Here is a 57,544-nt window from a genome sequence, read left to right as displayed (position 1 = left end):
TTCAGTGCGCGGAGCTTCTTCTGCCCCTTGCCGCTGCGGATGGTCTCGCGGAGGTTCTCGGCCTCGGCGTCGATGTCGAAGCTCTCCATGAGCTTCTGGATCGACTCGGCACCCATGGCGCCCGTGAAGTACTCGCCGTAGCGGTCGACGAGTTCGCGGTACAGCAGTTCGTCGACGATGAGCTGCTTGACGCTGAGCTTGGTGAACGTGGTCCAGATCTCGTCGAGACGATCCAGCTCGCGCTGCGCGCGGTCACGGAGCTGACGCATCTCGCGCTCGCCGCCGTCCTTGACCTTGCGGCGGACGTCGGACTTGGCGCCCTCCGCCTCCAGCTCGGCGATGTCGGCTTCGAGCTTCTGAGCGCGGGCCTCGAGGTCGGCGTCGCGCTGATCGGCGACGGTCTTCTTCTCGACCTGCATCTCGGCTTCGAGCGTGGACAGCTCGTTGTGACGCAGTTCCTCGTCGACACCGACGATGACATACGCGGCGAAGTAGATGATCTTCTCGAGATCCTTCGGCGCCAGGTCGAGCAGGTAGCCGAGACGGCTGGGCACGCCCTTGAAGTACCAGATGTGGGTGACCGGGGCAGCCAGTTCGATGTGGCCCATGCGCTCACGACGAACCTTGGCGCGGGTCACCTCGACGCCGCAGCGCTCACAGATGATGCCCTTGAAGCGGACACGCTTGTACTTGCCGCAGTAGCACTCCCAGTCCCGGGTGGGGCCGAAGATCTTCTCGCAGAAGAGGCCGTCCTTCTCGGGCTTGAGCGTGCGGTAGTTGATGGTCTCCGGCTTCTTGACCTCGCCGTAGGACCAATTGCGGATGTCCTCTGCACTGGCGAGGCCAATGCGGAGTTCATCGAAGAAGTTGACGTCGAGCACGTAACTTCCTTTCCCCAGAGGGATTGTGGATCAACGGTCACCCGCCGATTCCTGACTGCCAATTCAAATGTGAACTACGCCCCCGGGGCACGGATTTCCGTGACCCGGGGACCGAAAACTAGTTCGCGAGGTCGTCGACCGTCGCCGCCTCGTTCCGGGACAGGTTGATGCCCAGGTTCGCTGCGGCCCGCTCCAGGTCCTCGTCGTCGCCGTCCGCCATCGCGATGGCCGCGCCGTCCGAGGACAGCACCTCCACGTTGAGGCAGAGCGACTGGAGCTCCTTCAGGAGCACCTTGAACGACTCGGGGATACCCGGCTCGGGGATGTTCTCGCCCTTGACGATGGCCTCGTACACCTTGACTCGACCCACCACGTCGTCGGACTTGATGGTGAGCAGTTCCTGCAGCGTGTATGCCGCGCCGTAGGCCTGCATCGCCCAGCACTCCATCTCACCGAAGCGCTGGCCACCGAACTGGGCCTTACCGCCGAGCGGCTGCTGGGTGATCATCGAGTACGGACCGGTCGACCGAGCGTGGATCTTGTCGTCGACCAGGTGGTGCAGCTTGATGATGTACATGTAGCCGACCGAGACCGGGTACGGGAACGGCTCGCCGGAACGGCCGTCGAACAACGTGGCCTTTCCGTCGGACGCGACCATGACCTCGCCGTCGCGGTTCGGCAGCGTCGAACCGAGGAGACCGGTGAGCTCGTCTTCCTTGGCGCCGTCGAACACGGGGGTGGCGATGTTGGAGTCGGAAGGCGCCGACAGCATCTCCTCCGGCAGCTGCTCCGCCCAATCGGGCCGGGAGCCGTCGCCGGCGATCTGAACGTTCCAGCCGGTCTTGCCGATCCACCCGAGGTGGGTCTCCAAGATCTGACCGATGTTCATACGACGCGGAACACCGTGGGTGTTCAGGATGATGTCGATCGGCGTGCCGTCGGGCAGGAACGGCATGTCCTCCTGCGGGAGGATCTTGCCGATGACGCCCTTGTTGCCGTGGCGGCCGGCGAGCTTGTCGCCGTCCTGGATCTTGCGCTTCTGTGCCACGTAGACGCGGACCAGCTCGTTGACACCGGGGGGCAGATCGTCGTCGTCGTCGCGCGAGAACACGCGGATGCCGATGACCTTGCCGGTCTCACCGTGGGGAACCTTCAGCGACGTGTCGCGAACCTCGCGGGCCTTCTCACCGAAGATGGCGCGCAGCAGGCGCTCCTCCGGGGTCAGCTCGGTCTCGCCCTTCGGCGTGACCTTTCCGACCAGCACGTCGCCGTCACGAACCTCGGCACCGATACGGATGATGCCGCGCTCGTCGAGGTCGGCGAGGACCTCGTCGGAGACGTTCGGGATGTCGCGAGTGATCTCCTCGGCACCGAGCTTGGTGTCGCGGGCATCGATCTCGTGCTCCTCGATGTGGATCGAGGTGAGGACGTCCTCTTCCACGAGGCGCTGCGACAGGATGATCGCGTCCTCGTAGTTGTGGCCTTCCCACGGCATGATCGCGACGAGCAGGTTCTTGCCGAGCGCCATCTCACCGTTCTCGGTGCAGGGGCCGTCGGCGAGGACCTGTCCGGACTCGACACGCTGTCCCTCGTCCACGATCGGACGCTGGTTGGCGCAGGTGCCCTGGTTGGAACGCGCGAACTTGCGCATCCGGTACGTCTTGCGGCTGCCGTCGTCGGCCATGACCGTGACGTAGTCGGCGGAGACCTCTTCGACGACACCGGTCTTCTCGGTGACGATGACGTCGCCCGCGTCGACGGCGGCACGCAACTCCATGCCGGTACCGACCAGCGGGGCCTCGCTGCGAACGAGCGGCACCGCCTGACGCTGCATGTTCGCGCCCATCAGGGCGCGGTTGGCGTCGTCGTGCTCGAGGAACGGGATCATCGCGGTCGCGACGGACACCATCTGCCGCGGCGAGACGTCCATGTAGTCGATCTCGGCGGACGAGACGAACTCGACCTCGCCGCCCTTACGACGGACCAGAATGCGATCGTCGGTGAAGTGACCGTTGGCGTCGACGGCCGAGTTGGCCTGTGCGACGACGTGGCGGTCCTCTTCGTCCGCGGTCAGGTAGTCGACCTGGTCGGTGACCTGGCCACCCTCGACCTTGCGATACGGCGTCTCGATGAATCCGAACGGGTTGACCCGTGCGTACACCGACAGCGAACCGATCAGACCGATGTTCGGACCTTCGGGGGTCTCGATCGGGCACATGCGGCCGTAGTGCGACGGGTGAACGTCTCGCACCTCGAGGCCGGCACGCTCACGGGACAGACCACCCGGGCCGAGGGCGGACAGACGACGCTTGTGCGTCAGCCCCGACAGCGGGTTGTTCTGGTCCATGAACTGCGACAGCTGGGACGTTCCGAAGAACTCCTTGATCGCAGCCACGACGGGCCGGATGTTGATCAGCGTCTGCGGCGTGATCGCCTCGACGTCCTGGGTGGTCATGCGCTCACGAACCACGCGCTCCATGCGGGACAGGCCCACGCGGATCTGGTTCTGGATGAGCTCACCGACCGTGCGCAGACGACGGTTGCCGAAGTGGTCGATGTCGTCGACCTCGACGGGCACCGCGACGCCGCCGGGGGCGGTCATCTCGGTGTCACCGGCGTGCAGGCGCACCAGGTACTCGATGGTGGCGACGATGTCTTCCTCGGTGAGGGTCGACGCGACGATCGGCTGCCCGGTGTTCAGGCCCAGCTTCTTGTTGATCTTGTAGCGGCCCACGCGAGCCAGGTCGTAGCGCTTGTCCTTGAAGAACAGGTTCTCCAGGAGCGTCTGGGCGCTCTCCTTGGTCGGCGGCTCGCCCGGACGCAGCTTGCGGTAGATGTCGAGCAGCGCCTCGTCGGTGCCTGCGGTGTTGTCCTTCTCGAGGGTCGCCATGAGGATCTCCGAGAAGCCGAAGCGCTCGGCGATCTGCTCGGTGGTCCAGCCGAGGGCCTTCAGCAGCACGGTGACGGGCTGGCGGCGCTTGCGGTCGATGCGGACGCCGACCGTGTCGCGCTTGTCCACGTCGAACTCGAGCCATGCACCACGGCCCGGGATGACCTTGACGCTGTGCAGGTCCTTTTCGGTGCCCTTGTCGACGGAGTGGTCGAAGTAGACGCCGGGGGAACGCACCAGCTGCGAGACCACGACACGCTCGGTGCCGTTGATGATGAACGTGCCCTTGTCGGTCATCATCGGGAAGTCGCCCATGAAGACCGTCTGGCTCTTGATCTCACCGGTGTTGTTGTTGATGAACTCCGCGGTGACGAACAAAGGCGCCGCGTAGGTCATGTCCTTGTCTTTGCACTCGTCCGTCGAGGCCTTCACCTCGTCGAAGCGCGGGTCCGAGAAGGACAGAGACATCGAGCCCGAGAAATCCTCGATCGGGGAAAGCTCCGCGAGAATGTCCTCGAGACCGCCGGAGATTGCGCTGTCGCCACGAGCGGCGGCGCGTTCGCGCCAGCTCTGCGCACCGATCAACCACTCGAACGAATCGGTTTGTAGATCAAGAAGCCCGGGAACTTCGAGGGGTTCGCGAATCTTTGCGAACGAAACCCTCTTCGGGGCTCCGGGGATTCCGGAAACTGCCTTGGTCTGGCTAGAGACTGCCAAGATGCGTCCTTCCAGCACCTCACGCGGGCCGCTCTTGCTGTTGCGACCGCCGCTGTATCTGCTTCGAATTTCGCTGGTCACAACCCGAACGAAACTCGTCACAGTTGCTGAAGAGTGAATCACTTCGCAGCGGTACGGACGAGAGGTGGACAGGAGGCAGCCAGCGCAACGTCCAAAAGTACACCCAAACTCGGTAGATGTCGAGTCGGGCACCCGAAACAGCACCCAGCCGGGCGCTCGGCCACGCGTCACTGCGCATGTTCACGCATCAGAGTGACGCGTGATCATCGCGGCGTCAAGAGTCTGAGGGCGTGTCGTGTCGTTTCGCGAGGCCCGCGGCTCGTCCCGGCACCCCTTTCCAGCTGCGGACGGGCGGTGAACAATATGCCCACGCGATCGCCGTCGATTTCTCGAGGGAAGCAGAGCCGTGACGCGCTGGAGTTCGTTCGTCGTCGCCAGACCGAAGCTGGTTCTCGCCGCCACGGTGCTGCTGGTGCTGCTCGGCGGGGCGTGGGGTTCGGGGGTGTTCGACCGGCTCAGCCTCGGCGGGTACACCGACCCGGGCAGCGAGTCCGCGCGCGTCGAGCGCCTGATCGAGGGGGCTTTCGGCAGACAGACCCCCGATCTGGCGGTGACCTACCACGCGCGTCCGGGTTCGACGATCGACGACCTCGGCCCCGAAGTCGCCGCCCACCTCGCGCGGATCGACCCCGGCGTGCTCGCCGACACTCCCCTGTCGTACTGGTCCGCGCCGCCCCAGGCGAAGGAGTTCCTGCGGTCCACCGACGGCACCGAGGGACTCGTGGTGCTGTCGCTGAGCGGCGACGAGAACACTCGGATCTCCGCGTACCACGACCTCCGGCCGCTGCTGGTCATCGACGGCACGGCCGCGGAGTTCAGCGGTTTCAGCGCCGCCGCCAACGCCTTCAACGAGGTGTCCGAGAGCGACCTATTGCGGGCCGAGGCGGTGTCGTTCCCGATCCTGCTACTCCTGCTCCTCGTCATCTTCGGCGGCCTCGTCGGCGCGGCCGTACCGCTGTGCGTCGGCGGTCTCGCGATTCTCGGCGCCCTCGGCGCTCTGCGGGTGATCTCGTACTTCACCGAGGTCAGCGCATTCTCGGTGAACATCGCGAGTCTCGTCGGGCTGGGCATGTCGATCGACTACGGACTGTTCGTGGTGACCCGGTTCCGTGAGGAACTGCGGTCCGGCGCCGGCACCGACGACGCCGTCCGCCGGACGCTCGCCACCGCGGGCCGGACCGTGGGGTTCTCCGCTCTCCTGCTGGTGTGCGGTTTCGTGGGCATGCTCGTGTTTCCCCAGGCCATCGTGCGGTCCTTCGCCTACGGCGGGATGGCGGCCATCGCGATTGCCGCGGTGCTGACGCTGTCGGCACTGCCCGCCGCCCTCGTACTGCTCGGGCCTCGCATCAACTCGCTGACCTGGCGACGGGGAGTGGTCGAACGCGGCGAGGACCGGGCGCACCGGTTCTGGGGCGGCGTCGCCGAACGCGTGATGCGGCGGCCCGTCCCGATTGCGACGGCGATCGTCGCGGCGCTGCTGGTGCTTGCCGCGCCCCTGGCAGGCGCGTCGCTGGGTGATCTCGATCACACCGGACTGCCGGCGGGTCATCCACTCCGGGTCGCCGTCGACGATCTCGCCGCAGATTTCCCGCTCGCCAACAACGGGGCGACACTCGTGCTGCAGGACAGCGACGGCAAGGCGCCGCCGCCGGCCGCCACGGCAGAGTTCTTCGCAGCGACCGCCGCGGTCGCCGGGGTCCAGCGGGTGGTGCCGGTCGGCGCCACCGACACGTTCGTCGCCATCCGGGCCGTCTTCGACGACGCGGACCGGACCGCGGGGGCCATGGCGACGGCCGCCGCCCTGCGCGACCTCCCCACCCCGGACGGAACCGAGAAGATGCTGGGTGGCGTGAACGCCCTGACCGCCGACGGACTGGACGCGATGGGCGCCCGGCTGCCGTGGATGATCGGAATCATGGTGGCCGTCACCTTCGTGCTGATGCTGCTCGCGTTCCGGTCCGTGGTGCTCCCCCTGAAGGCGATCGCCATGGCCACCCTCAGCCTCGCCGCCTCGTTCGGTGTGCTCACGTGGATCTTCGAGGACGGTCACGGCGCAGATTTTCTCGGCGTGACGCCGGGGCCCCTGCCCGCGACGATGGTGGTCCTCATCATCGCGGTGGTCTTCGGGCTCTCCACCGACTACGAGATCTTCCTGTTGTCGCGGATGGTCGAGGCCCACGACGCGGGCGCGTCGACCGAGGAGGCCGTGCGGATCGGCACGGCGCACACCGGACGCATCGTGACGGCGGCGGCCGCGCTGCTGATCGTCGTCACCGGAGCGTTCACGCTCTCGGAACTGACGATGATGCGGTTCATCGGTCTCGGCATGATCATCGCGCTGCTCATCGACGCCACCGTCATCCGCATGATGCTGGTGCCCGCGCTGGTGAAGTTGATGGGCGAGGCCAATTGGTGGGCACCGGGATTCCTGGCACGGAAGCCGGCCACCCCTGGGCCATCCGACCGCCCGAAACCGTCACCACAGCAAGGGATTCCCATTCAATCGTGAAGACGTCCCGATTCCCGGAACCGATTCACTCTGCCCGAGAACTCAATTCGACGCGCGAAATCATCCGGCATACGAATCTCGCTCCGGTTCAGTCTTTTCCGGAAGCCGGTCAGCCCTCGCTGTCGGAGATGTCGGACAGCACCCATTTGCCGTCGATCTTCTCCATCTTGATCGACAGCGGCGTGGCGGCACTGCCCTGAGCAACGGCGTCACCGGTGGCGCTGACGTTCATGTGCGCGAGCAGTTCGGCGCGGTCACCGTCGAGCACCGTGACCCCGATGTCGGTGACGGACGCCTGCGTGGCCGTCTTGGTCTGGATGGCAGCTTGCTTGGTCGTGTCGGCGGTCGAGTCGAACTCTTCCCGCTTGGCGTCATCGAGATAGCCGCGCGCCTTGTCGAAGTCCTGATCGATCGTCTCGTAGCTGTAGGTGTACAGCGTCTCGATCGCCTCGGTGCCCGCCTTGGTCACCTCGGCGGTTGCTCCCGCGTCGACCCACGCGGTGTTCGTGATGTTCGCTCCGGGTTTGAACGCCGCGACGACCGCGAACACGCCGAACACCACCGCGACCGCTCCGAGGACCCCGACGAGCTTCCACGTGACGCGACCGGTCCCGCTGCCTGCGTCGGTCGCGTTCTCGGCGACGGCGGGAGCCTGTTGCTTGCTGATGCGCGGTTGAAGGTTGGGAACCTTCGCCTTCCCCGCCGACGCAGCCTTCCCCGTCGACGCAGCCTTCACCGTCGACACCGTCTTGGCCATCGATACGGTCGTGTCCGTGTCGGGCTTGTCCGCGACGGGAGCCTTCGTCGTCTCGGGAACCTGTGCCGTGCCGGTGGAGGCCGCGGTCGCCACGGCGGGCGTCTCGGCCTTCTCGACCGGTTCCGGCTTCTTCACCGTGTCCGGCTTTTTCACCGGTTCCGTCTTGTCGACCGGGGTGTCCGCTCGGGGAGGCTTCGGCGTTGTCTGACGGGTCCCCGCTACGCGCGGACGCCTGCCCTTTGCAGCGCTGTCCGGCACGTTGTTTCGGCGCTTGGGGGGCATAGTTCACCACTTTCTCATTGCACGACGAGCTGTCGTCGACGTGGACACCACGGCAGCACGCCGCCGCGGCACATCAGGACTACTGGCCGCTGCTGTCGCCCTCGGGCACCTGTTCGGCCGGCGCCTGCTCGGCGGGAGCCGGTTCGGTGGGGGCCGGGGCTGGGGCCGCGCCGGCGGCGGGCACCGGACCGCTCTCGAGCGGAATACGTCCGCCCACCGGTTCGACCGACGAAGCCTTCCAGACCCCGTCCACGTCCTGGACGTCCATCCGCATCGTCACCTTGGCCTTGTCGAAGCGGTCCGGCCACGTGGTGGTGACGGCCACGACGACCAGCGCCTTCGCGGTGCCGTCGTCCGTGTTCAGTTCCGTGAGTGTGCCCTGGATCAGCTCGGCCTTGCTCGCCGCTCCCGATTGACGCATCTGGTCGGTGAACCCGTCCACGGTCGCCTGGAGGTCCTGGTTCATCTTGTCGCCCGTGATCGACGACTTCATGTTCTCGAACGATCCGTCGAGGTCCGCGGAATCGACCGAGTTGAGATTGATCGCGGCCTGCTGGGCGCCCGTCAACGCGGAATCGCGTGCGTCGGCGATCGGCTTGTCCACGAAGAGCGCTCGCGCCCACCCGAAGCCGAACCATCCGGCTGCGACAACCGCGATCACCACCAGTGCGGTCACCGCAGCAAACGAGGCCTTCAGAGTTCTGTCCTTCCCCGGAGCCGGTTGTCCCGACTCCGGGGGCGTGGTAATTCGCGTCACACCAATACCCTACTGATTGTTTTCTTCAACTCGCCCTCGGCCGGAACCGAATGCTACTTGGGAGTAACCCCGAGGAGCGGCGCGAGCTGCGTTGCGATGGGATTCAAGTTGAGAGTGTCAGGCATGACCTTCGGCTTGAAATCCCACGGCTGGATCGTGTCCGGATCGGCGAACACGATGCGGTCTGCACTTCGCACACCCGTCACGCTTCCCTGGGGAGCGTCGCAGTTGGCCTTCACGTTGAACGGGAAGTCCTGCTGGGTGTCGTCGAAGTTCGGGTCCTGCCGCTTCATCTCGGCCAGGATCTCCTGCGTCCCTTCGTAACCGAGTGTGCACGACGGCGGATTGTTGGTTTCCAGGACGATGCCCTGATGCACCGTGCCGTCGCCGGGGGCCACGGTCGACGCGGACGCCGCGATGGCAGGCAGGAACATCAGGATTGGCCGCAGCGCGATCGCCTGCGGAGCCAGCTTGTCACCGACCGCGGCGAGATTCGTCAGGTCGGTGGTGAGGCTCGGACCGATCTCGTTGACCAGCTGACCGACCTCGTTGCTCGCCGGAATTCCCTTGTCGATGATCGCGCGGAGATCGGGGTCGCTGGTCCGCAGCTGCGCGGCGACCGCGTCGAGGTCCGAACTGAACTGCACGATCGCGGACGATTGATCGGACTGCGTCGCCAGCACCGTCTGACTGTCCCTGACGAGTGCCAGTGTCTGGGGCAGGACGTCGAGCCCGTCCTTCGTCAGCGTGGAGAGTGAATCCGCGAGCGTCTGCAGATCCTCGCCCTTGCCGTTGAACGCCGTCCCCAGCTGGGTGACGACGGTGCGCAGCGAGTCGACCGGAACCGACCGGACCAGACCGTCGGTGGCCATCAGCACCTGCTCGACCGGAACGGGTGTCGACGTGTCGGCCTCGGTGATCACCGAGCCCTGTTCGAGGTACGGCCCCTGGTCTGTGTCGGGCTGCAGGTCCACGTACTGCTCACCGATCGCGGACCGGTTGGCGACGACGGCCTTGGCCGACGCCGGGATGTCGGGCCCGCCCGAGGAGATCTTCAACTCGACGTTGATGCCGTCCGCGGTCAGCGACAGGTCGCCGACGCGGCCGACGGGAACTCCGCGGTACGTGACCTCGGCGTTGGTAAAGATGCCGCCGGAGTCCTTGAACTTCGCGTTCACGTCGTACTCACCGAATCCGAGCAGATTGTCGAGGCGGACGTACTTGGCGCCGACGTAGACCAGCCCGAGCATCGCCACGATGGCGAATGCGACGAGCTGGATCCTGACCAGTCGTGACCTCACTGTCCACCCCCGATTCCGAACTGCTCCAGCAGTCCCCCGAGCGGGTTCTGCGGCGGCGGTGCTGCGCCGTTCCCTGCGCCACCGTTGCCGGCGGGCGCGGTGCCGGGGAGCCCCGGGATCCGCAGGCCCGTCGGGGCGGGGACGATCGGCGGAATCGGCAGCAGGGACACCGTCGGCCACCCCGGCTTCGGCCCGTTGCCGTTGTAGTACGGGTTCGACGGGTCGACGATCGGCTTGGGCTCACCGAACTTCGGCGGCACGTACACCGGGTCGCCCTGGCCGACGCCGAGTGCGCTCAGCGCATCGCCGATCTGCAGGTCGACCGTGAGGAACAGGTTGACCGACCCGCCGAGCGCGATCTTCTCGACGCCGTCCGGGAACGGCACGGTCGGAATGAACGCGAGCGAATTGGGCAGGTTGTCGCCCGAATCGGCGAGTGCCTTCAGGGTCGGCCGCAGTGCGAGGAGATCCGCGATCAGGTTGTCCTTCGACCTGTTGATCACGTCGGTTCCGACGGTGCCGAGCCGGTCCAGTTGGGTGAGCATCTGGGTGAGCTGTGGACGCTGCTCGTTGAGCACTTCCGCCGCGATCGGCAACTCGTCGAGGATCAGTCCGATCTTCTCGTTCTGTTCGTTCACGCGCGTGGTCAGTGCGTCGAGGCCGTCCAGGGCGCGGGTGATGTCGTCGCGCTGCTGGTTGAGACCGTCGATGAGCGTGTTCGTCTGTTCGAGGAGTCCCCGGACCCGATCCTCGCGCCCGTCGAGTGCGGTGGTCAGTTCGTGCACGATCGGCTGCAACTGGCCGACGCCGCCACCGTTGAGCAGCAGCGACAGCGCGCCGAGAACCTGCTCGATCTCGGTGGCGTGCCGGGTGCGGTCGAGGGGGATCGTGTCGCCGTCCTCGAGGCGCGCGGGATCCTTGTCCTCCGGCGGCTCGGACAGCTGGACGAACTTCTCACCGAGCAGGTTCGTCTGCTCGATGGCGGCGACCGCGTTGGCGGCGAGATCGACCGACGAGTCGAGGACGACCTCCACGTCCGCCGTCCAGCCGTCCGGTGCCACTTTGATCGTTTCGACCCGGCCCACCGGGACACCGTCGACCTTGACCGCGGACTGCGGGACGAGGTCGAGGACGTCGTCGAACTGGATCGTCAGATGCATGGGGTGGTCGCCGACATCGGGACCGCCCGGTAGTGGAACCCCGTAGATCCCCTCCGACGAGCAGGACGTCACTGCGATGGCGACGGCGCACGCACCGGCGCCGAGGATTACCGACCGCTTCATTCGCCCTCACCTCCCGTTGCGCCTTCGAATCGCGGCGACACGACACCCGGCACCGTGCCGGGCGTGACCGTCCGCTGAATGTTGTCCGCACTCATGATTCCGAACGGAAGCACGAGCGACGGAGTCTTCGCCGATTGCGTGATCTGCGACGTGATGTTGGCACAGTTGTCGATCAGCGGCTGCATCTGACGTCCGAGTTGCTCGAAACGCGGATCGCCGGGAACCAGCTTGCCGAGGTCGATCAACTTGCACCCGACGCCGGCCGGATCCTGCAGGTCCGGGAACGCCAGGCGCGAGGCCAGAGTGCCGGACTCCGCGTCGTAGGAGTTGGCCAGGTTGCTGATCGCCAGCGGCAGCAGGGTCAGCGAGTTGACCAGTGACTCCCGGTTGTCGGCGAGGGTCTGCGTCACCGGGACCAGATCGTTCACGTTCTCGGCGAGGATCTCCCGGTTGTCGGCCACGAACTTCGACACGTCGCCCAGGGCGATCGCCAGCTGGTTCAGTGCGGCACCGAGGTTCTCCCGCTCCCCCGCCAGGAATCCGGACAGGTCGGAGAGCTGCGAGTTGAAATCGCGGACCTGCTGATCGTTGGCCGCCAGCGCACCCACGAACACCTGGAGGTTCTTCACGGTGTCGAAGAGGTCGCCGCGACTGTCGTTGAGAGTGCGGGCAGCGTCGGACAGCTGGGTGATGCTCTGCCCCAGCGCTTCACCGTTGCCGTCGAGGTTGGCGGCGCCGGTCTCGACGAACTGCGACAGCGCACCCTCCTTGTTCGCCCCGTCCGGGCCGAGCGCGGTGGAGAGCTCCTCGATGCTCGCGTACAACTGGTCGACCTCGACGGGGGTCGCGGTGCGGTCGCGCGAGATCACCGCGCCGCTGGCCATCTTCTCGCCGCCCGTGTAGGCGGGCGCGAGCTGGATGTAGCGGTCCGACACCACGGACGGCGTGACCTGCGCGGCCTTCGCGTCGGCGGGAATGTCGACGCCGCGATCGACGCGCATGTCGACCTTCACCTGATCGCCCTGTGGCTCGACGCCGTCGACGGATCCGACCTTCACACCGAGGACCCGCACATCCGAGCCCTCGTAGATGCCCACCGACTTGTCGAAGTACGCGGTGATCTTCGTGGTGCCCGCGCGGGTGAACACCCACCACAGGGCGCCGGCGATCACCAGCGCGACGATGACGATTCCCACGATGAGGGCGATCCCGCCGCGTCCTCCGCGGTCGGCTCCGTTGTCGACGTCTGCCATCAGTTACCCCCCAACGTGCGGACGGGTTCGCGCGGACCCGGAATGTCGGGCAGCCCCGGCGGCAGGAGGTTCACCACGACCTGGTCGAACCAGCGACCGTTGCCGACCACGTTCGTGTACAGGCGGACGAACGGCTCGTACAGTTTCATCGCCTTGTCCAGGTTCTCGTTGTTGGCCTTCAGGATCTCGACGACACCGTCGAGTTGTTCGAGCGCGGGACCGATGGCGGCCTCGTTGTCGCGCACGAGTCCGGTCAACTGTTGCGACAGCCGTTGAGTTCCGGTGAGCAGCTGGGAAATGGACTGCTGACGGCTGTTGAGCTCACCGAGCAGCAGCCCGGCGTCGCTGATCAACCGGTTGAATTCGACGTTGCGATCGGCGAGGACCTTGGTGGTCTTGCCGGTCGCAGCGAACAGCTTCTGCAGTTCCTGATCGCGGCTGGCGATGGTCTGCGACAGCCTGCTGACACCGTCCAGCGACGCGCGGATCTCCGTCGGAGTCCCCTCGAACGCCTGCGACAGCGTCACCATGCTCTGCGCGAGCTGATCGGAGTCGATGTCCCCCACCGTCTGCGCGGCGGCCGAGAACGCCTCGATCACGTCGTACGGAGACGTGGTGCGGTCCAACGGGATCGTGTCACTCGGGTTCAGCGTGTCCGAGCCGCGGGGGTCGAGGGCCAGGTACTTCTGCCCCAGGATCGTCTTGATCTGGATGGACGCGGACGTCTCGTCGCCGACCCACGCATCCGACACCTTGAAGGCGACGTCCACATGGTCGCCGTCGAGTTCGACGGAACTGACCTTGCCGACCTTGACGCCCGCGATCCGGACCTCGTTGTCGGGCTTGAGGCCCGCCGCCTCGGTGAATTCGGCGTGATAGGTCGACCCGGCGCCGATGAACGGCAGCGAATCGAGGAAGAAAGCCGACAGGGTTGCCAGCAGCACCACGAGAATGCCGAGGGCACCAGCCACTGCCGGGCTGCGACGTCTGCTCATCGTGTCTGCAACTCCTGTAGGCCGTCCTGCGTGCACCGTTTCGCCGAGTTCGTATAGATCGGCTGGTTGACGGTGGGCAAGCCCGTGGGCAGGTTCAGTTGGGGCGCGGTACCTGGTCCTGCGACGATGTCGACTCCACAGAGGTAGAACTGGAACCAGGACCCGTAACTGGCTGCCCGGCCGAGCTTCTCGAGCTTCACCGGAAGCGTCTGGAGAACGCTGTTGACCGTGTCGGAGTTACGGTTCAACGTCGTCGCCAGCGTGTTCAGCGACGTGATGGATTCCTGGATGGACGGTCGGGTGGGTTCGAGCAGATCTGCCGTCGCGTCGGTGAGTCCCGCGAGGGACGTCACCGCCGATCCGACGGTTCCCCGCTCGTTCGCCAGGCCCGTGACGAGCTGCTGGGTGTTGACGATCAGCGAATCGAGTTGATCGTCACGCTGATTCACCGTGGCGAGCACGTCGTTGAGGTTGTTGATCACCGCACCGATCACCCGATCCTTGTCGGCGACGGTGTTGGTGAGGCTTGCCGTGTTCTTGACGAGTTCCGTGATGGTTCCCGACTCACCCTGGAACACCTGGATGATCTGGTACGACAACTTGTTGACGTCTTCGGCGCTGAGGGTCTGGAACAGCGGGCGGAAGCCGTCGAACAGCGTGGTGAGGTTGACGGCCGGCTTGGTCCGCTCGATCGGGATCGTGTCGCCGCCGCTAATCTTCATGCCCTGCTGGCCCTCCCCCTGTTCGAGCGCGATGTAGCGCTGCCCCACGAGGTTCCGGAAGCGGATGGTCGCGGTGGTGCTGGCCGGCAGCCAGTCCCGTTCCGACACCGTGAACTGGACTTCCGCCTCGCGGTCGTCGTGGATCGCGATCTTCTCGACCTGACCCACGCGCACACCGGCGATGCGGACCTCGTCACCCTCGTTGAGCGAGGTGACGTCCGAGAAGATCGCGTTGAACTTGGTGCCACCGCCCCCGCCGAGGTTGGCGATGGTGGCCGCCAGCAGACCGGTCGCCAGGATGGTGACCACGGCGAACACGATCAGCTTGACCAATGGTGCGGTCAGACCCCTCACTTGAAGCTCACCTCAGTCCCCCTCATGGTCGGCGCGCCGACGAGTGTCGTCCAGCTCGGCACGTCCTCCGGTGCCATTCCCCCGGCCTCGCCGTAGACGACGTCCAACGTGTCCTGCTCCATCTTCGAACCCGCGTAGCTCGCGGGCGTGACCTGAGCTCCGTACCCGGGGACCTGATCGGGGACGCCGGCGGGCGCCGGGAAGAAGTCGATGGTCGACGGTCCGGGGTTCCGCGACGGCACCTGGTAGGCGCCGTCGTTGTAGGACGACCCGCCCGGGTACTGCGGGAACTTCCCACCCGGAGCGGTGACGTTGTCGTAGCAAGCCGGCCCGCGGTTGTCGAGCAGGCGCGGCTCGTCCTGGTTGGGCACGTAGCGGCCCTTCGGGTTGACGAACTGCACGCTGGCACGCACACCGGGGTACGGATCGTCCGGTGCCAGTAGTTCACGGGCAACGGGAGCAGACTTCGCGAAGCCCGCGAACGTGCACTCGAAGCTCGGCGAGTAGCGGCCGAGAATCTGCAGCGCCTCACGCGAATCGGCGGCGATGCTGACGATCGACTCGGCGTTGGTCTGTAGCAGATCCGCGGTGCTCGACGCGGTTGCGGTCAGCGACACGAGCAGCGTGGAGATCTCATTCTGCTTCTCCACCACGGTATTTCCGGTGGTCCGCAGGCTGTCGAGGGCGTTGACCAGATCGGGCGCCGCCTCGGAATACGTCTGCGAGAAGTCCGCCAGACCTCGCAGATCCTCCTGGATGGCGGGAAGTTCGGTGTTCAGCCCACCGAAGATCTCCTCGAGCCGGTCGAGCGTCAGGCCGAGTTCGGCGCCGCGGCCGCTGAGTCCCTGGGACAGCGCGCCGAGCGTGTTCGCCAGGTCCTGCGGCGGAATGGCCTGCAGGAGCGGCAGCAGGCCGTCCAGAACTTCGCCGACCTCGACGGCGTTGCCGCTCTTGTCCTGACGCAGCGTGTCACCGGCCTGGATCGGCGGAGCCGTGTCGCCCTCCGGAACGATCAGCGACACATAACGTTCACCGAACAGTGTCTTGGGCAGCAGCCGCGCCGTCGCGTTGGACGGGATCAGCGGTGCCTTGTCCGGCTGGATCGCGAGAGCGAGAGTGACCTCGCCCTCCTGGGGGGTCGCCGAGCGCACCTCGCCGACGATGAGGCCACGGACCTTCACGTCCGCATTGGGCGGCAGGGCATTTCCGGCGCTGTCGGTGAGGAGGTCGATCTTGACGACCTTGGTGAAGCTCTTGTTGAACATGCCGATGGTGAAGGCCAGGAACAACGCGAGGACGAGGAAGAACACCAGCCCCAGCACCCGTCGTCCCACAACAGATGTCGTGTTGGTCATCCGGCCACCCTCACTGTGGTCGTCGTGCCCCAGATGGCGAGGCTCAGGAAGAAGTCGAGCACGGCGATGGTGACGATCGCGGTGCGGACCGCCCGGCCCACGGCCACACCCACACCGGCGGGACCACCCGACGCGTGATAGCCGTAGTAGCAATGGATCAGGATCAGCACGAACGCGAAGATCAGCACTTTCGCGAACGAGTACAGGACGTCCTGCGGTGGCAGGAACAAGTTGAAGTAGTGGTCGTACGAGCCGGTCGACTGTCCGTTGAACACGGTACTGATGACGCGGGAGGCGAGATAGGCCGCGAGCAGACCGACGATGTACAGCGGGATGACGGCGACGAATCCCGCGATCATGCGGGTGGTGACGAGGAACGGCACACTCGGCACCGCCATGACCTCGAGCGCGTCGATCTCCTCCGAGATCCGCATGGCGCCGAGCTGCGCGGTGAAACCACAGCCGACGGTGGCCGAGAGCGCGAGTGCCGCAACGATCGGCGCGATCTCACGCGTGTTGACGTAGGCGGACAGGAAGCCGGTGAGGACCGAGCTGCCCAGCTGTTCGAGCGCGGCGAAACCCTGCAGTCCGACCACGACGCCGGTGAAGCCGGACATCATCGCGATGACGCCGATGGTGCCGCCGATGACGGCGAGCGCGCCACTGCCGAAGGTGACCTCGGCGAGCAGCCGCAGCACCTCCTTGCGGTAGTGCACGAGAGTGTGGGGTGACCAGGCGATGGCCCTGGCGTAGAACGACATCTGCTCGCCGGCCCGGTCGAGCACGTTGAGCGGCGCACGACCGACTCGGCGCGCCGCCATCAGGGTCCGGTCACCGCGTCCCTTGGCGATTGTCATAGGGTCACGATCCCTTCGCCGGAACGATCTGCAGGTACACCATGGTCAGGATCAGGTTCGCGAAGAACAACAGCAGGAACGTGATCACCACCGACTGGTTCACCGCGTCACCGACGCCCTTGGGTCCACCCTTCGGATGGAGCCCCTTGTACGCGGCGATGACACCGGCGATGACACCGAAGACGGCCGCCTTGAGCTCGCCGACCCAGATGTCGGGAAGCTGCGCGAAGGCCGAGAACGATGCCAGGTACGCACCGGGATTACCCCCTTGGAGAATGACGTTGAAGAAGTAGCCACCCGCGATGCCGACGACCGACACCAGGCCGTTGAGCAGGATCGCGACGAGCACCATGGCGAGCACCCGGGGCACGACGAGTCGCTGAATCGGGTTGATGCCGAGCACTTCCATGGCGTCGATCTCTTCGCGGATCGTCCGCGCGCCGAGATCCGCCGTTACAGCCGAGCCCGCAGCTCCGGCCACCAGTAGTGCCGTCACCAGCGGGGACCCCTGCTGGATGACGGCGAGCACGCTGGCCGCTCCCGTGAACGACTCTGCACCGAGCTGTTTGATGAGCGATCCGGTCTGCAGTGACACCACTGCGCCGAACGGAATCGCGACCATGGCCGTGGGCAGGATCGTCACGCTGGCGATGAACCAGGCCTGTTCGATGAACTCGCGGAACTGGAATGGCCGTTTGAACGTGTTTCGTGCGACGTCGACGAAGAGCTCGACGATGTTTCCGGCCTGCGTCAGCGCACCGTTGACCGGCCGCAAGACCGAGCTGCGGGTAACCCCCATCCGATATGCCTACCCTTGCCCGTGAGTGGTGTTTTCGTATCCTTCGCCCCGGTATGCGGGGATGACCTGTGTGTCTTCCTGGCTGTATGCGTAGTCGTAACCGCCGCCGCCGTTTCCGCCGGAGGTCTCGTCGAGGCTTTCCTGGATCGCGATCTGCGCGTTCTCGGGCAGGGTGTGCATGATGTGCCGGACCCGTTCCTGACGACGGGCCACGGCCTGCCGGAACGGCATCCCCGGCGTCGCCTTCATCTGCGGAACGATCCCCTCCACATCGTCGACACCACCGGCATGGTGACCGGCATCGACCATCGCCTGCTCCTGCGCCATCTGCGCCTCGTCCTTCTCCTCCGACATCCCGATCGGACCGATCATCGTGCCGTTCAGGAACTGCTTGACCACCGGCTCCTCGCTGGTCAGCAACACCTCCCGCGGACCGAACATCACCAGATGCCGGCGGAACAACATCCCGATGTTGTCCGGCACCGTCCGCGCCAGATTGATGTTGTGCGACACGATCAGAATCGTCGCATCGATCTCCGCGTTGATGTCGATCAACGTCTGCGAAATGTAGGTGGTGCGCACCGGATCCAGACCCGAGTCCGGCTCGTCGACGAGAATGATCTGCGGATCCAGCACCAGCGCCCGCGCCAGCCCGGCACGCTTGCGCATACCACCGGAGATCTCGCCGGGCAGCTTGTCCTCGGCCCCGAGCAGGCCGACCAGTTCCATCTTCTCCATCACGATCTTGCGGATCTCGGACTCGGACTTCTTCGTGTGCTCGCGCAACGGGAACGCCACGTTGTCGAACAGGTTCATCGACCCGAACAGCGCACCGTCCTGGAACAGCACCCCGAACAACTTCCGGATCTCGTACAGCTCCTTCGAGGAGCACTCGAGAATGTTGGTGCCGTCGATGACGATCGACCCCTGCTCCGGACGGAGCAGACCGATCAGCGACTTCAGGAACACCGATTTACCCGTGCCCGACGGCCCGAGCAACGCACTGACCTCACCGGCCGGAAGGGTCAACGTGACGTCCTGCCAGATCCTCTGCGAGCCGAAGGACTTGGTCAGTCCCTCGACGGATACCTCGACTCCCACCATTACCTCCGCGACCGTTCGATGCACTCACCCCGTGTGGGTTGGGTCACTCTATCGCATCGACGTGTTACCTGTGACAAGGGATGCTACTCATGAGTAAGGAAGCATGCCAACTGCGGGTCTCACTATGCAAAACAACGCGTCTGAACTGGGATAACGGTAGCGAAATTTTTGATCGCGCGTCCCGCTTTCGGTCAGGAATCTCGACACTCCGAAGCCCCCCGAGGACGCAAAAAAGAGGGCCACTCCCCACGGATGGGGAGTGGCCCTCTTCGTCTGCTCGGTGAGCAGCGCGGGTGAGAGACCGTCTTACTTGACGGTGATCTTCGCGCCGGCAGCCTCGAGCTTCTCCTTGGCGGCGTCGGCCGCGTCCTTGGCAACCTTCTCCAGGATGGCCTTCGGAGCACCCTCGACGAGGTCCTTGGCTTCCTTCAGGCCGAGGCCGGAAACGACCTCGCGGACGACCTTGATGACCTGGATCTTCTTGTCGCCGGCCGACTCGAGGACGACGTCGAACTCGTCCTGCTCCTCAGCAGCCTCGGCGGCAGCCGGTGCTCCGCCTGCAGCGGCAACGGCGACCGGGGCAGCGGCGGTGACCTCGAAGGTCTCCTCGAATGCCTTCACGAACTCCGAGAGCTCGAGGAGGGTGAGCTCCTTGAACTGGTCCAACAACTCTTCGGTGCTGAGCTTCGCCATTGTGGCGGTCCTTCCTGTAAGTCCCATGTCGCTGATCCGCGACCGGGCGGGGTTATAGCAGTGATGCGCGGGTGCGGATCAGCTTTCGGCTGCAGCCTCGGCGGGAGCTTCGGCAGCTCCGCCTTCTGCGGCCTTCTTTTCCTGCAGAGCAGCGGCCAGACGGGCCACCTGCGAAGCAGGAGCGTTGAACAGGCCTGCGGCCTTTGCCAAGTTGCCCTTCATCGCGCCGGCAAGCTTGGCCAACAGGATCTCGCGGGACTCGAGGTCCGCGATCTTGTTGACCTCGTCCACGGACAGCGCAGCGCCGTCCATGTAGCCGCCCTTGATGATGAGCGCCTTGTTGTCCTTAGCGAAGTTCTTCAGAGCCTTCGCAGCATCGACGGGCTCGCCCTTGATGAATGCAATGGCGGTCGGACCGACGAAAAGGTCATCAAGGCCCTCGACGCCCGCCTCAGCAGCGGCACGCTTGACCAGGGTGTTCTTGGCGACGGAGTAGGTGGCACCTTCTCCGAGAGCGCGTCGCAGTGTCGTGATGTTGCCCACCGTCAGACCACGGTATTCCGTGATCACAGCAGCGGTCGAACCCTTGAACTGCTCGGTGATCTCCGCAACTGCGGAAACCTTCTCAGGCTTTGCCATACTTCGCCTCCTCTCATGACAGTCGTTATCCCACTTCGGAACCGCTGCGCACCGCCGGGTATCCCGGAGCACACAATCCACGACATGCAAAACGCCCCGGTGCAGGGCACACGGGGCGTGAAAGGAAGCCATTCGGCCAGGGCGCGAACCCACAACCGAAACGCATCCCCCTACCTCGTCCTCCTGCGTGGGCCGCCGGACATTCCCGGACTTTCAATCACACCCTTGCGGGAGCGATCACCAACGGTCTTGGGTAGAACATGATTTGGGGTGAAGCTCGAATAGTGCATCGAACTCCGCAGGTCAGATTACGGCATGTCCTGCTCAACCGCCAAATCGCGGCCGGACCCTGACGTAGAGACGTGACCGGCGTCACCTTTCGGACGGGGCCGTGACCCATCAGACCGAAGTTGGGATCAATTACCTGTTACGTCACATAACATGTATGAGCTAGCTTTTTCTCATGACAATCCTCGAAGCCCGAGCCGTCGTGGCCGGGTCCCGGACGCGCCGCTTCCTCGCGCTCGCCGTGATCTGCCTGGCCGAACTGCTGGTCGTGCTCGACAACACCATCGTCAACGTCGCTCTCCCCTCGATCGGCGTCGAACTCCGTACCAGCGTCAGCGGCCTGCAATGGGTCGTCGACGCCTACACACTGACGTTCGCCGGGCTGCTCCTGGCGTTCGGCAACCTCGGCGACCGCTACGGGCGTCGACGCGTCATGGTCATCGGCCTGATCGGCGTCGCCGTCATGTCGATCGCGGGCGCCAACGCCGAGAGTCTGGGCCAGGTCATCGCGGCCCGCGCCGCGATGGGTGTCTTCGCCGCCGCCGTCTTCCCCGCGACCCTCGCCCTCGTCATCAACATCTTCACCGACGTGCGGGAACGAGCGCTGGCCATCGCCGCCTGGACCGCGATGGCCGGATTCGCGATCGCCATCGGCCCGATGGCCGGTGGGTGGCTGCTCGAGCACTTCAGCTGGCACTCCGCCTTCTGGATCAATGTGCCGATCGCCGTAGTCGCGGCGATTGCGACGCTCATGTTGGTGCCGGAATCGCGTGCCTCCGTCATCGGGCGCATGGACCTCCTCGGCATCGCAGCCTCGATCACCGGCATCACCGTCCTCGTGTGGGCGATCATCGAAGCCCCTCACCACGGGTGGACGTCGGCCGTCACCGTCGGCGCCGTCGCGCTCTCGATCGCGGTACTGACCGGATTCGTCTTCTGGGAGTTGCGCACCGACCACCCCGTCCTCGACCTGCGACTGTTCCGCAACCGACGGTTCTCCCTGCCCGCCCTCGCGATCGCCATCGGGTACTTCTCGATGTTCGGTTTCCTGTTCCTCATCACGCAGTACTTCCAGGGTGTCCGCGAGTACACGCCGTTCGAGTTCGGTGTCGCCTCGCTGCCGTTCGCGGTGTCGGTGGCGGTCGGCGCCCCGATCGCCACACTGCTGGCGCAGCGGGTCGGGACCACCCCGGTGATCGTGTTCGGTCTCCTCCTGACCGGGGTCGGCCTGTACCTCGGGGGCCAGGTTGCCGTCGACAGCAGTTACCTGACGGACGTGCTCCCGTCGATGGTGTCGATGGCGCTGGGCCTGGCCATCGTGCAGGGACCGGCAACCGAGTCGATCATGGCGTCGCTGCCACTCGACGAGGCCGGAGCGGGGTCGGCCGTGAACGACACGACCAGGGAAATCGGAGGAACGCTCGGGGTCGCCGTGCTCGGATCGATCGTCGCGTCGTACTACGCGACGACGATGAGTCCACTGCTCGACCGCATTCCGGCCGCATTGATGAACGACGACGAGAAAGGTTTCGCCGACGCCACGGTCCTGAGTGTGCTCGAGATCCGCAAGCGCGAGATCCCGCCGTTCCTCGAGCAGCAGCGTGAGAATCTCATCCTCACCATGAAGACAACGGTCCTGCAGGGTTCGCACACCGCATCGCTCGTCGCGGCGGGCGCCGTCGTGGTCTGCGCGGTCGTCGTCGCGATCTTCATGCCCTGGGTGCCGGCCCGCACGGACTCCGTGATGCTGGCGTGGCGGAAGAAGACCGAACCGGAGACCGCCGACGAGAACTGAACCCGGAAAAAGCAGTTCGGCCGGTGCGGAAGATTTCCGTACCGGCCGAACTGTGTGTAGCGAGACTTACGCGTCGGCATCCTCGAGAAGGTTGCGGGTGCGGTTCGGGTCCACCGGGATGCCCGGGCCGGTGGTGGTCGAAACGGTGACCTTCTTGACGTAGCGGCCCTTCGCGGAGGACGGCTTCGCACGCAGGATCTCGTCCAGCGCGGCGCCGTAGTTCTCCACCAGCTTGGCGTCGTCGAACGATGCCTTGCCGATCACGAAGTGCAGGTTGGCCTGCTTGTCGACGCGGAAGTTGATCTTTCCGCCCTTGATGTCCGCGACGGCCTTCGTGACGTCAGCCGTCACGGTGCCGGTCTTCGGGTTCGGCATCAGGCCACGCGGTCCGAGGACGCGGGCGATGCGGCCGACCTTGGCCATCTGATCGGGAGTCGCGATGGCGGCGTCGAAATCGAGCCATCCACCCTGGATCCGCTCGATGAGGTCCTCGGCGCCGACGGCGTCGGCTCCAGCTGCCTCGGCCTCGGCGGCCTTCTCTCCGACTGCGAACACGATGACGCGGGCGGTCTTACCGGTGCCGTGCGGCAGGTTGACCGTGCCGCGAACCATCTGGTCCGCCTTGCGGGGGTCGACGCCCAGACGAACTGCAACCTCGACGGTCGCGTCCATCTTGCTCGACGACGTCTCCTTCGCCAGCTTCGCAGCCTGCAGCGGGCTGTACAGCTTGTCGAAGTCGATCTTCTCAGCGGCGGCGAGATACGCCTTGCTGCGCTTTGCCATTTCTTCTGTCCTAACTTCTCACCGCAGTGTGTGTCTTGTCTGCGGTGGTGAATGGTTCAGTAGTGGTCTGGGCCTGGCCGGCCCTCCCACGCTTTCTTCGACGGCGGTGCCGTCAATCGATCTTCGACGGCGGGGCCGTCACTCGATCTTCGACGGCGGTACCGTCGATCGATCAGGGCTGACTCAGCCGTCGACCGTGATACCCATCGAGCGTGCGGTGCCGGCGATGATCTTCGCGGCCTGCTCGATGTCGTTCGCGTTGAGGTCTTCCTGCTTGGTCTTCGCGATTTCGCGCACCTGATCCATGGTCACGGAAGCGACCTTGGTCTTGTGCGGCTCGCCGGAGCCCTTCTGCACGCCAGCAGCCTTGAGCAGCAGCTTGGCAGCCGGAGGGGTCTTCAGCTTGAAATCGAAGGTCCGGTCTTCGTAGACCGAGATCTCGACCGGCACCACGTTGCCGCGCTGGGACTCAGTCGCCGCGTTGTAGGCCTTGCAGAACTCCATGATGTTCACGCCGTGCTGACCAAGCGCGGGACCCACGGGCGGTGCAGGGTTAGCCTGACCGGCCTGGATCTGAAGCTTGATGAGCCCTGCGAGCTTCTTCTTCTTGGGGGGCATCTCGTTTTCCTAATTCTTGCTGGGTGTGTTTCTTGCTACTGCAGTGCAAGTATGTGCCGCTAGATCTTCGCGACCTGCGTGAAGGACAACTCGACCGGGGTCTCGCGACCGAAGATCGAGACGAGGACCTTGAGCTTCTGCTGCTCGGCGTTGACCTCGCTGATGCTGGCGGGCAGCGTGGCGAACGGGCCGTCCATGACGGTGACCGACTCGCCGACCTCGAAGTCGACCTCGATGAGCGGTTTCGCGAAGCTCTCTCCGCCGGTCTCGCCGGCCGACACGGTTGCCGCGGCAGCCTGCTTCTTCTGCTCCTGCTGCGGGAGCAGGAACTTGGTCACCTCGTTGAGGGTCAGCGGGGACGGACGCGACGTCGCACCGACGAATCCGGTGACGCCGGGCGTGTTGCGCACAGCTCCCCAGGACTCGTCGTTGAGATCCATGCGGACCAGGATGTAGCCGGGCAGAACCTTGCGGTTGACCTGCTTGCGCTGTCCGTTCTTGATCTCGGTGACCTCTTCGGTGGGAACTTCCACCTGGAAGATGTAGTCGCCGACGTCGAGGTTCTGGACACGGGTCTCGAGGTTGGCCTTGACCTTGTTCTCGTAGCCCGCGTAGGAGTGAATGACGTACCAGTCACCGGGTGCGCGACGCAGCGCGGCCTTGAGTTCCGCAACGGGATCCTCGGGCTCTTCGGCGGTCACAGCCTCTTCGGCGGTCACGGCCTCCTCGTCGGCGACAGCTTCTTCGTCGGCGACAGCTTCCTCGTCGGCTTCTGCCTCGTCCTCGGCTTCAGCCTCGTCCTCGATGATCTCGTCGGCCGGGGCGTCGTCGGCGACGTCGTCACCGAAGAATTCCGCGGCTTCGGTGCCCTCGTCGGCAGCCTCGACATCCACTTCGGCTGCCGCCTCGGCAGAAACACGCTCTTCGGCCAAGGCCTCATTCGTGTCGTTCTCGGGGGTGCTCACTGGGGCACTCGCTTCCTCTCGTCACTCACATACTTCGGATCCACCGGGGCGGATTCCGTCAACCGAACAACCAGGTGACGCCCTTGATGACCGCCAGATCCAACACGCCGATGAACGTCACCATGAACACCACGAATGCCAGGACGACGCTGGTGTAGGTGATCATCTGCTTGCGATTGGGCCAGATGACCTTGCGCAGCTCGGCGATGACCTCGCGGAAGAACCGGCGCAGGCGCTTGAAGATGTTTTCCTTGCGCGGCTTGTCGGCGCGATCCTTCTTCGCCGGCTTGACCTTGGTGGTCGTGTCCGACTTCGACTGTTCCGGTGCCTTCACGGAACTCGCGGCGACCTCGGTGCCTGCCGGAGAACGACGGCCCTGGCGCTTACCGCTGGGCTTTCCCGAGGGAGTGGCGGAACGCGTGGTGGTGGCGTCGGCCGCGGTGTCGTCGGCACCGTCCGGGCGCGTGGACCCTGAAGTGTCGCCGTCGCGCTTGGCGCGCTCCTCGCTCACGTCGTTCCTCTCAGTCGCTGGCATCCGGGGGCAGGGGCGACAGGACTTGAACCTGCAACCTGCGGTTTTGGAGACCGCTGCTCTGCCAGTTGAGCTACGCCCCTTTGGTCGGGAGAGCTGGTCCGAATCTAGCCTCGGACCAATTCTTGACCGACCTCTCTGTGATTACATGACACGCGCGCCACCCTTGCCGGCCGTACAGCACCGTAGGGCAGCGCGCAGCGCTGAGTAATCCCAGAAATCTCAGTGTACTTCAAAGCCCCGGAACAAACCCAATCCACCCGGCTGTCAGGCCAGACGGACCGTTGCGGTGGCGCGACCGAAGATCTTCTTCCCCTCGGAACGCGCCACGATCGCGACTACTGCTGTCTTGCTTTCTTCGTCGAGCGACTTCACCTTACCGGTGTACTCGACCTGCGCGGCCTCGTCCTCACGGACGTAGACCGAGCTCGTGAAACGAACGTTGTATTCCTTGACCGCACCCGGATCGCCGAGCCAGGACGTGACGAAACCGCCGCCGAGACCCATGGTGAGCATTCCGTGCGCGATCACGTTGTCCAGACCGGCGAGCTTGACGACCTCGTCGCTCCAGTGGATCGGGTTCGGATCGCCGGACACGCCCGCGTAGTTGACGAGGTCGCCACGCGTGAGCTTCACGATGCGCTCGGGGAGTTCCTCACCCACCGAGACGTCCTCGAACTTACGAAGCGCCATGCATGATCACGTCCTTGACTGCGTGAGCGATGTTCTCGTCGACCTCGCCACCGGTACGCGCGACCAGCGTCGTCCACGTGGTCTGGACGAGTTCGTCGTACTGATCGGTGACGATGTTCTTGGTGACGATGATGTCGCTGCCACCCATCTGACGGAACGACTCCAGGTAGACGTCACAGACCAGCCGGTCGCCGACCTTGATCGGCTTGTGGAATTCGAGCCGCTGGTCGGTCTGGAGGATCTGACTCGGGTCGTAGCCGGTGACGATCTCCTTGAAGAGGCGTCCCTGAGCGATGATGCCGACGAGCGAGATGAACGTCAGAGGAGCGAGGAGACCGTCGTAGCCGAGGCCCTTGGCGGCTTCCTCGTCGTGGTGAGCGGGGTGCCAGTCCTGCACGGCACGCGCGTACTCGCGCACCTTCTCGCGTCCGACCTCGTAGAAGTCGTCGACGCGGTAGTGGTGCCCGACCATCGCCAGTGCGTGCGCGGCAGGATCAGCAGGAACAGCCGCGGGCGCGTAGGCCTCTGTCTCTGTCACAGTGTCAGTCACGCGAAAGAACCTCTTCTACCCTTGACGTCAGCGCGTGAGGGCAGCCTAGAGGACTCCCTTCGCGAACGCAGCCCTTGTCCGGACCGTGTTACTTGGACTCGCGATGTGACTGATGAGTTCCGCAGTTCGGGCAGAACTTCTTGATCTCCAGGCGATCGGGGTCGTTACGCCGATTCTTCTTGGTGATGTAGTTGCGGTGCTTGCATACCTCGCAGGCCAAAGTGATCTTGGGCCGAACGTCAGTCGAGGAGGCCACGGGATGCCTTCTTTCGGGTGAATCTGATTACGAACAATCAGGGTGGATCATGCATATTGTGTAGCGGTGACCGGACTTGAACCGGCGACGCAACGATTATGAGTCGTTTGCTCTACCAACTGAGCTACACCGCCTCGGTGTCGAGTGTCGCGCACCAGGCGCTCCACTTCAATCCAGCGAGCCCCCTAACGGAATCGAACCGTTGACCTTTTCCTTACCATGGAAACGCTCTGCCGACTGAGCTAAGGGGGCGTGCTTCGCTCGCACATCGCTGCGCGCTGAAGCCTTGACGAGATTACACAGAAGTTCCGACCAGAAACAAATTGGCTGGTCAGCGGCTTTCGTAAGTCGCTGCACCCGACACTACGCGTCTCCGGCCCGGTCCGGGCCGGGTCGGCGGGCCCGGCACCCCGTCTCACCCACGAACGGCCCGGCCTCACCCACGAACGACAGAACCCCGGTGAGCTGTCGCTCACCGGGGTTCTGTGTGTGGCAGATGTAGGATTCGAACCTACGTAGGCATAAGCCGACGGATTTACAGTCCGCTCCCATTGGCCGCTCGGGCAATCTGCCGGGGTTGCACGAGGAGCGCGAAATCTGTGGGAAATCGCTCTCCGCTGCGGAAAGAAGAATACAACGAACGGCCCCCCGTTTTGCAAACCGGGTGGATACGGGCGGTTGCGAACCGATAGCGTCGAATCTGCTCGCCGGCATTCGGCGGGTCCCCGGCCGGGTCGCGGCGGGGAGAACTAGACGAAACCGGGAGTGTGAAGTGGCTGATTCGTCCTTCGATGTGGTGAGCAAGGTCGAGCGTCAAGAGGTGGACAACGCCCTGCATCAGGCCGGCAAGGAACTGTCGACCCGGTTCGACTTCCGGAACACGGGAGCATCGATCGAATGGTCCGGCGAGGAAACCATCACCCTGACGGCCGACACGGAGGAGCGCCTGCTCGCCGCCCTGGACGTCTTCAAGGAGAAGCTGATCCGGCGTGACATCTCTCTGAAGGCGTTCGACGCGGGCGAGCCGGCGCAGTCCGGGAAGATCTACAAGCTGTCCGGCAGCCTCGTCCAGGGCATCACCACGGAGAACGCCAAGAAGATCACCAAGAAGATCCGCGACGAGGGCCCCAAGGGCGTCAAGGCGCAGATCCAGGGTGACGAGCTGCGCGTGAGCAGCAAGAAGCGCGACGACCTGCAGGCCGTCATCTCCCTGCTGAAGGGTGAGGACTTCGGGATCGCGCTGCAGTTCGTGAACTACCGGTAGGCGCTGCGCGCCCGTGCGTGGTTGACGAGTCCCTGCACTCGTCGACCACGCACGGGCGGCGAAGCCGCCTACCTGCCTGCCATGCGCTCGAGGCGCTCGATCCGCTCGGCCATCGGCGGGTGGGTGGAGAACATCCGGCTCATCTTCTCGCCGGTGCGGAACGGGTTGGCGATCATCAGGTGCGACTGCGCGGCGAGCTGAGGCTCCGGCGGCAGAGGCGCGGCCTGCGTGCCACGCTCCAGCTTCCGTAGCGCCGACGCCAGCGCCAGAGGGTCGCCCGTGAGTTCGGCGCCCGACTGGTCGGCCTGGAACTCCCGGGACCGTGACACCGCGAGCTTGACGACGGTCGCGGCGATGGGCCCCAGCAGCGACACCAGGAGCAGCGCGATCGGGTTCGCGCCCTGTCCCCCGCCGCGGCCGCCGAACATGTTGGCGAACATGGCGAAGTTCGCGAGTCCCGACACGACGGCCGCCATCGCGCCTGCGACCGACGAGATCAGGATGTCGCGGTTGTAGACGTGCGACAGCTCGTGCCCGAGCACGGCCCGGAGCTCCCGCTCGTCGAGGATCTGCAGGATGCCGCTGGTGCAGCAGACCGCCGCGTGACGGGGGCTGCGCCCGGTGGCGAACGCGTTGGGCGCGCTGGTGGGGCTGATGTAGAGCCGCGGCATCGGCTGGTGCGCGGTGGTCGCCAGTTCCCGGACGATGCGGTAGATGACCGGTGCCTGCACCTCGGTGATCGGCTGGGCGTGCATGGCCTTGAGCGCCATCTTGTCGCTGTTGAAGAACACGTACGCGTTCATGCCGACCGCGAACACGATGGCCAGCAGCAGGATGGTCGGGTTCCGGAACAGGGCGCCGATGAACACGATCAGCGCCGACATGCCGACCAACAGAACCAGAGTCTTCGCCCCGTTTGCGTAGCGCACGTCACGCCTTCCTTGTCGTTGTCACCCGATCACGGTCGTCCGAGTTTCGAGATCTTGATCATTCAACGAAACACGGTGGCGGGACGGTTCCCGTTCGGCGAACGAGATCGGGTGAAGACGAGTCCGGGTACTGACGATACGGCTCAGCCGACGCGCTCGATCGTGTAATCGACGAGCTTCACGAGGGCGTCGTTGGCGGGGCCCTGCGGCAGTTCGGCGAGCTGGGCGCGGGCCTGGACCGCGAACTCCTCGAGCTTCGCCTTGGCGGCCGCCATGCCGGGTGAGCGTTCGAGGAGGGCGAGCGCCTCCGCGACGTCGTCGTCGTTGGTGACGGGGCCGTCGAGGAGCACGCGCAGGCGGTCGGCCTCGGGACCCTCGTCGCGCAGCGCGTACAGGACGGGCAGCGTGTGCACGCCCTCGCGCAGGTCGGTTCCGGGGGTCTTGCCGGACTGTGCCGAGACCGACGAGATGTCGATGATGTCGTCGGAGATCTGGAAGGCGGTGCCCACGGCGTCACCGAGCCGTTCGAGCCGCTTCACGTGATCGGCGTCCGCACCGGAGAACGTGCCGCCGAAGCGCCCGCACGCCGCGATCAGCGAACCGGTCTTCTCCCAGACCACCTTGAGGTAGTGCTCGACCGGATCCTGCTCGCCGCGGAGCCCGATCGTCTCGCGCATCTGGCCCGTCACGAGTTCGGCGAACGTCTCGGCGATGATGCGCACCGCCTCGGGGCCGAGGGTCGACACGAGACGCGACGCGTGGGCGAACAGGTAGTCGCCGGCGAGGATGGCGACGCTGTTGCCCCACCGCGAGTTCGCGCTGGGCGCACCGCGGCGCATCGTGGCCTCGTCCATCACGTCGTCGTGGTACAGGGTGGCGAGGTGGACCAGTTCGACGACGGTGGCCGCCGTGACCACCGACGGGTCGGAGGCCTTCGGTCCGAGCTGGGCGGTCAGCACCGTGAAGAGGGGGCGGAAACGCTTGCCTCCCGCCTTCGCGAGATGCAATGCCGCCTCCGTCAGGAAATCCTCCCCGTCGGAGAGTTCACTGACCAGCAGTTCCTCGACTTGCTTCAGTCCTTCACGGACCGTGGCGGCGAGCTGCGGGTCGCCGAGATCGATCCCGGCGACCGTAGTGCCCACTACAGCGTCGGCAGCGGTGTGTGCTGCGCCCTCGGTGCTCACGTTCTCAGTACCCATTCCTGTCGTCAGTGACGGCGCGGCTCCGCGCCGTCGGTGGCGGCTCGGCTACCACGGTAGTGAACCTAGCGGTTCCGCCGCCCGTCGGCCTCGCCGCGGTCGTGTAGCGGAGCCTGACAGGATGTAGGCGTGGTCGCAGCAGAACAGTCGCCCGCGGGATCCCCGCTTCCCACCGCCACCGACGTCCTCGTCATCGGTGCTGGTCCGGCCGGGTCCTCGGCCGCCGCCTGGGCGGCACGCGCGGGACGCGACGTGGTCCTCGCCGACGCGGCGGTGTTTCCCCGCGACAAGACGTGTGGCGACGGACTCACCCCCCGCGCTGTCGCCGAGCTCGACCATCTCGGCCTCGGCGACTGGGTGCGGTCGAAGGGCACCAATCGCGGGCTGAGGCTCAGCGGGTTCGGGCAGGAGCTCGAACTCGAGTGGCCGGGCAGGTCGTTCCCGGCCGTCGGCAGCGCCGTGGCCCGCACCGAGCTGGACGACCGGATCCGCGCGACCGCTGTCGACGCCGGCGCCGTCATGGTGCAGGGCGCCAAGGCGATCGGCGTCGAACGCGGCGGTGACCGGGTGACGGCGGTGACCCTGAAAACGTCCGACGGGACCCACACCGTCGGCTGCCGGACGCTGATCGTCGCCGACGGCGTCCGGTCGACCCTCGGCAAGCAGCTGGGTCGCGAATGGCACCGGGACACGGCGTACGGTGTGGCCGCGCGCGCCTACATCGCCACCGACCGCAGCGCCGACCCGTGGATCACGTCCCACCTCGAACTGCGGGACGCCGCCGGGACGCTGCAGTCGGGCTACGGCTGGGTGTTCCCCCTGGGCACCGGCGAGGTGAACATCGGCGTCGGCACCCTGGCCACCGCCAAACGTCCGGCCCCGGGCGCGCTACGCCCCCTCCTGGACCTGTACACGGCGCAGCGCCGCGAAGAGTGGAACTGGGACGGGGAGTTGCGGGCCGTCGCGTCGGCGTTGCTGCCGATGGGAGGTGCGGTGTCGCACATCGCAGGCCGGAACTGGGCGATCATCGGCGACGCGGCCGCGTGTGTGAATCCGCTGAACGGCGAGGGCATCGACTACGGGCTCGAAGGCGGGCGCCTCGTCGCGGAGATCCTCGACGCCGACGACCTGACGCAGCTGTGGCCGTCGATCCTGAGGGAGCGGTACGGCCGGGCGTTCTCCGTGGCCCGGCGACTCGCCGGACTCCTGACCGTGCCCCGGGTCCTGCCCGCGTCCGGCCCGGTGGCGATGCGGTCCCGCGCGCTGATGACCGTCGCGGTGCGTGTGATGGGCAACCTCGTCACCGAGGAGGACAGCGACCTCACCGCCCGCGCGTGGCGGGCATCCGGCCTGGTGTCGCAGAAGGTCGACTCGCGACCGCTGTTCGGCTGACGGTCAGCGCGTGGCGCGGTGCAGGGCGACCACGCCGCCGGTGAGGTTGCGCCACTGCACGTTCCGCCAGCCGGCCGCCTCGATTCGCAGCGCGAGTTCCTGCTGGGTGGGCCAGGCGCGGATGGACTCGGCGAGGTACACGTAGGCGTCGGGGTTGCTGCTGACGGCGCGCGCGACCCGCGGCAGCGCCTTCATCAGGTACTCCATGTAGACCGTGCGGAAGGGCCCGAACACCGGCGTCGAGAACTCGCTCACCACGAGACGCCCACCCGGTTTGGTGACCCGGGCGATCTCGCGGAGGCCGGCGTCGAAGTCGGAGACGTTGCGCAGCCCGAAGGAGATGGTGGCGGCGTCGAACACGGCGTCGGCGTAGGGCAGGTGCATCGCGTCGCCCGCGACCATCGGCACCTGGCGGCCGCTGCCTGCCTGCAGCATCCCCTTGGAGAAATCGGTGGCCACACACCAGGCGCCCGACCGTCCGAGTTCGACGGTGGACACGCCGGTCCCGGCGGCGAGGTCGAGAACCCGCTCCCCCGGCTTCAGTGCCAGGGCCGAGCGCGTCGCCTTGCGCCAACTGCGGTCCTGGCCGAACGAGAGGATCGTGTTGGTGAGGTCGTAGCGCTTCGCGACGCCGTCGAACATCGACGCGACCTCGTGCGGATCCTTTTCGAGCGACGCCCGCGAACCGTGTGTAGTTGCCACGCCCGAAACGCTACCAACCGTGCCCGGCGCCGGCGTCGGCGCCGGGCACGGTGGCGCGGCGGTCACTTCTTCGAGACGCGGACCAGCTTCTTGTTGACGAACTCGTCCATCCCCCACGGACCGAGTTCACGGCCGACGCCGGAGCGTTTGACGCCGCCGAACGGCAAACCGGGGAGCGTCGTGCCGTGCTCGTTGACGTACGCCATCCCGACGTCGAGCCGGTCGGCCACCTCGCGGGCACCGTCGAGGTCGCTGCTCCACACCGAACCGCTGAGACCGTAGGCGGAGGAGTTGGCGAGTTCGACGGCCTCGTCGGCGGTGGCTACCTTGTAGACGACGCCGACCGGCCCGAACAGTTCCTCGCTGTATGCGCGCATCTCGGGGGTCACGTCGACGAGCAGCGTCGGTTCGACGTACGAGCCGGGACCGTCGATCTTCTTCCCGCCCGCGAGGAGCGTCGCGCCCTTGGCGACGGCGTCCTCGATCTGCTCGATCAGGGAATCCGCGGCGGTCTGCGAGGACAGCGGCCCGAGGACGGTCTTGGCGTCGAGCGGATCGCCCGTCGGTGTGGCCTTGAACGACTCGGCGAGTTTCGCGACGAACTCGTCGTAGTTCGGTTCCGTCACGATGAACCGCTTCGGCGAGTTGCAGGCCTGGCCGGCGTTGGACAGGCGGGCCCGGGTCGCCGTCTTGACGGTGGCGTCCATGTCCTCGGTGTCGAGGACGACGAACACGTCGGAACCGCCGAGTTCGAGGACGACCTTCTTGAGGTTGCGGCCCGCCGTCTCGGCGACGCTGATCCCGGCCCGTTCACTGCCGGTGAGGGAGACGCCCTGGACGCGCGGATCCGCGATCATGTCGGCGATCTGCTCGTTTGTGGCGAACACGTTGACGTACGCGTCCTCCGGGAGGCCGGCCTGCCGGAAGATCTCCTCCATCAGCAGCGCCGACTGCGGACAGTTCGGGGCGTGCTTGAGCAGCACGGTGTTGCCGAGCACGAGGTTCGGTGCCGCGAAGCGCGCGACCTGGTAGTACGGGTAGTTCCACGGCATCACACCGACGAGCGCACCGATCGGCCTGCGGTAGACCACGGATTCGTCGGCGCCGGGCACGTCGAGCCGTTCCGCCTCCAGCAGTGCGGGGCCGTTGTCGGCGTAGTAGCGGTAGATCGCCGAGGAGAGTTTGACCTCGCCTTTGGCCTCCCGGACGGGCTTGCCCATCTCGAGCGCGATCATCCGCGCCAGTTCGTCCTCGCGCTCGGCGTAGAGGTCCGCGGTCCGGCCCAGAATGCGGGCTCGTTCCTCGGCGGGGGTCGTCCGCCAGCTCAGGTATCCGCTGTGGGCGCGTGCGAGCGCCGACTCCACTCCCACATCGTCCAAGGTCTCGAATTCCCGGACGGTTTCACCGGTCGCGGGATTGACAGTCTTGTACTTCGCCATACCCCGGGCAACGACGAGCCGGTCGCTCGAATTCCCCGCCGACGCCGAGCCGCCGGTCAGGCGGCTCGGGTTTCGCGAAAGCCCTGACCGCCTGCGACCGCCACATAGTGGCCCAGCAGCTCGTCGCAGATCGCGGGCCACGTGCGGTGCAGCACCGACTGCCGGGCGGCCTCCCCGAAGCGGGCCCGCATGCGACGGTCCCGCAGCGCGTCGACGGCACTCGGCAGCAGTTCGCCGAACCGGTCGACCGGCAGCAGATAGCCGTTGCGGCAGTGCGCGACCAGATCGCGGGGTCCACCGGCGTCCGGTCCGATCACCGGCACCCCGCTGGAGAGCGCTTCCTGCACCGCCTGGCAGAACGTCTCGTGCTCGCCGGGATGGACGAAGACGTCCAGGCTCGCGTACGCCTCGGCGAGCTCCGCACCACCGAGTTGGCCGGTGAAGACCGCGTCGGGCATCAACCGCTGCAAGCGGCTCCGCTCGGGACCGTCGCCGACGATCACCAGCCGGACCCGCTGGTCGCCCGCCAGCGCGGCCAGCCGCTCGACGTGCTTCTCGGGTGCGAGCCTGCCCACGAAACCGACGACCAGCCGGTCGGAGCCGCCCAGCCAGGAGTCCCGCAGTCCGGTGCTGCGGCGGGACGGCGCGAATCGAGTGGTCTCCACACCGCGCGCCCAGCGGTGGACCCTCGGAATCCGCTGCTCGGCCAGGGCCTCGACCGCCGACGTGGACGGCGCGAGGGTGCGCGTGCAGCCCCGGTGGATGCGCCGCGTCCAGGCCCACGCCGCCCGGCTGGTGATGCCGAGGCCGTAGCTTTCGGCGAACCCCGCCACGTCCGTCTGGTACACCGCGACCGTGGGGACGTCGAGCCGGTGCGCCGCACCGAGCCCGCCCGCCCCGAGGAGGAACGGCGACGCCAGGTGCACGACGTCGGGGTCGAACGACCGCAGCGCGGCGGTGAGTCCGGGCTGCGGCAGACCCACCGGGAGCGAACTGACCTTGGGGACCATCACCGCGGGCACCCGGTGGACGGGCACACCGTCGTGTTCGGTCGGCGCCGGTGCCTGCGATCCGACCGTGTCCGGGGCGACGACCATCGCCTGGTGTCCGGTGCGCTGCAGATGGTCGAGAACCCGCAGCACCGAGTTGGTCACACCGTTCATGTTGGGAAGAAACGATTCCGCGACGATGGCTACTCTCACGCGCTCAGCGTGGCAGTGCTCGTGGTCACAGCAGCGAGATCGACGTGACTGTCGCGCGAAGTTCCGGGAAATTCAGGATGACACTGCCGGCGCGGACTCCGCCGAGATCTCGCGGCGCCGGAGATACCAGAGCACCGGTCCCGCGATCAGCCACGTCACCACGATCAGCGAACCGGCGGGGATCACGGCCACGCTGGCGTCGCGCCCGGACACGCGCACCAGGTCGGGGTCGCTGCGCGCGTACTCGACGTCGATCCGCTGACCCACCGTGAGGTTGGTCGGGTACAACACACCGAGTTCGGGGTTGTGCGTCACGCCGTCCGGGGTGACGAAGCTGATGGCCGACCGCAACGATCCCGCCGACAGCACCTCCGCCGTGGCCACGCCGCGATCGGATTGAATGGTGTGGTCGTTGCGCCAGGCGGCGAGGACGAGGAGCACGGCCAGGATCGAGATGCCGATCGCCGCCACCAGCACCCCGCGCCGGACCCGCCGCGTCACCCGCGCATTCACAGTTGTGCCCGCACCGCGGCGTGCAGTTCGCGCAGCCCGGAACGTTCGGTGGTCACCTCGAGCACCCGGATTCCGCGGTCGCCGGGCGCGTCGGGCGTGCTCAGCCGCGTCGACAGCTCACCCACCCCCACCAGGTGATGCTCCACCCGGTAGGCGGCGCAGAGTGCGGCGAGATCCATCCCGTGAGGAGTGCCGAAGACCCGCTCGAACACCCCGGCGTACTGCGGATCGCCCTGTTCGAGCAATTCGAAGATGCCACCGCCGTCGTCGTTGGCGACGACGATCGTCAGGTCCCGGGGCCGCGGTTCGCCCGAGCCGATGAGCAGCCCGGACGCGTCGTGCAGGAACGTGAGGTCGCCGAGCAGGGCCACCGTGCGTCCCTCCTCGTAGGCGAGCGCCGCCCCGACGGCGGCGGACACGGTGCCGTCGATCCCGGCGACACCCCGGTTGGACAGCACCCGGACCTTCGGCGCCGGATAGCTGACCAGTGCGGCGTCCCGGACAGGGTTGGACGCGCCGAGCAGCAACTGGTCGCCGTCGGTGAGGGCGTCCATGACGGCGGCCGCCACATGGAGGCCCGTCGCCTTCGGGTGGGCGGCGAGTTGCGCGCGCACCGCTTTGTCGGTGTGTTCGGACAGCGTGCGGCACCTGTTGATCCAGGCCCGGTCGGGTTCACCGGTCACCACCGCGCGGGTTCCGGTGGCCAGCACGTTCCCGGACACGTCGGGCCAGCGGGGGCCGGTGGTGAGCGCGTAGACGGCCACCGCCGGATCGGCGAGGACCTTCGACACGGACCGGTGCAGGGTGGGGCGTCCGGTGATGACGGCCTGCCGCGGCTTGAGCTGGGGCAGCGCCATCGGATGCACCGGGATGCCGTGCAGGGGCGCGGTCGGCTCGGCGACCGTCGGAAGGCCGGCGAGTTCCGGCCGAAGCGCCGATCCGTGCCCGGAGATCACGATGGTGTCCGCGGTGATGTCGAGGTCCATCGCCACGTCGAGCGTCGCGTGCTGGGTGGTGGTCCACGCCGCCCCACCCGGCCGTCCCTGCGGGACCGGGCCCTGCGCGTGCACGTCGGGGACGAGCGGTTCCCGGAGCGGGATGTCGAAGTGCACGGGTCCGGCGTTGCCCGACCTCGTGCCGCGCGCGGCGGCGAGGACCCGGCAGACCGCCGAACGCCACTGGCTGTTCTGCGCGTCGTCCTCGGCCAGGCCGAGGCTGACGGTCGCGCGCACCTGGCTTCCGAACAGGCCGAGTTGCTCGATGGTCTGGTTGGCGCCGGTGCCGAGCATCTCGTACGGGCGGTTGGCGCTGAGCACCACGAGCGGCACCCGGGCGTAGTTGGCCTCGAGGACGGCGGGACCGAGATTGGCGACCGCGGTGCCGGACGTCATGACGATCGGAACGGGACGCTTGCCTGCCACGGCCAGGCCGAGCGCGAGGAATCCCGCGGTGCGCTCGTCGATGCGCATGTGCAGACGCAGTCGGCCCTGGAGGTCGGCGGCCTGCAGGGCGAACGCCAGCGGCGCATTCCGCGAACCCGGGCAGAGCACGACCTCGCGTACTCCCCCGCGGACCAGTTCGTCGACGACCGCGGTGGCTTGAGCAGTGGACGGGTTCACGCCATCAAGAGTGTCAGATACTCCGGCACCCCCGTCCGGCGACCTGGCCGGGTGAGTTCACGGCCACATTCCGGGCGCTGACACCATGTGGGCATGCGCACTCTCTTCGATCCCGCCGAGCTACCTCCACGCCGCATCTACCAGGTGCTGACCGCCTCGGTGGTGCCGCGACCGATCGCGTGGGTGTCCACGGTCTCGGCGGACGGGGTGGCCAACCTGGCCCCGTACAGCTTCTTCTCGGTGTCCAGCACGCAGCCGCCGGTGGTGCAGTTCACGTCCGTCACCCGCAAGGACAGCCTCCGGAACATCGAGGCGACGGGTGAGTTCGTGATCAACCTGGCGACGGAGCCCCTGGTGGCGGCCGTCAACGCCAGTTCCGCCACCTACGGCAGTGATGTCGACGAGTTCGCCGCGCTGGGCATCGAGACCGAGCCCAGCGAGCGGGTCCGGCCGGTCCGGGTCGCGGGTTCGCCGGTCGCCATCGAATGCACCCTGCACGGGGTGACCCCGGTCGGCGACTCGTTCGTGGTGATGGGCGACGTCGTCACGATCGCGGTGCGTCCCGAGGCGCTCGCCGACGACGGGCTTCCGGACTTCACCGAACTCGCCCCGCTCAGCCGCCTCGGCCGCAACGAGTGGGGTCTGCCGCCGAGGGTCGTGATGCTGGACCGCCCGCACCGCCCCGAGTGACGGATCAATTGGTTAGGCTTACCTGATAATCGCACCGCAACCGGGGGAGCTACCACCGACATGGCCCAGCGCAGCAAGTTCGTCAAACCTCAGAGTCGCCGGATCGCGTCCGCACGAGTGGTCGCAGGCAAGCAGATCAGCCCGAACTTCGTCCGCGTCACCATCGCGGGTGAGGAACTCGACTCCGTCAGCCCCATGGGCTTCGACCAGTGGTTCCGGATGTTCATCCCCCAGCAGGGTCAGAGCACCCTGCGGCTACCGACCAGCGCGAGCAACCTCTGGTACGCCCAGTACAAGCTGATGTCCAAGGACACCCGGCCGGTAGTGCGCAACTACACGGTCCGCGAACTCCGCGTCGCAGGGTCGGGAGCGTTCGGCGACACCACCGAGATCGACATCGACTTCGCCTCGCACGGCGACCTCGGTCCCGCGTCGGCGTGGGCGAGCGCGGCGGCGGCCGGTGACGAGGTGGCGATCCTCGACGAGGGCCTGATCTACAACCCGACTCCGGACGCCGAGTGGCAGCTGCTCGTCGGGGACGAGAGCGCGCTTCCCGCAATCGTCGGGATCCTGCGTTCGGCACCACAGGACCTGCGGGCCGAGGTGTTCGTCGAGATTCCCGATGCCGAAGACGCTCAGGACGTTTCGGTGGGTGACGGCGTGAACGTGCACTGGCTGGTCCGCGAGGACGCCGACGCCCGCCCGGGGGTGCTCGCACTGAACACGGTGAAGCAGGCGGAATTGCCCGCCGGGCCCTCCTACACGTTCGTCGCAGGCGAGAGCGAGCTGACGACGGCGTTGCGGCGCCACCTGGTGAACGAGCGCCGCATCCCGAAGTCGAACATTTCGTTCACCGGGTATTGGCGCTTCGGTCACGCGGCCAACTGACCACAGGTGAGTGGCAAAGAGTGCCGGGGCACGCTTTGCCACTCACCTGGGTTCTCAGTTGGCGTGCTTCTGGACGAGAGCGCCCAGACGCGGAAGTGCCTCGATCACATTCTTCTTCGCCGACGGGCGCAGCGACGAGTACACCTTCTTGACAGCGCCGCGGTCGCTGCCCTCGATGCGCTCGTCGGTCACACCGAGCAGCGAGTCCGCGACCTCGTCGCTACGTGCGACCAGGTACTCGGAGAATCCGGCCTCACCGCTGGCGGTGAACGACTGCCAGTACGGTTCGAGCTTGGTGACGAACGCCGGCAGCAGACCCTCGATGGCGTCCGGCACGATCGACGGTCCCACCTTCTTGACGGCGCCGTATCCACCCTTGAGTGCCAGTCCCGAGGCCCCCGACTTGTCCGAAACCTCCGCGTCGATGAGAGCCTGGACGTCTGCGACGACCGCAGGAACGCGCGACTCGTCGAGCAGGGTTTCGTTCAGAGCTGCAACCACTTTCAATGCCTCCGTATTGACTGAGCGATCAGGTCCGGCCAGACACTATACGAAAAACCGGACGCCGCGTTGTTCGAGCAGGCCATGGCACCGGCGTGCCCGCTCGATCCACCAGCGTGAACGCTCCGCGGACGCGGCGAGAGCCGTGACGCGTTCGACGTCGGGTGCCACCGCCTCGACGGCGAGTTCACCGTCGACGGGTTCGCGGGCGCGGGCCACGTCCGCCTCGAACAGTCCCCCGGTACCGAGACCGCAAGCGAACTGCAATTCGGGGAGGGCCGCGGCGGCTGCGACACCGGCAGCGATGCCGACGGCGGTGTCCAGGGCGCTCGACACGACCACCGGCACACCGTGCGAGGACAACTCGTCGGCGAGCGACAGCAGTCGCCGCATCCCGCCGAGCGGGGCGACCTTCACGACGGCCACGTCCGCGCCGCCTGCCCGCACGACCTTCAGCGGATCCTCGGCCCGCCGGATGCTCTCGTCGGCGGCCACCCGCACGTCGGGCATCCGCCTGCGGACCTCCACCAGCTCGGGCACGCTCGCGCACGGCTGCTCGGCGTATTCGAGCGGACCGTCGGCGGTCAGTGCTCGCAGCGCGGCCTCGGCCTCGTCGACCGACCAGCCGCCGTTGGCGTCGACGCGCACGTTCGGGACGAGCGCGCGGACCGCCCGCACCCGCGCGACGTCGTCGTCGAGGGTCTGACCGCCTTCGGCCACTTTCACTTTCGCGGTCCGTGCACCGGGGTACCGCGCGAGCACGTCGGGCACCCGGGCGGCGTCGACGGCGGGGACGGTCGCGTTGATCGGCACCCGCGTTCGCACCGCGGGCGGCGGTCCGAGCCAGGCATCCTCGATCGCCGACTGCAACCAGTGCGCCGCCTCGTCGTCCGCGTATTCGGGAAACGGTGCGAACTCGCCCCATCCCGCGGGACCGCGCAGCAGCAATGCTTCTCGCGTCGTGATGCCGCGGAACCGCACGCGCATGGGCAGACTCACCACGACCGCGTCGGCCAGAACCTCCCCGACGGAGGGCAGGGACGTCACGGGTCAGGGCTGCCCGGGCAGGAGCACCAGCATGAGCGCCTCGCATTCGGCGAGGAGCGTCTCACCGTGTGTCATCCGGGCGGTGATGTACGTCTTGCGCCCGTCGACGCGGTCCACCTTGCCTTCGATGGCGAGCGTGGTGTTCAGCGGTGTGATCGCGCGGTAGTCGACGTGCAGGTACGCGGTGCGGCTGATGGGCCGGCCGTACGCGTGGACGATCATGCCCATCAGGTCGTCGAACAGCAGCGGCAGCGTGCCGCCGTGCGCGGCGCCGTTCCCCCCGAGGTGGTAGCGGCGGAACATTCCGGTGCTTCGCACCCCGTCGGGCCCGAACTTCTCGATGTTCCACGGCGGCAGAAGGAGACTCCCCCTGCCGGGCAGTTCGATCGTGCGGCCCGCCGGCGACCGCCCCTCGGGCGCGACGTGCGGCCCGAGCAGTTCGGCCAGTTTCTCCACCTGGTCCGCGGCCGCGGCGAGCACGTCGTCCGGGGCGTCCACGGACACCGCGAGGTCCTGCAGCGTGCGCATTCCGTCGACGAACCGGGCCCAGTCGGGACCGGGCGTCACCGGCTCGTACTTGGGGAACCCGCCGTGGTGCTCGTACTCGTCGTCGCCGTCGTAATCGAGACGGGTGACGTCCGCAGCCTGTTCGCTCATACCTGCACGGTAAACCCGGGCAAACTCCTGCGCGCGCGGACACCCGCCAACGGCACCCGATAACCTCGGAGCCGTGACTTTCAACCCGCAGCACTGGCGACCGGTTCCCGGTTTCGAGAACCTGACCGACATCACGTACCACCGGCATGTCACCCAGGGAATCGTCCGGGTGGCGTTCGACCGTCCCGAAGTACGCAACGCCTTCCGCCCGCACACCGTCGACGAGTTGTACCGGGCGCTCGACCACGCCCGGATGACGTCCGACGTGGGTGCCGTGCTGCTCACCGGCAACGGTCCGAGCCCCAAGGACGAAGGCTGGGCGTTCTGCTCCGGCGGCGACCAGCGCATCCGCGGGCGCAGCGGATACCAGTATGCGGAAGGCGAAACCGCGGACACCGTCGACAAGGCCCGCGCCGGACGACTCCACATCCTCGAGGTCCAGCGGCTGATCCGGTTCATGCCGAAAGTCGTCATCTGCCTCGTCAACGGCTGGGCCGCGGGCGGCGGTCACAGCCTGCACGTCGTGTGCGACCTGACGCTCGCCAGCCGCGAACACGCCCGGTTCAAGCAGACCGACGCCGACGTCGGCAGCTTCGACGGCGGCTACGGCAGCGCCTACCTCGCCAAGATGGTCGGCCAGAAGTTCGCCCGCGAAATCTTCTTCCTCGGCGAGACGTACACCGCGGAGGAAATGCATCAGATGGGCGCCGTCAACAAGGTCGTCGACCACGCCGAACTCGAGGACGTCGCGATCGACTGGGCCACCAAGATCAACGGCAAGTCCCCGCAGGCGCAGCGCATGCTCAAATACGCGTTCAACCTGCAGGACGACGGCCTCGTCGGGCAGCAATTGTTCGCGGGCGAGGCAACCCGAATGGCGTACATGACCGACGAGGCGGTCGAGGGCCGCGACTCCTTCCTCGAAAAGCGCGAACCCGACTGGAAGCCGTACCCCTGGTACTTCTGACGCGACCTGTAGCTATATGTACTCGACCGACATGCGGTCGATCGTGCCGTTGAACGGGAACGGCGCCCGGTCGTAGTAGTCCAGCGACACCGGGGAACCGAGGCAGGTGCCGACGTCGAGGCAGTCGTTGGCTGTGAACAGCAACGGCACACTCACCGGCACCTGCCCCTCCCCGACGACACTGCCGTCGACGCAGAGCTTCACGTTCAGCGGGCCACCGGGCCTCGCCTCCACGAATTCCGTGACCTCCACCTTTCGCGTGCCCGGCGGGAGCGGCACGGTCGAACGAATCTTCGTCCGCATCAGGATGAACAGGTTGTATTCGTAACAGAGGTAGCCGTCGTCGACGAAGCACGTCAGCCCGCCCGCGTTGCTCCCCAGTGCGTACAGCACTCCGCTCGGGCTCTCCGGCGCGGTGAGGTCGAGGGTGACCCGGTTGTTCTTGTTGCCCAGACCGGGAGCGCAGAACTCGGGCATGCGGATCGTGTCGCCGGAGAACTCCCAGCTCGTGTACGGCGTCGTGATCCGCTGCTCGGGATGCAGTGCGACCACCCACAGCCCGCCACCGACGGGGAGCGCATTGTTCTTCGCCGCCTCGATCACGAACAGTTCCCGCAGTTGCGCCAACTTCTCCGGATGCTGCTCGGCGAGATCCCGGTTCTGGGTCCAGTCCTCGTCCAGGTTGTAGAGCTCCCACACGTCGTCGTCCGGACTCCAGTCGCGGATGCCGCCCGGCATACCCGCCGCCCAGGGTGCGCGCGGCCCGAACGCGGACGCCATCCAGCCGTCGTGGTAGATCGCCCGGCTGCCCATGATCTCGAAGTACTGGGTGAGCTTCCCTCCGGAGGCATCGCGGTCGACGAGAGTCTGCGCGAAGCCGGCGCCGTCGATCGGGTCCTGCGGAACACCGTTCACCGTCCGCGGCGGAGTGATCCCGACGATGTCGAACAGCGTCGGCATCACGTCGTTGCAGTGCAGGAAATGCGTGCGGGGTGCCGGGTCCGGTGCCACCTTCGCCGGCCACCGGGCGACCATCGGGTTGCGGGTGCCACCGAGATGGGAGGCCAGCAGTTTCATCCCCTTGTACGGTGCGCTGCCCGCCCACGCCCAGCCCGCGTGATACATGTTGTCGGTCTTCGGCGACCCCAGGACGTCGAGGCCACCGAGCTCCTCGAGCGCTGCGATGTGCTGCGCCGGTGTGGTCGGGATGCCGTTCTGCGCCAACAGTTCACTGATCGTGCCGTTCTGGCCCTCACCGGACGAACCGTTGTCGCCCCAGATGTACAGGACCAGGGTGTCGTCCCGGTACCCCAGGCGGTCCAGTTCGTCGAACAGCCTGCCCACCTGGACGTCACAGTGCTCGGCGTATCCGGCGGCCACCTCCATCAGCCGGCGCTGGAACGGTTTCTCGTCCTCGGGAATGTCGTCCCACGCCGCCATGGTCGGGTCGCGGTCGGTCAGCTCCGCCTCGGGGGGAATCCAGCCCTTCTCCTTCGCCCTCGCGAAGACCCGCTCCCGGTACGCGTCCCAGCCGTCGTCGAACTTCCCGGCGTACTTGTCGGCCCACGGCTTCATGATGTGGTGCGGTCCGTGCAGGCAGCCGCTGGCCCAGTACATGAAGAACGGCTTGTCCGCCTCGAACGCCTTGTGCCTGCGCAGCCAGCCGATCGCGTCGTCCGCGAGATCCTCGCTGAGGTGATAGCCCTGCTCCGGGGTCTTCGGGGGCAGCACCACCGTCGTGTTCCGCACCAGGTTCGGTTCGTACTGCGACGCCTCGCCGGCGAGGAAGCCGTAGAAGTACTCGAACCCGAGACCGGTCGGCCAGTTGTCGAACGGACCTGCTGCGGTGGTCTCCTCGGCGGGAGTGTTGTGCCATTTCCCGAATGCGGCGGTGCTGTAGCCGTACTGGCGCAGCACCTCGGCCCCCGTCGCGCTCGACCGCGGGATGTGGCCGGAGTAGCCGTCCCAGTCGTTGGCCAGCTCCGCGATCTGCCCGTTCCCGACGCGGTGATGGTTGCGCCCGGTCAGCAGCGACGCACGGGTCGGTGAACACATTGCGGTCGTATGGAATCGGTTGTAGCCGACACCGTCCTGCAGCATCGCGTCGAGTGTCGGGGTGTTCACCTCACCTCCGAGCCCGCTCGGCAGGCCCGGCCCGGCGTCGTCGATGAGGACGATCAGAATGTTCGGGGCGTCGTCGTGGAGGCGCCGCTCCTTGGGACTCGGGCTGTACACCGACTCCTGCATGGTCCGGCCCGCGATGCTTCCCGACGGCGTCGGCGGGAACGGTAACGACTCGCCACCCGGTATCGGCTTCCCTGTCACGCTCGAACTCATGGCCCAATCCCCTCGTCGTCCACAGCCGTCAATCCAGTCCAGCACCGGGCGAGCGCGTGGGAGTAGACCCTCGGAGGGTGAATTACGCGCCCGGATTCGCCGCGTCGGCAGGAGAGGGGGCGCGGCGTGCCCGATTCGGGCACACTGACCCACATGAGCATCGACCGCGAGCTCCCCGCGCCGGAACATCGCCGTCCGCCCGGAGTGAGTGACGACACCGTCGCCGCGCTCGGGAAGCTGTCCGAGGCCCTCGAAACAGTCGAACGCGCCCGCGGCCACCTCTACTCGTTCCATCAGCTGATCGGCCACGCCGATCTCCAGCTCGGTGAGGCCGTCGACGCACTGCGGGACGCGGGTCACACCGACGTCGCGGACCGGGTGCAGTCCGAGCTCGTCGGCCGAAACGTCGTCGAGGGCCGGTGGACATTCCAGATCGTCGAGGAGTTCGACGACCAGTACTGGTCGCCGCTGCGCGAGCACGAACGTGGCGCACGTCACGAACTCGCGGACGGACGGCGGCACCTGTTCGAGGCAGAGATGAAGGAAGATCGACGCACACACGGCCGGACGGGACACGAAGCCCGCCCCGGCGAAGGAGGGTGACGGGTGGAAATCCTCAGCAGCAGGACGATTCTGCGGCCGCGCGACTACGCGACGACGCTGAGCTTCTACCGCGACATCCTCGGGCTGGCCACCGCCCGCGAATACCCGGGGGGCACCGTGTTCTTCGCCGGTCAGGGCCTGATCGAGGTTGCCGCGCACGGCGGAACGGGTGAGTCGACGTCCTTCGACGGCGCCCTCTGGCTGCAGGTTCGTGACCTCACCGCGGTCCAGACCGAGCTGGTCCTCGCGGGGGTGAAGATCGACCGGGAGGCCCGGCAGGAACCGTGGGGGCTGTTCGAGATGTGGATCGCGGACCCCGACGGCATCCCGATCGTGCTGGTGCAGGTTCCGGAGGATCACCCCATCCGCCGCGACACCCGCCCGAAGAGTCAGAACTGACGAAAGGCCATACGCAGGAGTGATTCTGTACACCTGACGTCAGCTGTACTTTTTCAGTTGAAATCCGCACAATCTGGGTGTGACCGCAGAGCTCGTAGTTCTCCTGGTGGTAGTCGTCACCGCCCTCGCTTTCGATTTCACGAACGGATTTCACGACACCGGCAATGCAATGGCCACCTCGATCGCGACGGGAGCTCTGCGACCCAAGGTCGCTGTCGCGCTCTCCGCATCGTTGAATCTCGTCGGCGCGTTCCTGTCCGTGGAGGTTGCGGCGACAGTCGCGAAGGGCGTGGTGAACCTGGGAGAAGTGGGCGGCGAGGATCTGCTGCTCATCGTGTTCGCGGGCCTGGTCGGCGGCATCATCTGGAATCTGGCGACGTGGCTGCTCGGCCTGCCGTCCAGCTCTTCGCACGCACTGTTCGGCGGTCTGATCGGTGCGGCCATCGCGTCCATCGGCATGAGCGGTGTCGAGTGGGGTGGGGTGCTCAGCAAGGTCGTCGTTCCCGCCGTTCTCGCCCCCGTGGTCGCGGCGCTGGTCGCCACCGCGGGCACCAAGCTGGTCTACCGGATCACCTCGGGCGTCCGGGAGGACACCAAGGAGCACGGGTTCCGCATCGGCCAGATCGGTTCCGCTTCCCTCGTGTCGCTGGCCCACGGAACCAACGACGCCCAGAAGACGATGGGCGTGATCTTCCTCGCACTGGTCGCGCACGGAAGCCTGTCCGCCGACGACGAGATGCCGTTCTGGGTGAAGCTCAGTTGCGCGATCGCCATCGCCCTCGGGACGTACCTCGGTGGCTGGCGCATCATCCGCACCCTCGGCAAGGGACTCGTGGAGATCGCCGCTCCGCAGGGCATGGCCGCGGAGTCCTCGTCCGCCGCCATCATCCTCACCTCCAGCCACCTCGGACTGCCGCTGTCCACCACCCACGTCGCGACCGGATCCATCCTCGGCACCGGACTCGGACGCAAGGGCGCCGAGGTCCGCTGGGGCATCGCCGGACGCATGGCCGTCGCGTGGCTGGTCACGCTGCCGTCGGCGGCGATCGTCGGCGCGGTGTGCTGGGTCATCGCCCACCTGATCGGCGGTCTGCCAGGCGTTCTGGTCGTGTTCGCCGCCCTGATCCTGCTCGCCGGGTTCATGTACCTGCGCTCCCGCCTGCAACCGGTGACGTCCGGCAACGTGAACGCCGAGTGGGAGTCCGGCGACGCCGCCGCTCCCGCCGAACCCACCGAACCGGAAGTGGCCGAGACCGCGGACTCCGCCGGTCCCGCCGCGAACCGCTGAGGGGGCTCCCATGACACTGCTTACCACCACCGTTCAATCGCTCTGGCAGGTCGTCCTCGTCGGTCTGCTGTTCGGCGCCGGTCTGCCCGCGATCTTCGCGCTCGGACTGCGGTCGCTCGGCGGCGCGGACACCGCCGAGGGCACCTCGCAGCCGACCGTCGCAGGCCGGATCGGCGCCTGTGCCTGCTTCGCCGTGGTGCTGATCGCGATCATCACTGGGATACTTCTGTTGATGAAGGACTTCCTGGCCAGCAGCTTCGGTATCCACATCTTCTGAGCGGCGACCACGAGTCCCCGTTCCATCGACGAAAGAGGCCGAACGCGTGCCCAAGAACTCACTTAGCTCCGTGCTCGACTGGCTACGCGCCGGGTACCCCGAGGGAGTCCCGGCGAAGGACCATTTCGCGTTGCTGGCCGTGCTGCGTCGCCGTCTCACCGACGAGGAGATCGAACAGGTCGTCGCGCTGTCGATCGAAACCGCCCACGAGACACCGCAACGCCACGTCGACTACGACAACATCCGACGCCTCATCAGCGAGATCACCCACGAGGAACCGTCCGAGGAGGACGTTGCCCGGGTGACGGAGAACCTCGAGGCCGGGGGCTGGCCGGTCGGTACCGACGCCGAGAGCGGCGACGACACCGGCGACACGGAAGAAACCCGCGACGCAGGCTAGCCATGAGCCTTCCACCGTTTCTCTCCTCCATCATCGGCTGGCTGCGTGCCGGCTACCCGAACGGCGTGCCCGAGCAGGACTACATTCCGTTGTTCGCGCTGCTCACCCGCCGCCTGTCGGAAGACGAGGTGGATGCCGTCGCCGACGCCCTCGTCGAGGAGGGCGACCTGCCCATCGAGAAGACCGACATCCAGGTGCTCATCACGAAGGTCACCGACGAGTTGCCGCTGGAATCGGACGTCGACCGGGTGCGCAGCAACCTCGCTGCAGGCGGCTGGCCGCTTGCCGGGCCGGCCCAGTGATGCGATGGCCGCTTGCCGGGCCAGCCCAGTGAGCGAATTGCGGGTCCTGCCCGTCCCACCTGGTGCCGGGGCTCTCGGCATCCTGCCGCAACTGTCGGCGATCCTGGACGGGACCGCGCCCGCCGCGCTTCCCGTGCCCGCCGCGGACGAGAGGGAGACCCGGCGGCTGACGGACGCACTGCGGCCCGGGGACCCGATCGACGACGGTGTCGCACTCGTGGTCGCGACGTCCGGGACGACGGGCGTGCCGAAGGGTGCGATGCTGTCCGCGGCTGCCCTCCGTGCCAGCGGTGAGGCGACGCACGCGCGGCTCGGCGGCCCGGGCGCCTGGCTGCTGACCCTTCCCGCCCACCACATCGCGGGCATGCAGGTGTTGCTGCGCAGTGTCCTCGCAGGGTCCGACCCAGTGGTGATCGACGTGTCCGACGGCTTCGACCCCGGCGCGCTGCCGAACGCCGTCGAGTCGATGTCCGGACCCCGCCGCTACACCTCGCTCGTCCCGACCCAGCTGGTCAAGGCGCTCGACCACCCCGAAGCCGTGACGTCGCTGGCCGCGCTCGACGCCGTCCTCCTCGGTGGCGCCGCCACCCCCGCCCCGGTCCTGCGACGCGCCGTCGACGCCGGGATCACCGTCGTCCGCACGTATGGAATGAGCGAGACGTGCGGTGGGTGCGTGTACGACGGGGTGCCCCTCGACGGCGCCCGCGTGCGAATCGACGGCGACGGCCGCGTCCTCCTCGGCGGCCCCATGCTGGCCTCCGGGTACCGCGGACTTCCCGACCATCCGGCGTTCGCGGAGCCCGGCTGGTTCCGCACCGACGACGCCGGCACCGTCACCGACGGCGTCCTCGCCATCTCCGGCAGACTCGACGAGGCCATCTCCACCGGCGGTCTCACCGTCGTCCCGCAGGTGGTCGAGGCGGCCCTCGTCGCGCACCCCGCGGTCCGGGAATGCGCGGTGATCGGACTCCCCGACGAACGACTGGGACGCCGCGTCGCCGCCGTCGTCGTCGCCGAACCCGGCACCGCACCGACACTCGCCGAACTCCGCACCTTCGTCGAACGCGCCCTCGACTCCACCGCCGCCCCCCGCGAACTCCACCTCGTCGACGCCCTCCCCCTCCGCGGTCCCGGCAAGGTCGACCGGCGCGCGCTGGAAGCGCGGTTCGGCTAGCAGGTTCGCCCGTGCGCGCGGAGTTGCACACCGATTCGTCGGATTCCCGCGCAATTGCGTGTGCTTCCGGCAATTCGGTGGGAAGCGACGGCTCATCGGCGCCGGGAGCGGGCACACGCTCGCTCGAATCGCGCCTTCACGGCGTCGAACCGTCCGAGGTCCGCCCACACCCACCTGATCACCTCGAGGCCCGTGTCCCGTATCGCGTCCTCCCGCAACTTCTCCCTCGCCACGATGTCGCCCGCCTGCCCGGAGCCGAATCGGTACTTGCCCATGCCGTCGAACTCGCCGACTACTCCCCAGCGCTCCCAGAGAAGTCGACGCGGCCGACGAACGCGCCACCGCAGGTGCGGACTTCGTGCTGCAGATCGGGCGCCGGCATCCCGCATTCGCGCATCCTGATTCGGCTGAGCGACTCGCCGGGACTCTCGCTGCGTCCATCGAACAGTGCCACCGCGCGTCGCGCCGCCCCGATGCCTTTCCGCCGGCCGTGACGGTCCAGTACCGCCCGGACATCGTCGATCGACACGACGCCGCGGCGCAGGGCGGAGTCGCCGATCACGACGGCCTCGTCCAGAAATTCCGAACGCGCAACGTCCGCCACGGTCCGGGCGAGCGACGTCACCGCACCGACGTCGAGTCCGTGGAGGACGGCGGCGGACGCATGGCTGACCACGATCCCACCACCGTGCGCCACCACGGCCGCCGCGACCCGTGCGCGGTGCATCCCAACCGGGTCCAGTGCAGCCGAGTGGCCGCTGTCCAGGTAGGCGCCCGCAGCCACGGAAACCAGTTGTCCCGTCGTCCTGGCGCGACGCAGTTCCGGGTCGGTCATTCCGTCGGCCAGTGCATGACGGCGAAAGATCAGGTCCTGTGCTCTCATATCGAGCATCGTGCCCCGAGCTCGACGCCGGTCGCCGCCTCCGACCAGGGGAAACAGTCGGCCTGTGGATAACCGAGGGGCTGTGGAATTCCACATCCGCACACCGATTCGTCAGATGCCCCCGCAATTGCGGCTGATTCCGGCGAATGCCTGTGAATCCGCAGGACAACAGCCCTCGTGAGCCCGAGCAAGAGGCGTGCAAGCCCGCTGCAAGGGGTGGGCTGCATCGTCTACGGCATGAACCTCACTGCAACTCCCCCAGCCATCGAGGCCGACGGCCTCGTGAAGCTCTTCGGCCGCCAGCGCGCCGTCGACGGCGTGAGCCTGTCCGTGCCGACCGGGTCGGTGTACGGAGTGCTCGGCCCGAACGGCGCGGGCAAGACCACCACGGTGCGGATGCTTGCGACCTTGTTGCGCCCGGACGGCGGCGAGGCCCGGATCTTCGGCCACGACGTGGTGCGTGAACCGAACGCGGTGCGCTCGCTGGTCGGTGTCACGGGCCAGTATGCGTCCGTCGACGAGGACCTGTCGGCGGTCGAGAATCTGGTGATCTTCGCCCGGTTGCTCGGCCTGAGCCGGGGCGACGCACGACGCAAGTGCACGGAACTGCTCGAGGAGTTCGACCTCACCGAGGCGGCGACGAAGCCGCTGAAGAATTTCTCGGGCGGCATGCGACGGCGCCTGGACCTGGCGGCCAGCCTGATCGCCCATCCGCCGCTGTTGTTCCTCGACGAGCCGACGACGGGCCTGGACCCGCGGACTCGTGCCCAGATGTGGGACACCATCCGCCGGCTGGTCGCGGACGGGTCGACGGTGCTGCTGACCACGCAGTACCTCGACGAGGCGGACCAGCTGGCGGATCGGATCGCCGTCATCGACCGCGGGAAGGTGATCGCGGACGGCACGGCCGACGAGTTGAAGGCGTCCGTCGGCGTCTCATCGCTGCAGTTGACCCTGGCCGACCGCGGACAGATCGACGACGCGCGTTCGGTGATCGCACACACCCTCGGCGTGGATGTGGCGATCACACCGGAGATCGGCCGCCTCACCGCACCGATGACCGATCCGTCGCTCACCGTGGAACTCCTGATCCGGTTGCGCGACCACGGGATCGCCGTCGACGAGATCACCGTCCAGAAGCCGAGTCTCGACGAGGTCTTCCTCACCATCACCGGCCACGGCGCAGAAGACACTGCCGCCGACGCCGATACCGAACGGAGCGTCGCATGACCACCGCCCTCGAATCCCGCGCACACGCGGGCCCGCAACCGATTCCGGAGGCCCGGAACCGGATCAGCCTCGAACAGTCCGTCGCCAACACGCTGACCATGGCGTACCGGGGACTACTCAAGATCAAGCACAACCCGGAGCAACTGTTCGACGTCGTCGTCCAGCCGATCATCTTCACGTTGATGTTCACGTACATCTTCGGTGGCGCCATCTCCGGCGACGTGGCGTCGTATCTGCCGATCATCATCCCGGGCATCCTGGTTCAGACGGTGATCACCACGTCGATCGTGACCGGCACCCAGTTGCGGGAAGACATGGACAAGGGCGTCTTCGACCGCTTCAAGTCGCTGCCGATCGCCCGCATCGCGCCGCTGTCCGGCGCTCTCCTCGCCGACGTCGTGCGGTACGGCATCGCCACGACCATCACGTTCACTGTCGGTATCGCGATGGGGTACCGGCCGGGCGGCGGCGTCGTCGGGGTGGTGTCGGCCGGTGTGCTCGTCGTCGTCTGCGCCTTCTCGATCAGCTGGATCTTCGCGCTGATGGGCGTCCTCATGAGCAAAGCGTCCTCGGTGCAGGGCATTTCGATGCTGATCCTGTTCCCGCTGACGTTCATGTCCAACGCGTTCGTGCCTGCCGACACGATGCCGGGCTGGATGCAGGCGTTCGTGAACGTCAACCCCGTGTCGCACGTCGTGACCGCGGTGCGGGAACTCGTCAACGACGGCCACTTCGGTGTGCACGTCGTGTGGTCGCTGCTCGGCGCCGCCGTGATCGTCGCGATCATGGCACCGCTGACGGTCCGTACCTACATGCGTAAGGCCTGACACCTCGAGAACGAGCGAGCCGGTGGACGCGGGGTCCACCGGCTCGCTTCGTTTATTTCTCCAGTTCGGGGGCGTCCGCCTGCAACTCCCCCACCTCGGTCTTGAGGATCCGCATCGACCGTCCCAGGCCGCGGGCGGCGTCCGGGAGCTTCTTCGACCCGAACAGCACCACAAGCACCACCGCGATGATCGCCCAGTGGCTCGGGCTCAGCGCCCCCACTACTGCGGCTCCTCACCGTCGGGGTACACGGCGTCCACCTCGACCTCGACGAGCCAGCCGGCGGCGGGCAGGCTCGCGACCTCGAGCGCGAACCGGCTGGGCCGTGCGGAGTTCCGCTCCATCGGGGCGGCCGGTTCGGCGGTGCCGAGCGGGACGAGTTCAGTGTCGCCGGTGTCGAGGTTGGTGTTCGCGAAGAACTGCCGGTAGGCGCGGTTCCAGCCGGCGTAGTCGGCGCGGTCGGTGCCGGGGGCGTTGTCGAGGAACACCCGCATGGTCACGACGTCCTCGAGCGTCAGTCCCTGTGCCTCGAGATTGTCGCGAATCCGCTTCAGCGCGTTGATGCCCTGCGCTTCGGTGATGGTGACTCCGGCCGGGAGTGCGCCGCCGGAGAACACGTCGGTGTCGATGTACGACTCGGGGGTGCCCTCGGGTGCGGCCTTGTTGGACGCGCCCGGGCCGATGCCGCTCGATTTGTAGACGGCGGTGCCGCCGCCGATCGCGACACCCTGCGCGATCATCGGATTCGCCTCCCCGGCTTCGAGAACGGACTTGGAGACGAACGTGCTGCCAGGTGCCTCAGCCGCCGCCTCTTCGGAGGAGCACGACGTCGCCCCGGCGATCAGAGCGGATGCGGCGAGTGCGGCGGTCACGGCCTTGGTACGAAAAGACTTCACAGTGCACAACTCCTGGTTCGGGGGAATGGGTCAGGCTTCCTGGGCGACGCGCTCGTGGATGTGGGTGACGACGTCGCGGGCGGATGTCAGCGCGCCGTGTTGCCAGGCGATGGCGTTGGACAGGTGGTCGCCGGCGAAGTAGATCTTGTCGACGGGTTCGAGCAGCTTCTCGTATTCGGGAGTGGCCGCCCCGCCGTGCGAGCCGCCGCTGCCCGCCCAGTTGGCCCAGGCACTCTCGGAGTACTTGGTGCGGCGCCAGCTCCCCGAGAACGACGAGGAGATGTCGCGGGTGTACTTCTCGCCGTGGATCTCCGAGCCCTCCGCGATCGCCTTGGCGAGCCGCTGGCGGTGGGTGAGCGACTCGAACGCCTCCTGCCGCTTGCCGCTGCTGTAGTAGGCGACGACCACACCCCGGTCGGAGTTGTAGTGGTCGTACGGGAACATGATCTGCGAGATGTCCTTGTCCGTGTTGGACGCGCCGCCGTAGATGCGCTCTTCCGTCTCCCACCACCGGCGCGAGTACTCGATGCCGAGCTTTCCCGACGACGACGGTTTCGCCGCCTTCAGCGCGGTGAGCACGTCGGCGGGCAGGTTGTTCTGCAGTCGGCCGACGAGGTGCGGCGGGATCGTGCAGATCGCGTAGTCGGCGGTGATCGACTTCTTCGCGCCGCCTGCGGTGTATTCGACCGTGACACCGCCGGACACGTTCTTCATCGACGTGACCTCGGCGCCGAAGACGATGTTGTCGGTGCCGATCCGGTCCTGGAACGCGTAGTAGATCCGGTCCATCCCGCCGACCGGGGTGAACATCATCATCGCCTGGTCGTAGCCGAAGTCGAAGCTGAAGTTGCGGCCGATGCCGCTGCGGATCACTTCCTGCATCGCGAACGGCTTCTTTTCGGTGCCGAAGTTCAGGCCGGCTCCGGGCTCGGAATCGTAACCGCGACGGGATGATCCGAGGTAGCGGCCGTCGTCGGACAGGTCGCCGAAGTCGCTGAGGAATTCCGACAGCGCGTCCTTGTCCTCCCGGGTCAGTACCTGGTCCAGGGCGCCCTGATCGGTGGCCTTCTTCAGCAGTTCGGACATGTAGCCGAACGTGTCGGCCTTCGCCGCCCGGTAGGTGACGGACTGTCCCGACAGGGACGTGTCGCTCGCGTAGTTCACGAACGTGTTGGCGTTCTGGTTGCCGAAGCCCTGGATCTCGACGCCGAGTTCGCGGCAGTAGTCGAGTGTGATGTGGCTCTGCGGGATGCGGGTGGCGCCGACGTTGTAGAAGTGGCCGTCCGAGAACGTGCACTTCTGGGTCTCGCCGTTCAGGTCGGTCTCCTCGGTGCCGCCCCGGGCGGTCCAGACGCGGCCGCCGGGCCGGGTGCGGGCCTCGAGGACCGTCACCGTGTATCCGGCCTTCTGCAGTTCGAATGCCGAACACAGTCCGGCGGGGCCGCCGCCGAGCACGACCACGGAGTGGCTGCCCTTCACCTTGCCGATGAGGTCGCCGGCCGCGAGCGACTGGAAGGTGCGGGCGGGCGCGGCGGTCGACGGTGCGAGCCCGAGCGTCGACATCGCGCCGTACGCGAGTCCTGCGCCCCCAGTGGCCCCGAGGCCCTTCATGAAAGATCTACGTGTGAATGCCAATTCGCGCTCCCATTCTTGCGCCCGGCGACCCGGGTAACGTGTCCGGATTCATCCTGGGAGGCAAGCGAGTCGGGAAGTTGTCGGCGGCGAAACAGTCTGAGGCCGGCGAGCGAGAACGGGTGTGTGCCGTTCTCACTCCCGAGTCGCAGTTCGACCCGAAACCGAAACTTTTCGGCAACACGACCCGGCTAGTTTCACGCGCATGTCAGCCCTTTCCGACGCCATCGCGCGTTCATTCGCCACCGGCGAGCCCGCACGTGCGGCCCTGTCGCCGTTGCGTGCGCTAGGCAGGCGACAACTGTCGGGCGTCGAGGTTCTCGCCCAATCGGTGGCGACGACGGCGCCTGCGGTGTCGATGGTGGTGCTTCCCGTCACCATGTTCACCCACCAGATGCTGCTCAGCGGTCTGATTACGATCGTCGTCGCGACGGTGGTGGTGTCCCTGATCGCGGTGTGCGTCTCGCAGTTCACGCGGCGCATGGCGGCCGCGGGCGGTCTCTACAGTTTCGTGTTCCAGGGCCTCGGCACCCGGGCCGCGCTGACGGCGGGCGTCGCGATGCTGACCAAGTACGTGGGCAGTGCGGTGATGACGCTGTATCACGGCGGCCAAGCCGTGATCGCGACGCTCGGCTTCTTCGGGGTGGAGTTGCGCGGGCCCACCGAGCGCCTTCTCGTGTACGCCGGGATCGCGATCGTGATCCTCGGTTGCCTGGTCCGTGGGGTGCGGTTCGCGGCTCTCGCGATCCTCGCCGTCGAATCGTGCTCGTTGCTGTTCATCGCCGGTCTGATGATCGTGACCGGCGCGGGCGGCCAGCACGCAACGGTGCCGCCGTCCGATTCCGCGTACGGACCGCTGCTCATGACTCTGGCCGCGGTGTTCGCGCTGGCCGGCTTCGAGAGTGCCACGTTCTTCGGCCCGGAGGCCAAGCGCCCGCTCGCCACGGTGACCCGCACCGTGATGCTCACTCCGATGATCTGCGGCGGCCTGTTCATCTTCTCGGCGTGGGCCGCCTGGTCCGGTCGCGCCGACACCCTGGTGAACGCGTACCTCCACGGCACCGCTACCGGTGTCGACCCGGCCGTGGTGATCGCCCTGAACCTCGGGTTGGGCACGTCGTGGCTGGCGTCGGCGATGGCGTCGTCGAATGCCGCGTCGCGCCTGCTGTATTCGATGGGCATCGAACGGGTAGTCCCGCGTCTGTTCGCCCGGGTGCACCGCAGCCACCGCACCCCGTACGCGGCGCTGGCGGTCATCGTGTGCGCCGTGTGTGCGGGTGCCGCGACGTTCAGCATCGTCGGGAAATCGACCGGATTTTCTCACGTGCAGTTGATCGCCAGGACTGCGGTGGTCGCGGCGTACGTGCTGGTGGCCGTGGCGTCGGTGCGGTTCCTCAGCCGGATCGGGGAGCACACCCCGCTCGTCCTGGCGGCGGGAGTCGCAGGCAGCGCCGCCGGCGGAATCGTCCTGGCCTACATGCTGTTCGTGAACGTGGCCCACGGATTCTCGATGGTCCCCGCCGTGGTGCTGGCCCTGTTGCTGTCGGGTTCGGCGTGGCAGTTGTACCTGCGGTGGCGCCACCCGGCGAGTCTACGGTCGATGGGGGTGTTCGACACCGCCGAGACGGACGACGTGCTGCCGGGGGCCGGGGTGTACGCGACCGATGCCGCCGGGAACCTCGCGTTGACGGCGGCTGGACGCACTCCCGGGTCCCGGTGATGGGCGCCCGAGCCGGGGAGATCGCGGGCCACGAACCACGCGCCGTGCAGAAGGCACTCGCCCTGCTGGAGGCCGTGGCTCAGCTCGGGTCCGGGGCGACGGCGAGAGACATCGCCGCACACGCGGGGATCCCCCAGGCCACGGCGTACCGGCTGCTCAATCTTTTGACCGCCGACGGCTATCTGGTGCGGATCGCCGATCTGTCCGGGTTCGCGCTGGGCCGCAGGACCCGGCAGCTGGCGGGGGCGGATGCGGCGCCGGACCCGGTCGACCACCACGCCGTGCTCGAGGAACTGCGGGAGCAGGTGCGTTTCGGGATCCATCTGGCATCGTTCGCGGGCAGCCGGGTGCGACTGATCGACCGGGATCCCGACCACGAACTCAGCGGCGAGAACACGATCGCCGCGCACCTGCACGCGTCCGCCATCGGCAAGGTCCTCCTCGCGTCCCGTCCCGAACTGGTGCCGCCGAGCCTGCGCAGGGTGACGTCGTCGACCATCACCGACTTCGGCGCGCTGCGGACCGAACTCGACGCCGTCCGGCACACCGGTTCGGCCCGCGAGGTCGACGAGGTGCGCGTCGGCCGCAGCGCTGTCGCCGTCCCGGTGCACGACGCGCAGAACGCGGTGACCGGTTGCCTCGCGGCGATCGGGAAGACGGGACGGCTGGCGGTCGACGACCCGGAGCTGACCGACCTCCTACGTTCCGGCGCGGCGCGGGTCGGCGGCCGGGTGCCCGCCTGACGCGAGGTCGCGACTCACGGCGGCGAGCACATCCAGAATCTCGGTGTGCACCGCACGACGTGACCAGGTGCCGAACCTCGCCTGCGCCGACGTCCAGTGGCCCGCCTCGACGTTCTCGAGTGCGAACGCGACGTGCCGGTGGTGTTGCAGCGAGACGCTGTCCTGCCGGGCGCGCGCCGGGACGGACAGTGCCAGCAGCGCGAGACCGCGGTCGGAATCACCGCGCGCGATCTCGAAACATCCGATGCCCGCTGCGACGGCGCCGGTGACCGGCAGATCCGGATATGCGCCCACACCCAGCCGGGACCGTGCCCACTCCGCGAGTTGCGGAACGACGTCCACCATCATCTCGGACCGGCCGTGCAGCACGTGGGCGGACACCACCGAGGCCGCCAGCACGAGTCCGTACGGATCGGCGTAGGGCGCGGCCGTGATCCGGGGGTACATCAGGTCCAGCGCCTCCCGGTACCGGGCGAGCCCCCGTTCGACGTCGCCGTCCGCCAGATCGGCTTCCGCGAGACTGCCGATGGCGGCTATCCGCCATTCGTCCTGCTGGTCGTCGGTCCCCGCGCCGGGACCGCGATGCTCGAGCAGAGTCTCGGCCAGCACCTTCCGGCCCGCCTCCACGTCGCCGTCCGCGATCAGCGCGGAGGCCTGGAAACCCCACAGCTGATTCGCCTCCTCCTGCGCGCCCAGTTTCCGCAACTTCTCGACCGCGACCTGATAGAGCCCCACCGCGTCCCGGTATCGTCCGGACTGGCTGTACAGCGAGCCGAGGAACTGTGCCGCCATCGCCGTGCCCCACACGTCACCGATCGCGGCGCACAGTTCGGAGACGGCCTGCGCGTCGCGCACGGCACCCCGGAAATCGCCGAGGTTCTCACGCATGCTGGCTCGTGCTGCCAGCGCCGCCGCATGGGTTTCCCGATCGTGCGAGCGCACCCCTTCCGCGACCGCCCTGGCGTGCCGCCGCCCCGAACCCAGAGACAGGATGACCGTCACCGCGAAGGAGGAGACCGGCGGCAGATCGGCGCGCCCGCAGAGGAGGTGCCGCAATCGCGTCCGGGTGCGGGCGAGGGTGCGGGCCTGACCGCCGAACACCAGATGCATCGCCGCG

General features: G+C 67.1%; 55 protein-coding genes, 4 tRNA genes and 1 pseudogene (2 of these 60 only partly in view). 18 read left to right on the top strand and 42 right to left on the bottom strand.

Translation table 11 applies throughout. The features are described 5' to 3' along the window. Both BLV94_RS37410 and rpoB read right to left on the bottom strand, forming a co-directional pair. Nucleotides 1–881 carry the start of a DNA-directed RNA polymerase subunit beta' gene (locus BLV94_RS37410; RefSeq protein WP_072940061.1) on the bottom strand. Its footprint begins 3,076 nt before the window's first position, so the window shows 881 of its 3,957 coding nt (coding positions 1–881); the start codon lies at nt 879–881; the stop codon falls past the left edge of the window. A 118-nt stretch (nt 882–999) separates the two neighbouring features. After that, entirely contained in the window at nt 1,000–4,506 is a 3,507-nt protein-coding gene (gene rpoB, locus BLV94_RS37405; protein WP_012688855.1) for a DNA-directed RNA polymerase subunit beta, read from the bottom strand. Nucleotides 4,507–4,915: 409 nt separating this feature from the next. On the opposite strand from rpoB, the gene BLV94_RS37400 reads away from it, so the two are divergent. Then, nucleotides 4,916–7,078 (top strand): MMPL family transporter, encoded by a 2,163-nt coding sequence (locus BLV94_RS37400; protein WP_072940058.1) that lies wholly within the window; start codon nt 4,916–4,918, stop codon nt 7,076–7,078. A gap of 109 nt (nt 7,079–7,187) precedes the next feature. Here BLV94_RS37400 and BLV94_RS37395 read toward each other — a convergent pair whose 3' ends face one another. The 13 genes from BLV94_RS37395 to rplJ all read right to left on the bottom strand — a co-directional run bounded on the left by BLV94_RS37395 (nt 7,188) and on the right by rplJ (nt 20,229). Beyond that, a complete protein-coding gene (locus BLV94_RS37395; RefSeq protein WP_072940055.1) occupies nt 7,188–8,117 on the bottom strand; it encodes a hypothetical protein in 930 nt (309 codons plus the stop codon). Between the two features lie 79 nt (nt 8,118–8,196). Continuing rightward, the gene (locus BLV94_RS37390) at nt 8,197–8,793 is read right to left on the bottom strand and encodes a hypothetical protein (RefSeq protein ID WP_072940052.1); all 597 of its coding nucleotides are present in this window, start codon (nt 8,791–8,793) and stop codon (nt 8,197–8,199) included. Nucleotides 8,794–8,927: 134 nt separating this feature from the next. Continuing rightward, the gene (locus BLV94_RS37385) at nt 8,928–10,175 is read right to left on the bottom strand and encodes an MCE family protein (RefSeq protein ID WP_072940050.1); all 1,248 of its coding nucleotides are present in this window, start codon (nt 10,173–10,175) and stop codon (nt 8,928–8,930) included. Next, nucleotides 10,172–11,458, bottom strand: a complete 1,287-nt coding sequence (locus BLV94_RS37380) for an MCE family protein (RefSeq protein ID WP_072940048.1) — start codon at nt 11,456–11,458, stop codon at nt 10,172–10,174. Before BLV94_RS37380 ends, BLV94_RS37385 begins: the two co-directional genes overlap by 4 nt. Continuing rightward, complete coding sequence (locus BLV94_RS37375; protein ID WP_072940045.1) at nt 11,455–12,711, bottom strand: MCE family protein; 1,257 nt, start codon at nt 12,709–12,711, stop codon at nt 11,455–11,457. The genes BLV94_RS37380 and BLV94_RS37375 overlap by 4 nt, the downstream gene beginning before the upstream one ends. Further along, on the bottom strand, nt 12,711–13,706 hold the full coding sequence (locus tag BLV94_RS37370) for an MCE family protein (RefSeq protein ID WP_072940042.1): 996 nt from the start codon (nt 13,704–13,706) through the stop codon (nt 12,711–12,713). The genes BLV94_RS37375 and BLV94_RS37370 overlap by 1 nt, the downstream gene beginning before the upstream one ends. Then, entirely contained in the window at nt 13,703–14,782 is a 1,080-nt protein-coding gene (locus BLV94_RS37365; protein ID WP_072940039.1) for an MCE family protein, read from the bottom strand. Before BLV94_RS37365 ends, BLV94_RS37370 begins: the two co-directional genes overlap by 4 nt. Beyond that, a complete protein-coding gene (locus BLV94_RS37360) occupies nt 14,779–16,137 on the bottom strand; it encodes an MCE family protein (RefSeq protein ID WP_072940037.1) in 1,359 nt (452 codons plus the stop codon). Before BLV94_RS37360 ends, BLV94_RS37365 begins: the two co-directional genes overlap by 4 nt. Continuing rightward, nucleotides 16,134–16,994, bottom strand: a complete 861-nt coding sequence (locus tag BLV94_RS37355) for an MlaE family ABC transporter permease (protein WP_005258256.1) — start codon at nt 16,992–16,994, stop codon at nt 16,134–16,136. The genes BLV94_RS37360 and BLV94_RS37355 overlap by 4 nt, the downstream gene beginning before the upstream one ends. A gap of 4 nt (nt 16,995–16,998) precedes the next feature. After that, nucleotides 16,999–17,793 (bottom strand): MlaE family ABC transporter permease, encoded by a 795-nt coding sequence (locus tag BLV94_RS37350; protein ID WP_005252107.1) that lies wholly within the window; start codon nt 17,791–17,793, stop codon nt 16,999–17,001. A gap of 9 nt (nt 17,794–17,802) precedes the next feature. After that, nucleotides 17,803–18,897, bottom strand: coding sequence for an ABC transporter ATP-binding protein (locus BLV94_RS37345; RefSeq protein ID WP_072940034.1), 1,095 nt, complete (start codon nt 18,895–18,897; stop codon nt 17,803–17,805). 306 nt (nt 18,898–19,203) lie between these two features. Then, entirely contained in the window at nt 19,204–19,590 is a 387-nt protein-coding gene (gene rplL, locus BLV94_RS37340; protein WP_005252104.1) for a 50S ribosomal protein L7/L12, read from the bottom strand. Nucleotides 19,591–19,668: 78 nt separating this feature from the next. Then, nucleotides 19,669–20,229 (bottom strand): 50S ribosomal protein L10, encoded by a 561-nt coding sequence (gene rplJ, locus BLV94_RS37335; protein ID WP_005252102.1) that lies wholly within the window; start codon nt 20,227–20,229, stop codon nt 19,669–19,671. Between the two features lie 463 nt (nt 20,230–20,692). On the opposite strand from rplJ, the gene BLV94_RS37330 reads away from it, so the two are divergent. Continuing rightward, nucleotides 20,693–22,312, top strand: coding sequence for an MFS transporter (locus BLV94_RS37330; RefSeq protein ID WP_072940026.1), 1,620 nt, complete (start codon nt 20,693–20,695; stop codon nt 22,310–22,312). 66 nt (nt 22,313–22,378) lie between these two features. On the opposite strand, the gene rplA is transcribed toward BLV94_RS37330, so the two are convergent. The 11 genes from rplA to BLV94_RS37275 form a co-directional block, all read right to left on the bottom strand. Then, nucleotides 22,379–23,095: a 50S ribosomal protein L1 gene (gene rplA, locus BLV94_RS37325; RefSeq protein ID WP_005252097.1), complete on the bottom strand. Its 717-nt coding sequence runs from the start codon at nt 23,093–23,095 to the stop codon at nt 22,379–22,381. A gap of 183 nt (nt 23,096–23,278) precedes the next feature. Next, a complete protein-coding gene (gene rplK / locus BLV94_RS37320; protein ID WP_005252095.1) occupies nt 23,279–23,713 on the bottom strand; it encodes a 50S ribosomal protein L11 in 435 nt (144 codons plus the stop codon). A gap of 59 nt (nt 23,714–23,772) precedes the next feature. After that, the gene (gene nusG, locus BLV94_RS37315) at nt 23,773–24,678 is read right to left on the bottom strand and encodes a transcription termination/antitermination protein NusG (protein WP_072940023.1); all 906 of its coding nucleotides are present in this window, start codon (nt 24,676–24,678) and stop codon (nt 23,773–23,775) included. 58 nt (nt 24,679–24,736) lie between these two features. Next, the gene (gene secE, locus BLV94_RS37310; RefSeq protein ID WP_072940020.1) at nt 24,737–25,189 is read right to left on the bottom strand and encodes a preprotein translocase subunit SecE; all 453 of its coding nucleotides are present in this window, start codon (nt 25,187–25,189) and stop codon (nt 24,737–24,739) included. Nucleotides 25,190–25,220: 31 nt separating this feature from the next. Further along, nucleotides 25,221–25,293: transfer RNA gene (locus tag BLV94_RS37305), tRNA-Trp, on the bottom strand. Between the two features lie 184 nt (nt 25,294–25,477). After that, nucleotides 25,478–25,903, bottom strand: coding sequence for a (3R)-hydroxyacyl-ACP dehydratase subunit HadB (gene hadB / locus BLV94_RS37300; RefSeq protein WP_005252091.1), 426 nt, complete (start codon nt 25,901–25,903; stop codon nt 25,478–25,480). Then, nucleotides 25,890–26,453, bottom strand: a complete 564-nt coding sequence (hadA, locus tag BLV94_RS37295; RefSeq protein ID WP_072940017.1) for a (3R)-hydroxyacyl-ACP dehydratase subunit HadA — start codon at nt 26,451–26,453, stop codon at nt 25,890–25,892. Before hadA ends, hadB begins: the two co-directional genes overlap by 14 nt. 88 nt (nt 26,454–26,541) lie before the next feature. Then, complete coding sequence (gene rpmG / locus BLV94_RS37290; RefSeq protein WP_005252089.1) at nt 26,542–26,709, bottom strand: 50S ribosomal protein L33; 168 nt, start codon at nt 26,707–26,709, stop codon at nt 26,542–26,544. A gap of 61 nt (nt 26,710–26,770) precedes the next feature. Further along, a tRNA-Met gene (locus BLV94_RS37285) sits at nt 26,771–26,843 on the bottom strand. A gap of 45 nt (nt 26,844–26,888) precedes the next feature. Continuing rightward, nucleotides 26,889–26,961, bottom strand: a tRNA-Thr gene (locus BLV94_RS37280). Nucleotides 26,962–27,199: 238 nt separating this feature from the next. Next, nucleotides 27,200–27,282, bottom strand: a tRNA-Tyr gene (locus BLV94_RS37275). A gap of 199 nt (nt 27,283–27,481) precedes the next feature. On the opposite strand from BLV94_RS37275, the gene BLV94_RS37270 reads away from it, so the two are divergent. Further along, nucleotides 27,482–27,973, top strand: coding sequence for a YajQ family cyclic di-GMP-binding protein (locus BLV94_RS37270; RefSeq protein WP_007298080.1), 492 nt, complete (start codon nt 27,482–27,484; stop codon nt 27,971–27,973). A gap of 68 nt (nt 27,974–28,041) precedes the next feature. On the opposite strand, the gene htpX is transcribed toward BLV94_RS37270, so the two are convergent. Together htpX and BLV94_RS37260 are read right to left on the bottom strand one after the other, a co-directional pair. Next, the gene (gene htpX, locus BLV94_RS37265) at nt 28,042–28,902 is read right to left on the bottom strand and encodes a zinc metalloprotease HtpX (protein WP_072940014.1); all 861 of its coding nucleotides are present in this window, start codon (nt 28,900–28,902) and stop codon (nt 28,042–28,044) included. A gap of 143 nt (nt 28,903–29,045) precedes the next feature. Further along, nucleotides 29,046–30,101: a polyprenyl synthetase family protein gene (locus BLV94_RS37260; protein ID WP_072940011.1), complete on the bottom strand. Its 1,056-nt coding sequence runs from the start codon at nt 30,099–30,101 to the stop codon at nt 29,046–29,048. Nucleotides 30,102–30,230: 129 nt separating this feature from the next. Here BLV94_RS37260 and BLV94_RS37255 point away from each other — a divergent pair, with 129 nt between their 5' ends. After that, on the top strand, nt 30,231–31,493 hold the full coding sequence (locus tag BLV94_RS37255; RefSeq protein ID WP_072940008.1) for a geranylgeranyl reductase family protein: 1,263 nt from the start codon (nt 30,231–30,233) through the stop codon (nt 31,491–31,493). Between the two features lie 3 nt (nt 31,494–31,496). On the opposite strand, the gene BLV94_RS37250 is transcribed toward BLV94_RS37255, so the two are convergent. From BLV94_RS37250 to menD, 5 genes are all read right to left on the bottom strand, one after another. After that, nucleotides 31,497–32,195: a demethylmenaquinone methyltransferase gene (locus tag BLV94_RS37250; RefSeq protein WP_072940005.1), complete on the bottom strand. Its 699-nt coding sequence runs from the start codon at nt 32,193–32,195 to the stop codon at nt 31,497–31,499. A 62-nt stretch (nt 32,196–32,257) separates the two neighbouring features. Further along, on the bottom strand, nt 32,258–33,634 hold the full coding sequence (locus tag BLV94_RS37245) for an NAD-dependent succinate-semialdehyde dehydrogenase (RefSeq protein ID WP_072940002.1): 1,377 nt from the start codon (nt 33,632–33,634) through the stop codon (nt 32,258–32,260). A 56-nt stretch (nt 33,635–33,690) separates the two neighbouring features. Next, complete coding sequence (locus tag BLV94_RS37240) at nt 33,691–34,836, bottom strand: glycosyltransferase family 4 protein (RefSeq protein WP_206013061.1); 1,146 nt, start codon at nt 34,834–34,836, stop codon at nt 33,691–33,693. 72 nt (nt 34,837–34,908) lie between these two features. After that, the gene (locus BLV94_RS37235; RefSeq protein ID WP_072939998.1) at nt 34,909–35,349 is read right to left on the bottom strand and encodes a DUF3592 domain-containing protein; all 441 of its coding nucleotides are present in this window, start codon (nt 35,347–35,349) and stop codon (nt 34,909–34,911) included. Then, complete coding sequence (menD, locus tag BLV94_RS37230) at nt 35,346–36,968, bottom strand: 2-succinyl-5-enolpyruvyl-6-hydroxy-3-cyclohexene-1-carboxylic-acid synthase (protein WP_072939996.1); 1,623 nt, start codon at nt 36,966–36,968, stop codon at nt 35,346–35,348. The genes BLV94_RS37235 and menD overlap by 4 nt, the downstream gene beginning before the upstream one ends. Before the next feature lie 93 nt (nt 36,969–37,061). Here menD and BLV94_RS37225 point away from each other — a divergent pair, with 93 nt between their 5' ends. Beyond that, the gene (locus BLV94_RS37225; RefSeq protein WP_072939994.1) at nt 37,062–37,658 is read left to right on the top strand and encodes a flavin reductase family protein; all 597 of its coding nucleotides are present in this window, start codon (nt 37,062–37,064) and stop codon (nt 37,656–37,658) included. A gap of 60 nt (nt 37,659–37,718) precedes the next feature. After that, nucleotides 37,719–38,546, top strand: a complete 828-nt coding sequence (locus BLV94_RS37220; protein WP_072939992.1) for a siderophore-interacting protein — start codon at nt 37,719–37,721, stop codon at nt 38,544–38,546. 54 nt (nt 38,547–38,600) lie between these two features. Here the strand turns inward: BLV94_RS37220 and BLV94_RS37215 are convergent, their stop codons facing one another. The 3 genes from BLV94_RS37215 to BLV94_RS37205 are packed head-to-tail and all read right to left on the bottom strand — an operon-like array spanning nt 38,601 to nt 40,751. Continuing rightward, nucleotides 38,601–39,047, bottom strand: a complete 447-nt coding sequence (locus BLV94_RS37215) for a DUF6918 family protein (RefSeq protein ID WP_072939989.1) — start codon at nt 39,045–39,047, stop codon at nt 38,601–38,603. 45 nt (nt 39,048–39,092) lie between these two features. Beyond that, on the bottom strand, nt 39,093–40,094 hold the full coding sequence (locus BLV94_RS37210; protein WP_072939986.1) for an o-succinylbenzoate synthase: 1,002 nt from the start codon (nt 40,092–40,094) through the stop codon (nt 39,093–39,095). A 3-nt stretch (nt 40,095–40,097) separates the two neighbouring features. After that, on the bottom strand, nt 40,098–40,751 hold the full coding sequence (locus BLV94_RS37205; protein WP_072939983.1) for a PaaI family thioesterase: 654 nt from the start codon (nt 40,749–40,751) through the stop codon (nt 40,098–40,100). A 73-nt stretch (nt 40,752–40,824) separates the two neighbouring features. On the opposite strand from BLV94_RS37205, the gene BLV94_RS37200 reads away from it, so the two are divergent. Further along, nucleotides 40,825–41,718: a 1,4-dihydroxy-2-naphthoyl-CoA synthase gene (locus BLV94_RS37200; RefSeq protein WP_072939980.1), complete on the top strand. Its 894-nt coding sequence runs from the start codon at nt 40,825–40,827 to the stop codon at nt 41,716–41,718. A 12-nt stretch (nt 41,719–41,730) separates the two neighbouring features. Here the strand turns inward: BLV94_RS37200 and BLV94_RS37195 are convergent, their stop codons facing one another. Next, the gene (locus BLV94_RS37195) at nt 41,731–44,055 is read right to left on the bottom strand and encodes an arylsulfatase (RefSeq protein WP_072939977.1); all 2,325 of its coding nucleotides are present in this window, start codon (nt 44,053–44,055) and stop codon (nt 41,731–41,733) included. Between the two features lie 153 nt (nt 44,056–44,208). On the opposite strand from BLV94_RS37195, the gene BLV94_RS37190 reads away from it, so the two are divergent. The 7 genes from BLV94_RS37190 to menE all read left to right on the top strand — a co-directional run bounded on the left by BLV94_RS37190 (nt 44,209) and on the right by menE (nt 48,498). After that, nucleotides 44,209–44,658, top strand: coding sequence for a hypothetical protein (locus BLV94_RS37190; RefSeq protein WP_072940431.1), 450 nt, complete (start codon nt 44,209–44,211; stop codon nt 44,656–44,658). A 3-nt stretch (nt 44,659–44,661) separates the two neighbouring features. After that, complete coding sequence (locus BLV94_RS37185) at nt 44,662–45,057, top strand: VOC family protein (RefSeq protein ID WP_072939974.1); 396 nt, start codon at nt 44,662–44,664, stop codon at nt 45,055–45,057. 79 nt (nt 45,058–45,136) lie between these two features. Then, the gene (locus BLV94_RS37180; RefSeq protein ID WP_072939972.1) at nt 45,137–46,345 is read left to right on the top strand and encodes an inorganic phosphate transporter; all 1,209 of its coding nucleotides are present in this window, start codon (nt 45,137–45,139) and stop codon (nt 46,343–46,345) included. Between the two features lie 10 nt (nt 46,346–46,355). Next, a complete protein-coding gene (locus BLV94_RS37175; protein WP_072939970.1) occupies nt 46,356–46,622 on the top strand; it encodes a hypothetical protein in 267 nt (88 codons plus the stop codon). 46 nt (nt 46,623–46,668) lie between these two features. Beyond that, complete coding sequence (locus BLV94_RS37170) at nt 46,669–47,022, top strand: DUF3349 domain-containing protein (protein WP_072939967.1); 354 nt, start codon at nt 46,669–46,671, stop codon at nt 47,020–47,022. Nucleotides 47,023–47,024: 2 nt separating this feature from the next. Continuing rightward, complete coding sequence (locus tag BLV94_RS37165; protein ID WP_005252058.1) at nt 47,025–47,324, top strand: DUF3349 domain-containing protein; 300 nt, start codon at nt 47,025–47,027, stop codon at nt 47,322–47,324. A 28-nt stretch (nt 47,325–47,352) separates the two neighbouring features. Then, entirely contained in the window at nt 47,353–48,498 is a 1,146-nt protein-coding gene (menE, locus tag BLV94_RS37160) for an o-succinylbenzoate--CoA ligase (protein ID WP_072939964.1), read from the top strand. 92 nt (nt 48,499–48,590) lie between these two features. On the opposite strand, the pseudogene BLV94_RS37155 reads toward menE, so the two are convergent. Then, nucleotides 48,591–49,381: pseudogene (locus tag BLV94_RS37155) on the bottom strand (hypothetical protein). Between the two features lie 237 nt (nt 49,382–49,618). Here BLV94_RS37155 and BLV94_RS37150 point away from each other — a divergent pair. Together BLV94_RS37150 and BLV94_RS37145 are read left to right on the top strand one after the other, a co-directional pair. Next, nucleotides 49,619–50,611 (top strand): ATP-binding cassette domain-containing protein, encoded by a 993-nt coding sequence (locus BLV94_RS37150; protein ID WP_072940429.1) that lies wholly within the window; start codon nt 49,619–49,621, stop codon nt 50,609–50,611. Then, a complete protein-coding gene (locus BLV94_RS37145) occupies nt 50,608–51,438 on the top strand; it encodes an ABC transporter permease (protein ID WP_072939961.1) in 831 nt (276 codons plus the stop codon). The genes BLV94_RS37150 and BLV94_RS37145 overlap by 4 nt, the downstream gene beginning before the upstream one ends. A gap of 52 nt (nt 51,439–51,490) precedes the next feature. On the opposite strand, the gene tatA is transcribed toward BLV94_RS37145, so the two are convergent. From tatA to BLV94_RS37130, 3 genes are read right to left on the bottom strand one after another with little or no spacing between them, the layout of a single operon-like run. Continuing rightward, on the bottom strand, nt 51,491–51,658 hold the full coding sequence (tatA, locus tag BLV94_RS37140; protein ID WP_005252050.1) for a Sec-independent protein translocase subunit TatA: 168 nt from the start codon (nt 51,656–51,658) through the stop codon (nt 51,491–51,493). Next, nucleotides 51,658–52,332, bottom strand: coding sequence for a Rid family hydrolase (locus BLV94_RS37135; protein WP_072939958.1), 675 nt, complete (start codon nt 52,330–52,332; stop codon nt 51,658–51,660). The genes tatA and BLV94_RS37135 overlap by 1 nt, the downstream gene beginning before the upstream one ends. A 30-nt stretch (nt 52,333–52,362) precedes the next feature. Continuing rightward, nucleotides 52,363–53,943, bottom strand: a complete 1,581-nt coding sequence (locus tag BLV94_RS37130) for a flavin monoamine oxidase family protein (RefSeq protein ID WP_072939955.1) — start codon at nt 53,941–53,943, stop codon at nt 52,363–52,365. Between the two features lie 226 nt (nt 53,944–54,169). Between BLV94_RS37130 and BLV94_RS37125 the strand changes: the two genes are divergently transcribed. After that, complete coding sequence (locus tag BLV94_RS37125) at nt 54,170–55,684, top strand: APC family permease (RefSeq protein ID WP_072939952.1); 1,515 nt, start codon at nt 54,170–54,172, stop codon at nt 55,682–55,684. Further along, the gene (locus BLV94_RS37120) at nt 55,684–56,427 is read left to right on the top strand and encodes an IclR family transcriptional regulator (protein WP_072939949.1); all 744 of its coding nucleotides are present in this window, start codon (nt 55,684–55,686) and stop codon (nt 56,425–56,427) included. The genes BLV94_RS37125 and BLV94_RS37120 overlap by 1 nt, the downstream gene beginning before the upstream one ends. Here the strand turns inward: BLV94_RS37120 and BLV94_RS37115 are convergent. Beyond that, nucleotides 56,383–57,544 carry the 3' portion of an AfsR/SARP family transcriptional regulator gene (locus BLV94_RS37115; protein ID WP_072940427.1) on the bottom strand. The gene runs 2,141 nt beyond the window's last position, so only the last 1,162 of its 3,303 coding nucleotides appear in the window; the start codon falls outside the window, past its right edge; it ends in the stop codon at nt 56,383–56,385. The genes BLV94_RS37120 and BLV94_RS37115 overlap by 45 nt on opposite strands.

Origin of the sequence: Rhodococcus koreensis, assembly GCF_900105905.1 — a bacterium.
In the GTDB taxonomy this organism is placed as follows: domain Bacteria; phylum Actinomycetota; class Actinomycetes; order Mycobacteriales; family Mycobacteriaceae; genus Rhodococcus_F; species Rhodococcus_F koreensis.
The sequence above is the reverse complement of the archived record's forward strand: the minus strand, read 5'-3'. Positions and strand labels throughout refer to the sequence as shown.

Coding starts and splice junctions, on each gene's coding strand:
- BLV94_RS37150 (WP_072940429.1), top strand. CDS start 49,619: ATGAACCTCACTGCAACTCCCCCAGCCATCGAGGCCGACGGCCTCGTG.
- BLV94_RS37355 (WP_005258256.1), bottom strand. CDS start 16,994: ATGACAATCGCCAAGGGACGCGGTGACCGGACCCTGATGGCGGCGCGC.
- BLV94_RS37370 (WP_072940042.1), bottom strand. CDS start 13,706: ATGAGCAGACGTCGCAGCCCGGCAGTGGCTGGTGCCCTCGGCATTCTC.
- BLV94_RS37175 (WP_072939970.1), top strand. CDS start 46,356: ATGACACTGCTTACCACCACCGTTCAATCGCTCTGGCAGGTCGTCCTC.
- BLV94_RS37145 (WP_072939961.1), top strand. CDS start 50,608: ATGACCACCGCCCTCGAATCCCGCGCACACGCGGGCCCGCAACCGATT.
- rplJ (WP_005252102.1), bottom strand. CDS start 20,229: ATGGCAAAGCCTGAGAAGGTTTCCGCAGTTGCGGAGATCACCGAGCAG.
- BLV94_RS37260 (WP_072940011.1), bottom strand. CDS start 30,101: ATGGGTACTGAGAACGTGAGCACCGAGGGCGCAGCACACACCGCTGCC.
- BLV94_RS37125 (WP_072939952.1), top strand. CDS start 54,170: ATGTCAGCCCTTTCCGACGCCATCGCGCGTTCATTCGCCACCGGCGAG.
- BLV94_RS37375 (WP_072940045.1), bottom strand. CDS start 12,711: ATGGCAGACGTCGACAACGGAGCCGACCGCGGAGGACGCGGCGGGATC.
- BLV94_RS37220 (WP_072939992.1), top strand. CDS start 37,719: ATGGCCCAGCGCAGCAAGTTCGTCAAACCTCAGAGTCGCCGGATCGCG.
- BLV94_RS37350 (WP_005252107.1), bottom strand. CDS start 17,793: ATGGGGGTTACCCGCAGCTCGGTCTTGCGGCCGGTCAACGGTGCGCTG.
- BLV94_RS37120 (WP_072939949.1), top strand. CDS start 55,684: ATGGGCGCCCGAGCCGGGGAGATCGCGGGCCACGAACCACGCGCCGTG.
- BLV94_RS37330 (WP_072940026.1), top strand. CDS start 20,693: ATGACAATCCTCGAAGCCCGAGCCGTCGTGGCCGGGTCCCGGACGCGC.
- rplL (WP_005252104.1), bottom strand. CDS start 19,590: ATGGCGAAGCTCAGCACCGAAGAGTTGTTGGACCAGTTCAAGGAGCTC.
- BLV94_RS37225 (WP_072939994.1), top strand. CDS start 37,062: ATGCGCACTCTCTTCGATCCCGCCGAGCTACCTCCACGCCGCATCTAC.
- BLV94_RS37245 (WP_072940002.1), bottom strand. CDS start 33,634: ATGGCGAAGTACAAGACTGTCAATCCCGCGACCGGTGAAACCGTCCGG.
- rplA (WP_005252097.1), bottom strand. CDS start 23,095: ATGGCAAAGCGCAGCAAGGCGTATCTCGCCGCCGCTGAGAAGATCGAC.
- BLV94_RS37205 (WP_072939983.1), bottom strand. CDS start 40,751: ATGAGCGAACAGGCTGCGGACGTCACCCGTCTCGATTACGACGGCGAC.
- BLV94_RS37345 (WP_072940034.1), bottom strand. CDS start 18,897: ATGGTGGGAGTCGAGGTATCCGTCGAGGGACTGACCAAGTCCTTCGGC.
- BLV94_RS37360 (WP_072940037.1), bottom strand. CDS start 16,137: ATGACCAACACGACATCTGTTGTGGGACGACGGGTGCTGGGGCTGGTG.
- BLV94_RS37395 (WP_072940055.1), bottom strand. CDS start 8,117: ATGCCCCCCAAGCGCCGAAACAACGTGCCGGACAGCGCTGCAAAGGGC.
- BLV94_RS37190 (WP_072940431.1), top strand. CDS start 44,209: ATGAGCATCGACCGCGAGCTCCCCGCGCCGGAACATCGCCGTCCGCCC.
- BLV94_RS37380 (WP_072940048.1), bottom strand. CDS start 11,458: ATGAAGCGGTCGGTAATCCTCGGCGCCGGTGCGTGCGCCGTCGCCATC.
- BLV94_RS37165 (WP_005252058.1), top strand. CDS start 47,025: ATGAGCCTTCCACCGTTTCTCTCCTCCATCATCGGCTGGCTGCGTGCC.
- rplK (WP_005252095.1), bottom strand. CDS start 23,713: ATGCCCCCCAAGAAGAAGAAGCTCGCAGGGCTCATCAAGCTTCAGATC.
- hadB (WP_005252091.1), bottom strand. CDS start 25,903: ATGGCGCTTCGTAAGTTCGAGGACGTCTCGGTGGGTGAGGAACTCCCC.
- BLV94_RS37195 (WP_072939977.1), bottom strand. CDS start 44,055: ATGAGTTCGAGCGTGACAGGGAAGCCGATACCGGGTGGCGAGTCGTTA.
- BLV94_RS37130 (WP_072939955.1), bottom strand. CDS start 53,943: ATGAAGGGCCTCGGGGCCACTGGGGGCGCAGGACTCGCGTACGGCGCG.